Raw genomic sequence first — 55698 nt, forward strand, 5'->3', positions numbered from 1 at the left:
CTGGCTGACGGAATACAACAGCGAGCGGCCTCATGAATCCCTGAATAACCTGACGCCGGAAGAATACCGGCTGATGGCTGAAAAACCGGAAACCTCAAAAAGTGTGTGGAACTAAAACAGGTATGCTTACAAAAGCTTTTTAGCATTGATTAAATGAAATTAACTGGGTTATCGGATTTATATAAAAAGATGATATTTGTGATGATTAAATAGAAAAGAAATGTACAGAACTAATCCCTTAATCCAATTGTAATGAATACTATTAATGGTTAATTAGTAAAGACAATCCATATCATTCATCCTTTTTTATTGGTAGTATGTGGTAATAAATATTTCAGGACGGACATTATTCAACTTACCTCGTTGAGGAATAATTACCACCTCTATGAGAGGTGGTTTAAGGATTAAATGGCAAAATAAAAAACATCGATTCTAATTATCGAAACGCCTCGATAATTAGCTTTGCTAATTTATTAATTTCTGCTTCACTTGTTCCGAACTGACCAGACTCGAATTTCACTTTTCTCATATCAAGGTGAATTTTCATTCTTTTAATCTCGTCCAGCATAAATTCGTAGTCTAACTTTTTCTTAGACAACCCTTTTTCATAAAGATATGGGAAAGCCTTCATTAGTGCCGCATAACCTGTTAACTTACTAAGACTAAATTCTTGTGGGTTTTCCCACTCATTTACATAAACATCCCTAATTGCGCTGAAAAAATTCAACATAATTTTTTGAATAACAATGTCATTCTCTTCAATAAAGTAATTTCTTAATACGCAGTTATTATTAGCCTCTAGCTCTTCACCCATTTTTAATCTTCTTGCATCATCATCGGGTTTTTTAGAAATATGCTGTATTAAATACTTAATAAAGGTGCTTTGAGAGAGCGAAGCATTATCTTGATCTTTTTCTTTTTTACCTAGCATCTTTAATCTATTATGAAACGGCGAGTCGGGATTACTGTTCATTCCTCTAGCAATTTCATGACATGTTTTTTGAGGACTTCTTCGCTCGGCCAAGGCAAATAAATCGTATACAATAGATGGATTTACACGAGTTTGTTTACTATTGATTATTGAAAAAACATATGCCTTTTCTTCATTTGTCAGATTGAACATCAACACTACAGGTAAATCAAATAATTTTGCATTTGATGAATTTTTAATTCCCCATAATCTGTGCTGTCCATCTATAACATCTCCGATGACAACCTCATTTTCAAAATAGAAGTAGGTGTCATCCATTTTGACATTAGATGACTCATCAACAGAAATAATAATTGGTGTAGGAAAGGTTGCATCAGGTTCTCCAGTATATTTTGCTATTTCAGAAACTCTGGATGATGATTTATCTCTTTGCACACCAAATTCAAAATCTCTACGATGATCAACCCTGACGATATCAAGTAAATCAATAGCCCTTATTGATGTTAAGTAGAAAGTGCCGATTGGCTGGTTTACTTCAATGTATTTTACTTTCATACTGCAACTCCATTACCATCGTTAGTCACATCATTGACCGCCGTGGTCTGTTTATTAACAGATGCATCTTCCGTATCAGCATAACTTTCATCTTCTATTTCTATATGAGATGTCATATTTAATTTCAATACTCCGAAAGTATAGCCGACTAAGAGCATTGAAATGAAATAAATTATAGGTTGAGTGAATCCATATGAAATATCTTTTGAAACCTGAAATGTTGCATCCTTGGATTGAGTGGCTGCATATATTATGCCAGAGAATAGAAGTAACATTATCAAAATAATTATAGATATTATCTTTATTGTTTTGAACTCAAGTTTAATACTAAAAAAACTTGTAAACATTGGCCCTAATGCAGACGCAACAAGAGCTATGGAAAATGTATAAAAACTACCTGATGAACCTTCTATGCCTATCGACTGAACGATGGAAACATCATGGGAATAATATCTGATTATTATGTTTGCGATAATTCCCATTTGCCCGCAAATGACCGTAAAAACAACCCATATGAAAAACTCCAATTTGTTTTTCATTATCGCGTCAAAAGGATAAGAAAGAAATTTGATTGCCAAGTTTTTATTTTTCACCATGTTTATACCATTTTATTATGCCTTGATTTAATTAAGTTAATATCTTTGTGATAATTAAATTATATGTTGATATATTTTTGATATCCTTACAATATTTAAATGAAGTTCCTTTGTTACAACATAATCATAATACTATTTAAAAAATACTTTGTGAACTAAGTTCTCAAAATATTCGATTTTAATGTACTCTTAGTGCTCAAAACGGGCGTTTAGGCTCAATTGGGCAATAAGCTCAGTAGTGTTACTGTATATAATTCATTGTAATGATGGTATGAAATACGAAGGAATCAGGTAATTCTAGCAATTTAAAGGGGAAAATGAGTATGTGACTGATGGGCATGTAAGCATCCCTGCATCGCGTTCACTGAATTTACTGCCTGCTAGAACTGAATTTTTGTCATAGGGTAAAACAGCGTACTTCCAGTACGTAACTTGGCACCACTGGCCACACCTTAGGCACTTAACAAGATCTGCTCGAGAGATTTAATGCACGATGCGCTGGTTTGTGGCAGACGCTTACGGACCTTCAATTTGGTGGATGATTTTAACCGCGAAGCCATGGCGATAGATTCAGCCTGAATATCCCAACACAATGAGTCGTCCGGTTGCTGTAGCAGATCGTGGCTATCGACTGAAGATGCGAACGGATAACAGACCAGAACTGATCTTACTGGCGCTGGCACCATGGGCTGAAGTGCATGGGGTGATACTGGGATTTATCAAGCTGGTTAATCCAACACAGAATTCGTTTATCGAACGGTCCAACCGGACATACCGGACAGAAATCCCGAATTTCTACCTGTTCAGGACACTGAATGAAGCATGTGAAATCACAGAGTGCTGGATGGCTGAGCCCCGAGTGTCTGGAAAAATGTACGGAACTAAAACAGGAGTGCTTACAGCCAGACAGGAAATGAGCGCCATATTACGAATGTAGGCGAATGTTGTCAGATCTTTCTACCTATGAAGAAGGGGAGCTAGCCAACATATTCCCCGAGCTTTAACTTCATTTTGGACAATCAGAAGTGAACAAACCGTAACTGACTCTATTTGGGAGACAGACGATAGGCATATTAGAGGATATGGATGTTTTTAAAAGCAAAGAACAACTAAGAAAACGACGAAGAATCCAGCAAACAAATAACCTGTTGCAACGACCAGAAATCTACCGTAGCTAGAAAAGGAAAAAGCCCCGCTTTGCAGCGAGGCTTTATGAATAGTGGTGCCCGGACTCGGAATCGAACCAAGGACACGGGGATTTTCAATCCCCTGCTCTACCGACTGAGCTATCCGGGCAACGGGGCGCATTAAACTAGATTCTGCCCGCCTCGTCAACGAAATTTGTGTGTTTCACGACGAACTGCGCAATCTCTCACCATTTATGCAAAAAAGCCCGTTCCAGAACAGCGATTTGATATCAATGTTTTATGCGCTTGGAGTGAATTTATAATCGTAAATTCTGCTTTTTTAGCGCCGTGCAGGTCGGAAATGTGCATATTGATTTCATCTTGCGCGGGTTGGCGAAAGGTGTAATTATTGCGCGAATTTTCTGCTTATCACCCCCGGGGCACCGGAATCCGGGCCTTTTATTCTCCCGATTTGGGTAGTCGCGCTTATGAAATCAATGCACATTGCCGCCAGCCGCGAGCTGGTATCTCGTCTTTCCACTCACCGTAAGGTGGTGGCGCTGGACAGTACCGATTTTACCGACGTGGCGGCAGTGGTCATTACCGTTGCGGATAGCCGCAGTGGCATTCTTACGTTGCTCAAGCGAACCGGTTTTCAGCTGCCGGTGTTCCTGTTTTCTGAAGAAGCGCTGGAAGCGCCCGAAGGCGTGGAGGCCGTCGTCAACGGCAGCGGGCAGCAGTGGCTGGAGCTTGAAGCGGCGGCCACGCGCTATGAAGACCATCTTCTGCCGCCGTTTTTCGACACGCTGACGCAGTATGTGGCAATGGGCAACAGCACCTTTGCCTGTCCGGGCCATCAGCACGGCGAATTTTTCAAGAAGCATCCGGCGGGTCGCCAGTTCTATGACTTCTTCGGGGAGAATATTTTCCGCGCTGACATGTGCAACGCCGACGTCAAACTGGGTGATTTGTTAATTCACGAAGGGGCGGCCAAGCAGGCGCAGAAGTTCGCTGCGAAAGTGTTTAATGCGGATAAAACCTGGTTTGTCCTCAACGGCACCTCGGCGGCGAATAAGGTCGTCACCAATGCGCTGCTGACCCGCGGCGACCTGGTGCTGTTCGACCGCAACAACCACAAATCAAACCATCACGGGGCACTGATCCAGGCCGGGGCCACGCCGGTGTATCTCGAGGCCTCGCGCAATCCGTTTGGTTTTATCGGCGGGATTGATGAGCACTGCTTTGATGACGGCTATCTGCGAGAGCTGATTCGCGAAGTCGCGCCGCAGAAAGCGGGTGACGCGCGTCCGTTCCGCCTGGCGGTTATCCAGCTTGGGACTTACGACGGCACCATTTATAACGCCCGTCAGGTAGTCGATAAGATTGGTCATCTCTGCGATTACATTCTGTTTGATTCGGCGTGGGTCGGCTACGAGCAGTTTATCCCGATGATGGCCGACTGTTCGCCGCTGCTGCTGGAGCTGAATGAAAACGATCCGGGCATTTTCGTGACCCAGTCGGTGCATAAGCAGCAGGCCGGTTTCTCACAGACGTCGCAGATCCATAAGAAAGACAATCATATTCGCGGCCAGGCGCGTTTTTGCCCCTATAAGCGGCTGAACAACGCTTATATGCTGCACGCCTCCACCAGCCCGTTTTATCCGCTGTTTGCCGCGCTGGATGTGAACGCCAAAATCCACGAAGGCGAGAGCGGGCGTCGGCTGTGGGCGGAGTGCGTGGCGCTCGGGATTGAGGCGCGCAAAGCGATCATTGCCAACTGCAAGATGATCAAACCCTTTATTCCGCCGACGGTGGCCGGTCGTCCGTGGCAGGATCATCCCACGGAGGCGATTGCCCGCGAACGCCGTTTCTTCAGCTTTGGCCCGGGTGAACGCTGGCACGGCTTTGAAGGTTACGCGCAGGATCAGTATTTTGTCGATCCGTGCAAACTGCTGCTGACCACGCCGGGGATCGACGCCGATACCGGACAATATACCGACTTTGGCATTCCGGCGACGATCCTCGCCCACTATCTGCGTGAAAACGGCATCGTGCCGGAGAAATGCGATCTCAACTCGATCCTGTTCCTGCTCACCCCCGCCGAGAGCACGGAGAAGCTGGCGCATCTGGTGGCGATGCTCGGCCAGTTTGAGCAGCATATTGAGGACGATACCCCGCTGTCCGATGTGCTGCCGTCGGTGTTCAGTAAATATCCGGTACGCTACCGCGATTACACTCTGCGTCAGCTGTGCCAGGAAATGCATGACCTGTACGTTAGTTTTGATGTGAAAGACCTGCAAAAAGCGATGTTCCGCAAAGAGAGCTTCCCGGCGGTGGTGATGAATCCGCAGGACGCCAATATCGAGTTTATCCGCGGGAACGTTGAACTGGTGCGCCTCAGCGAGGCGGAAGGGCGTATTGCTGCGGAAGGTGCGCTGCCGTATCCGCCAGGCGTACTGTGCGTGGTGCCAGGGGAAATCTGGGGCGGCGCGGTTCAGCAGTATTTCCTCGCCCTGGAAGAGGGGGTGAACATGCTGCCCGGATTCTCACCGGAGTTGCAGGGTGTATACAGCGAGAAAGATGCGGATGGGATTAAGCGACTGTATGGCTACGTGCTGAAGTCGTGAATAAAAAAGGGAGGGGAAATCCCCTCCCTTTGAGACTAATGACCAACTTTAAGCTTTTTTGCCCGATGGCGCTGACGCTTATCGGGCCTACAACACCGTAGGCCTGGCCAGTGTAACGCCGCCGGGCGCATTAGAACTGATTAGTGCGCCACAGGCTGCGCACCGTTTACCGTTGGCACATGTTTGTATTTGAACAGGGCCACGAAGGCGAAGGCCAGAACCAGCGAATACGCCGCGAAAATCAGCCATACGCTTTTCCAGTCGGTAATACCGCTGACGGTGTACATCTCAACCACTTTACCGCTGACGATCCCGCCCAGAATGCACCCGAAGCCGTTGGTCATCATCAGGAACATACCCTGCGCGCTGGCGCGGATTTCAGGGCGCACTTCTTTTTCCACAAACACCGAACCCGAGATGTTGAAGAAGTCGAAGGCACAGCCGTAGACTATCATCGACAGCACCAGCAGGACGGTGCCGAACGCGCTTGGGTCGCCGTAGGCGAACAGACCGAAGCGCAGCATCCACGCGAAAATACTGATTAACATCACGTTCTTGATGCCGTAGCGGCTGAGGAAGAACGGAATAGTCAGGATGAACAGGGTTTCAGAAATCTGTGAAATCGACATCATCACCGAGGCGTGTTCAACGATGAAGCTGCCGGAGAACAGCGGGTTGTTATCGAAGCTGTGCAGGAAGGTGTTGCCGAACATATTGGTGATTTGCAGTTCAGCGCCCAGCAGCATGGAGAAGATAAAGAAAATGGCCATGCGTTTGTTTTTGAACAGCGCGAAGGCATCGAGGCCCAGCATACTGCTCCAGCTCTGTTTCTGCTGCTGATTGGATACCGGGATATGCGGCAGGGTCAGGGTGAACAGCGCCAGAACCACGGAGAGCGCCGCGCCGATGTATAGCTGCATATGGCTCAGTTCAAAGCCAGAGAAGCTCACCGCCCACATCGCCATGATAAAGCCAATGGTGCCCCAGATACGGATCGGCGGGAAGTCGGTCACGATGTCCAGTCCCGCAGATTTCAGGCGGTAGTAGGAGATGGTGTTGACCAGGCCGAGCGTCGGCATATAGGCCAGGGAGTTCAGCAGGATAACGACAAACATCGCCCCCGGCGTGGTGACGCCCGCCGCCATAAACAGCGTGACGGCCCCGACCAGATGGCAAAAGGCATATACCCATTTAGCGCTGATCCACTTATCCGCCACGATCCCGAGCAATGTCGGCATCAGCACCGCGGCAATCCCCAGAGAACTATAGACGGCACCAATAGATGCCCCGTCGAATTTGAGCGTGACAAACATATAGGAGCCGAGTGTCGTCAGCCAGCTCCCCCAGAGACAGAACTGCAGGAAGGACAGTATTTTGAGCTGCAGCTTAAGGTTCATGTTACTTTCCTCACAAAGTGATCGGCGCTGTGTTGTTATAGAAACATTCATGGCGTGTATTTGATGCGATTCTATCGATGACGAGCGCGGCGTTTTGTTACCGCCCGCAAATAAATGCAATATTTATTCTTTTGCAGGATGGTTTAGTGACGCAAATAACATTTTTGTATGGCTGGAGAAGATAACCCTCTCCTTTTAAGGGAGAGGGCCAGGGTGAGGAGGAAACTACTTCCGACGGTAGCTCTTCTGCGTGTTGTTCACTTTATACAGATAGCGACGCGATTCCTGCGACGGATGGCGGGTGGTCAAGGTCTGATAAACATCCCCCGGTGCCATGTTGTTAATAATGTTGGCCGCCTGAACTTTATCGCTGGAGAACACCCGCAGCACGCTGCCTGCGCCGCCGTTGTAGGCGGTGATCACCGCATAACGCCGTGAGGTTGGGTTATCAATTCCGCTGAGATAAACGTTGTTGAGCATCGCCAGGTAGGCGGTGCCGGTGTCGATATTGCTGGCCGGGTCGAAAAGGAAGCTGCGGCTCGGCGTCCCGGATTTGCCCTGCGCTTTGAATACGTCTTTCCCGGCGGTGTGCTGCACGACCTGCATCAGCCCCAGCGCATCGGAATTGCTGACCGCATACGGGTTAAATGACGATTCGGTCTGCATTATTGCCAGAATCAACGACTCATCCACACCGTATTTACGTGACGCCTGGCGGACCATACCCATGTACTTATGTGCACGTTTATCAAGGTGGTTCGGCACCAGGTTGATGGTCACGCTGTAGATCATGTGCAGCCCGTTATTGCGGCTCTTGAGGCGGTTTTGTAGCAGCCAGTCGGCGTAGTTGGATGCGCGGCCCTGCCAGCGTATCGGCTGCCCGGTGTTATCCACCACCTGCCCGTACAGGAACGGCTCTTTAGAAATCTGAATATCATCGGCGTCGGAGTAGAGGTCAACCGAGCCCGGATCATCACCCATCAACAGCGTTTTGATGATGGTCTGACGCAGGCGGCCCGTCGGGTCGGTTCCGGCGATGGTTTCAAAGGTGATGGTGCCCGCATCAAAGTTGATGTGGCTACGGGTGTAGTACTGATCGGAATACTTCACGTAGTCCTTCGGTCCGGCGACCAGAACTTCGTTGTATCCCCAGATATTCTCGATGTTATGGGCAAACTGCCCCATCAGAATGTCAAAACCGTTGGTGTCCTTTACCCAGGCTTCATTAAAGGGCGTACCCTTTTTGGAGCCTGAACACGAAATGAGCAACGGCGCAATCAGGGCTAGCGCTAAATATTTTTTCATCATTCCGGGAGTGCGTGTTGTGTTGTAATAAAGGGCCCAAAGGCCCTTGTGTTATTGTTTTTCTGGTGGCGTATAGCCTTCGATATGAACCTCTTTCCCTTCGAACAGGAAGTTCACCATCTCCTGCTCCAGCAGCTTGCGGTGCTCAGGATTCATCATGCTGAGTTTTTTCTCGTTAATCAGCATGGTTTGCTTATGCTGCCACTGGGCCCAGGCTTCTTTTGAAATTTCGTTATAGATGCGTTTTCCAAGCTCGCCCGGATAAAGCTGGAAGTCCTGGCCTTCAGCGTCGCGCTGCAGGAAGGTACAAAAAATGGTTCTGCTCATGACTATTCCTCTTTATGGCCGTCGCTCACACCAGAGCGCCGGCGCGTAACTGCTGTAACAGGCGCTCCACGGGGGCTGCCAGCCCGACTGACGGTGGCTGGGCTAAGTTATACCAGAGAGCGGCGCCTTCATCCATGCACGCGTCCATTGACTGCACGCGGAGCCACATAGGCACAATATCCAGATGGAAATGGCTGAAGGTATGGCGAAACGCGGTTTGCTGAGCAAGAGTATCGGCGTTAATTTGCCGCTGGGCTAACCACTCGCGCAAATCGCTTTCCGACGTAAACTGCGGGAAGCAGAACAGGCCACCCCACAGACCGCTCGGCGGACGCTGGAACAGCAACACCTCGTCGTCGTGCTGGATAATCAGCAAATAGCCCACGCGCTCCGGCAGGGTTTGCTTCGGCTTCTTGCCGGGATACTGCGCCCAGCTATGGTTGGCATACGCCACGCAGCCGGTTTTCAGCGGGCACAGTTCGCATTTGGGTTTTGAACGGGTGCAGACCATCGCCCCTAAATCCATCATTGCCTGATTAAAACGCTCCACGCCTTTTGCGGGGGTGACGTCTTCACTGATTTCCCACAGCCGCTTTTCCACGTCTTTTTTACCCGGCCAGCCATCGACCGCGTAACAGCGGGCCAGCACGCGTTTTACGTTGCCATCCAGAATGGGGAAATGTTTACCGAGCGACAGCGACAGCACCGCGCCTGCGGTGGAGCGCCCAACGCCGGGCAGGGCGGCGACTTCATCAAAGGTTTGCGGAAAGACGCCGTTATGCAAGGTGGCGACCTGCTGTGCCGCTTTGTGCAGATTGCGCGCCCGGGCGTAATAGCCCAGACCGGTCCACAGATGCAGCACTTCATCGAGCGGCGCATTTGCGAGGTCGGTAATGGTCGGGAAACGCGCCATAAAGCGCTCAAAATAAGGGATAACGGTAGCAACCTGAGTTTGTTGCAACATCACCTCAGAGAGCCATACTTTGTACGGCGTTTTTTCCATTTGCCAGGGCAGGGTCTTACGCCCATATTTGTCGTACCAGTCCAGCACCTGGGCTGAAAATTGAGAGGCTTGCATGGCTACCGATTCGCTGTATCAGGGACGCAGATTGCAGCACAGCGTCACCGGGCTGTAAACCGGATCTTTCCCATGCTTGCATACTTCGCCTGAGTTTGGATAATGCCCGTTTCCCGAATACTCACCAGGTAGACAGAATTTTTATGAACAACGACGTCATTTCACCGGAATTTGATGAAGACGGCCGCCCGATGCGCCGTATTCGTAGCTTTGTCCGCCGTCAGGGCCGTCTGACCAAAGGGCAGCAGCACGCGCTGGACAACTATTGGCCGGTGATGGGCGTCGAGTTTAGCGAAACCCCTGTCGACTTCGTGGCCCTGTTTGGTCGCGACGCACCGACCACGCTGGAGATTGGTTTTGGCATGGGCGCATCGCTCGTCACCATGGCAAAGGCCAAGCCGGAGCAGAATTTCTTAGGCATTGAAGTACACTCCCCGGGCGTCGGCGCGTGTCTGGCGTCTGCCCATGAAGAGGGCGTGGAAAACCTGCGCGTGATGTGTCACGACGCGGTGGAAGTGCTGCACAAAATGATTCCTGACAATTCTCTCAACATGGTGCAGCTGTTTTTCCCTGACCCGTGGCATAAAGCGCGTCATAATAAACGCCGTATCGTTCAGGCTCCTTTTGCTGAGCTTGTGAAAAGCAAGCTGAAGCTCGGCGGCGTCTTCCACATGGCGACCGACTGGGAACCCTATGCGGAGCACATGCTGGAAGTGATGTCGTCGCTGGAGGGTTACAAAAACCTGTCAGAAAGTAACGACTACGTACCGCGTCCGGAATCACGTCCGGTGACCAAATTTGAACAGCGTGGCCATCGTCTTGGTCACGGCGTATGGGACTTAATGTTCGAGAGGGTGAAATAATGGCGAAGAACCGTAGCCGTCGTCTGCGTAAGAAAATGCATATCGACGAATTCCAGGAATTAGGATTTTCCGTTTCATGGCGTTTCCCGGAAGGCAGCACCGAAGAGCAAATCGATAAAACCGTTGATGATTTCATTAACGAAGTTATCGAGCCGAACAAGCTGGCCTTTGACGGCAGCGGCTATCTGGCCTGGGAAGGCCTGATTTGCATGCAGGAAATCGGAAAATGTACCGAAGAACACCAGGCCGTCGTGCGTAAATGGCTGGAAGACAGAAAGTTCGAAGAAGTGCGCACCAGCGAACTTTTCGACGTTTGGTGGGACTAAACAAACATAAAGGGCCAGCAATCGCTGGCCCGTTTTGTCTTTACAGGAGTTTCTATGATGCGCAAAACGATGCTGGCCGCGGCGCTGTCCGTGACCGCGTTTGCAGCCCAGGCGGATTATCAATGCAGCGTCACCCCGCGTGATGACGTTATCCTCAACCCGCAAACCGTGCAGGTGAAAGGCGAGAACGGCAATCTGGTGATCGCTCCGGATGGCAACGTGATGTACAACGGAAAACAATACACCCTGAGCGCGGCCCAGCGCGAGCAGGCGAAAGATTATCAGGCTGAGCTGCGTGCCGCCCTGCCGTGGATTGACGAAGGGGCTCGCACCCGGGTGGATAAAGGCCGGGTGGCGCTGGATAAAATCATCACCGAGCAGGTGGGGGCAGATAGCAACATGCATTCGCGTCTGACCAAACTCGATGCGCAGCTGAAAGCGCAAATGAACCGTATCATCGAGCACCGCACCGACGGTCTGACCTTCCACTATAAAGGCGTTGATCAGGTTCGTGCTGACGGCCAGCAGCTGGTCAATCAGGCGATGGGCGGTATCTTGCAGGACAGCATCAATGAGATGGGCGCGAAAGCAGTCGTGAAAGGCGGCGGTAATCCTCTGCAAGGTATTTTAGGCAGCCTCGGCGGCCTGCAAGGAGCCATTCAGGACGAATGGAAGAACCAGCAGGCTGATTTCCAGAAGTTCGGCAAAGACGTGTGTAGCCGCGTCGTGACGCTGGAAGAGAGCCGGAAAGCGCTGGTGGGCGGGCTGAAATAACGACACTGTTTTCCCCTCACCCTAACCCTCTCCCCACAGGGGCGAGGGGATAAAGTCCCTCTCCTTTGGGCACCCCACAGGGGCGAGGGGATAAAGCCTTTCTCCCTCTCCCTTTTAGGGAGAGGGCCGGGGTGAGGGTAAAACTTCCCGCAAAACCTCAAGTATCCTCTCCAGCACCGCAACTTCGTTCTCCCACAGCTCATTATTCCAGAACCGTAAAACTCGCCATCCTCTTTGATTCAGAAACTGAGTGCGCCGCCGGTCATAGCCCAACTGCGCTTCATGCTGGCCCCCATCCAGTTCAATGACCAGACGAGCCTCGCAGCAGGCAAAATCAAGGATATAGGGTTCAAAAGGATGCTGGCGACGGAATTTATACTGTGCAAAACGGCGGCTACGTAAGAGATACCACAGCTTTCGTTCTTCTTGGGTGAGTTCACGTCGCAACTGACGCGCAAAGCATTTTATCTTGTCCATCCCCCAAATCTGCCAGCAATAAAAGCCGCTGTCAGAATGGGAGATGAAAACTGGAATCGTGCTTCAGGATTCGTCAGAAAGGAACCGCTTATTGTGTTCGGTAATTTGCCATTCGCTCTCACTCGCGTTACATCAATCCCAGGGCCTGGGGAATAAACAGCGAAATCTGCGGGATGTAGGTTATCAACATCAGCGCAACCAACAGGGCAAAGTAGAAGGGCAGTAGCGGCTTGATCAGGTGTTGGATCTTCACCCCAGAAATTGAACACCCGACAAACAACGCGCTACCGACCGGCGGGGTTAACAGGCCGATGCACAGGTTAGCCACCATCATTATCCCGAAGTGCACCGGATCCATCCCAAGCTCTTGCGCGATCGGCAGGAAGATAGGGGTGAAGATAAGCACCGCGGGGGTCATATCCATAAAAATGCCCACGATCAGCAGCACGATGTTAATCAGCAGCAGAATTATCAGCGGGTTATCGGAGATCCCCATCAGCGTGTCGCTGATCAGATAGGGAATATCCGCATTGGTCATCGCCCAGGACATACCGACAGAAAAACCAATCAGCAACAGCACGATTGAGGTCGTGACCACCGACTCGAGGATCAGTTTCGGCAGGTCGCGCCACTTCACTTCCCGGTAAATAATCACCGACAGGATAAAGGTATACACCACCGCGATGGCCGAGGCTTCGGTCGCGGTAAATACTCCGCCCAGAATCCCCCCCATCACGATAACCACTAACAGCAAGCTCGGCAGCGCGTCGAGAAGCGCTTTGGCGGCTTGCGCACAGGTCGGCCGCTCGGAAAGCGGATATCCCCGGCGCTTGGCGATAATGGCGCAAACCACCATGATAGCCAGCCCCATCAGGATCCCCGGCAAATAGCCCGCCATAAACAGGGACGCGACAGAAACGCCCCCCGCCGTGAGGGAGAACACAATCAGCACGTTTGAGGGAGGGATCAGCAACCCGGTAATACAGGACGAGACGTTCACCGCGGTAGAGAATGCCGGATCGTACCCCTTTTTGCTCTGGATAGGATTCAGCGTGCCGCCGACCGCCGCTGCGGCCGCCACTGCCGAACCGGAGATCGAGCCAAACATCATATTTGCCAGCACGTTTACATGCCCAAGCGACCCCGGCACCCGGCCCACCATGACCTGGGCGAGGTTAATCAAACGGATAGCTATCCCGCCGCTGTTCATCAGCGTTCCGGCGAAAATGAAGAACGGAATTGCCAGCAGAGCAAAGTTATCCAACCCGTTGGCCAGACGTTGGGAAACGGTAATCACGGCGATGTCCCAGGGGAACATCAGCAGCATGGAGGTGACCGTGGCGATGCCGATGGAAAAGGAAATCGGCACGCCGATGAATACCAGGACAAAGAAACAACCGAATAAAGTCAGAGCGATATATCCGTCCATCAGTGCGCCGCCTCCTGCGGATGGGTCAGGCGATGTAGATTCTGGTGAATAAAGTACAGGGCGTAAAACATCATCACGCTGCCGCACAACGGCAGGATGAGATACACATGGCCCATCGGGATTTGCATCGCGGCGGAAACCTGGGCGGTGGCCAGCGTTTTATCGATAAGTTTCAGGCCGCCGGTGACGATAACGAGAGCGGAAAACAGGAAAATCAGGATATTGATAATGACGTTTAGCAGCGCCTGTTTTTGCGTGCTCAGCGTCATAGCCAGCAGATCAATCGCCAAATGGCGTTGGGCGCCGACGGTGTAGGCGGCCCCTAACAGGCCGACCCAGATCATCAGAAAACGAGCCAGTTCATCGGTCATGGTGCTGGGCTGATTCAGCACATAGCGGCTGAAGACTTGCCACACCACACAGACCACCAGTGCGACCATCACGACGACGGAAAACGCCGCAATGGTGCGATCTACCACCTGTTTAATGCGGTTTAAAATCATTTGGATATACCCTGGAGAGAATACTCGAGAGAATAAAGGGCCTGTCGCCAGACCCCTGTCACGTTATTCAGCAGCCTGTTCGAATTTTGCGAGCAAAGCCGCCTGTTTCGGGTCTTTGTTGAAATCGTCATACAGCGGTTGGACTGCAGCCCGGAACGGGGCTTTATCCACCGTGACGAAGGTTGCGCCCATCGCTTTTGCCTGTGCGCGGGTTTCCGCTTCCACCTTTGCCCAAGCTTTTTGCTGCCATGCCTCAGAGTCTGTCGCGGCTTTGTTCAGGATCTGCTGTTGTTCAGGGGTAAGTTTGTCCCAGGTTTTGGTGGAGATGACCAGGAAGTCAGGGATAGAGGCGTGTTCATCTTCGGAATAGACTTTGGCGATTTCGATATGGCGGGTCTGCACCCACGATGGGACGTTATTTTCTGCCCCATCGACCACACCCTGCTGCATCGCGGTGTACACTTCGCCAAATGAGATAGGGGTTGGCGAACCGCCCATTAATTCGACCATTTTCAGCGTGGTCGGGCTCGCCTGAACGCGAATTTTCTGTCCCTTAAGATCGTCTGGTTTAGTGATGGCTTTTTTGGCATAAAAACTGCGAGTACCGGCGACATAGGCAGAAAGGGCAAAGAAACCTTTATCTTTGCTGGACGCCATTATTTCCTTTCCAACATTGCCAAAAACGACGTTATCGAAATGCTTCTGATCTTTAAATAAATAAGGGAGGTTATAAATGGCATACGTATTATCAAATGACTCCAGATCGCTGGCGGAGCCTTTGGTCATATCCAGCGCACCGTTCTGTAATAATTCCATGGTTTCGCGCGCGCTGCCCATCTGACTGCTCGGATAAATACGGATAGTCATTTTGCCGTCAGAAAGTTGTTTGACCTCTTTTGCCATTTGCTCAAAGGCCTGATGAACCACATGGCTGCGTTCCAGGTTATGTGCCAGTTTTAACGTCACTTTTTCTGCTGCCTGCGCCGTGGTGGCAAACAGCGCCAGCATTGATATGCCCAGTAAAGAACGTGTAGTCATGTTCATTTTCATTATTGGCTCCATGCACAAAAAAAAGAAGGGGAGATGGTTCACAGGAAATTGTATTCCCACAAAATCTGTATGACATCTTATCCTGGTTGTCAGACATCAATGCGCATACCAGGTCACATTTTTCCGTGCAAAAGCGAATGGCAGTTTATTTTTGTGCGCTGGATTATGTTTATTTCTATTTTTATTCAGGAGATAAATGAATGTGAGAATAATTAGGGGAATAACTAAGAGGTAATATCGAAGTGTTAGCTCGGAAATGACGAATTAATGATGCCAGCGAAGAATACGCTGGCATCAAGAGGGAAATTTATTCGCTAAGGAATAATTCCAGTAATGAATTCAGGAACAGCTTACCGTGTTCGGTAATTTGCCATTCGGTCTCACTCTCGGTGAGATAACCCTGCGCCAGCGCCTCGTCAATTTGCGAACGTACCGCTGACTCTGCCAGCCCGGTGAAGGCGGTGAATTCAGCGCGTGGGGCAGCTTCCAGTAGGCGGAAACGGTTCATAAAGAACTCGAACGGCTTATCGGCGTCTTCCACGTCATGCTGGCGCTCAAGGTAGCGACCTTCCATAAATCCACGCGGATGGCGGGTTTTTGCGGTACGCAGAATGCGCCCGTCCGGGAAGGTCACTTTGCCGTGTGCACCGCAGCCGATACCCAGATAATCACCAAAGCGCCAGTAGTTCAGGTTGTGCTGACACTGGAAGCCTGGCTTGGCGTAGGCCGAGGTTTCATATTGCTGATAGCCTGCCGCACTCAGTAGCCGGTGGCCCTGCTCGTAGATATCCCACAGCGCATCGTCATCCGGCAATTTCGGTGGACGCGAGCTGAACAGGGTATTCGGCTCGATGGTGAGCTGATACCACGACAGGTGCGGGGGATTGAGTTCAATCGCCTGACGCAAATCGTCGAGCGCTTCTTCCAGGGTCTGATCCGGCAGGCCGTGCATCAGGTCGAGGTTAAAACTGCGCAGGCCTAAACCGGTCGCCAGGCGTGCCGCACGCTTCGCTTCATCGGCGTCGTGAATGCGGCCCAGGCGTTTCAGTTTCTGCTCGCTAAAGCTCTGCACGCCAATCGAAATGCGGTTCACTCCGGCGCGTTGATACTCGACAAAGCGGTCAGCTTCCACGGTGCCCGGATTGGCTTCCATGGTGATTTCTGCATCTGCAGCGAGGTTCAGACGCGCCCGCACGCCGTCGAGCAGGGTGTGCATCGCCGCGCCGGACAGCAGGCTTGGCGTACCTCCGCCGATAAAGATCGTTTTTACTTCGCGTCCCTGCGCGTAGGGCACGTCGGCATCCAGGTCGGCCAGCAGATGCTGAACGTAGTCGTCGTGCGGCACTTCGCCTTTCAGCGCGTGCGAGTTGAAATCACAGTACGGGCATTTCTGCACGCACCAGGGAATGTGAATGTAAAGACTCAGCGGAGGGAGAACGGTCATTAACGCAGTGCTTCCAGTAACAGTTTCAGCGCCTGTCCACGGTGGGACACGGCAATTTTTTCTTCACGGCTCAGCTCCGCCGCCGTTTTACCGGCATCGGGAACAAAGAAGATAGGGTCGTAGCCAAAGCCTCCATTGCCCGCGGCTTCACGGGTAATCACGCCCGGCCAGCTACCGTGGCAGACCAGCGGGGTGGGGTCTTCTGCATGACGCATATACACCAGCACGCAGTGGAACTGCGCCTGGCGATTTTCATCGGGAACATCTTTCAGTGCAACCAGCAGCTTTTCCAGATTCTGCTGGTCGGTGGCGTCCACGCCCGCATAGCGCGCGGAATAAATCCCTGGCGCACCGCCCAGCACATCTACTGCCAGACCTGAGTCATCGGCAATGGCGGGCAGGCCAGTCACTTTCGCGGCGTGACGCGCTTTCAGGAGAGCATTCTCGATAAACGTCAGCCCGGTTTCTTCCACAGACTCAACGTTCAGTTCGGTCTGCGCCACAACGTCGAGACCAAAATCGTTTAACAGCGAGGCAAGCTCGCGCACTTTACCGGCGTTACCGGTAGCCAGAACTACTTTTTGCATGGGATGTCCTGTCTGGTGAGCGCTTCAACGCCCGAAGGGATTTGTTGCGGGTGAATGATTTTTACCTGCTTGTAGCGGCCAAGCTCGCCTTTCTCAATTATCACCTGGCTCTTGGCGACGCGAAACTGTTTGCCGAGAAATTTGATCAGATGGGCATTGGCCTGGCCGTCGACCGGTGGGGCGGTGATGGCGACTTTTAATTCGTCGCCATGCAGTCCGACAATGCTGTCACGGCTGGCCTTCGGCTGAATATACAGCCGTAATACCAGCCCGTCGTCACAGGGTTCGACGGCACTCATAGTGCCATCCACAGCCCCGGCAGCAGCATGTTACCGGTGGCGCCTAACAGCTCGGTAATCCCCATATTAGCCACGTACAGCAGCAGGACGAGGATCATCGGCGAGAAGTCGATACCGCCCATCGAAGGCAGCATGCCGCGAATAGGGCGCAGCAACGGGTCGGCAAGCTGCATCAGCACAAACTCCACCGGGCTACGGCCACGGCTGACCCAGCTCATGATGGCCATCAGCATCAGCACCCAGAAAATCAGCAGGCCGATGGTTTTCACCAGAATCAGCAGCGCGGCGATCCAAATAATCGGCTGGAAGGTAATGACCATAAACAGCACGATAGCCTTCAGGACGCACAGCACGAAGGCAATCAATAATGACGAGCTGTCAATTGGCCCCATCGCGGGGATCACGCGGCGCAGCGGCCCAACCAGCGGCTGAGTGGCTTTCACCACGAACTGCGAGAACGGGTTGTAAAAATCACAGCGGGCCCACTGCATCCAGACGCGGAGCAGCATCACCATGGTGTAAAGCTCAAGTACCGTCGAGAGCAGGAAAGTCAACGTCTTCATGGCGTTCCTCAGTTTTCCTTATTTATTGTTGTGTGTAATCGCGCGCGCCAAAAATGGCGGTACCGATGCGCACCATCGTGCTACCCGCCGCGATGGCGGCTTCCATATCGTCTGACATGCCCAGTGAGAGTGTGTCTACCGATGGATAGCGTGTTTTCAGCCGGGCAAATGCTACCGCCATTTGTTGGGCGACCGCAAACTGCCTTACATATTCTGACTCTGGGGCTGGAATGGCCATCAGTCCGCGCAGGCACAGGCCGGGTAAGGCGGCGACTTCAGCCGCCAGCGCGTCGATGTCTTCCGGCGCAATACCGGATTTACTCGATTCATCGCTGATGTTGACCTGAATCAGGACGTTCAGCGGCGGCAAATTAGCCGGACGCTGGTCGCTCAGACGGCTGGCTACCCGCAGTCTGTCGACGGTATGGCACCAGTCGAAATGCTCTGCCACCAGACGGCTTTTGTTCGACTGCAACGGGCCGATAAAGTGCCACTGCAGACCGTTTTGTCCCGCTTCCTGAAAATAGCGGATCTTTTCTACCCCTTCCTGAACGTAGTTTTCACCAAAGGCGCGTTGGCCCGCAGCGATAGCTTCTTCGATGGCACTCGCAGGTTTTGTTTTACTCACTGCAAGCAACGTAACTTCTTCTGGAGCACGGCCGCAAAGGGCGACAGCGGCTGAGATTTTGTCCCTGACCTGTGCCAGGTTATGCGCAATGTCGTTCATTTTCAGGATGATGATATGGATATGCAGGAAATTGTGGCCCTTAGTGTAAAGCATAATGTCTCGGATCTACACCTGTGCAACGATGGCGCGGTGCGCTGGCGGCGACAGGGCTGTCTCGAACCCGCCCCGTTTAGTGCCTCGGCACCGGAACAACTATTGCAGCGCTGGCTCAGCAAAGCGGCGTTTGCGGCCTGGGAAAAGGACCATCAGTGCGACTTCGCCGTGCAAACCGACGGCGGGATGCGCCTGCGTGCCAGCGCATTTCGGCATCTGGACGGTATTTCGCTGGTCTTACGCCTGCTGCCGAAAAGCTGTCCGCAGCTTAACGAGCTTGGCGTGCCGCCCGCCCTCAACGAATTGCTGAACGAAGAAAGTGGATTGATTCTGGTGACAGGGGCCACCGGCAGTGGCAAATCCACCACCCTGGCCGCAATGGTCGACAGCCTTAATCATCGGCGTGATGGACATATTCTGACCCTGGAAGACCCGGTGGAAGTTGTACATCACAGCGAGCGGTGTCTTATCCATCAGCGCGAAGTGGGGGCGCACTGCGATTCGTTTTCGTCGGCGCTGCGGGGGGCATTGCGCCAGGATCCTGACGTCATCCTGCTCGGTGAACTGCGTGACACCGAAACGATTCGCCTGGCGCTGACGGCGGCAGAAACCGGGCATCTGGTGCTATCCACGCTGCATACGCGGGGGGCGGCGCAGGCTATCGAACGGCTGGTGGATGTTTTCCCTGCTGGCGAGAAAGAACAGGTGCGTAGCCAACTGTCCGGCAGCCTGTGCGCGGTGTTGGCGCAAAAGCTGTTGCCAGACAAACAGAACGGGCGAGTGGCGTTGTATGAACTGCTGGTGAACACCCCTGCGGTAGGTAGCCTGATCCGCGAAGGGAAAACCCATCAGCTGCCCGGCGTGTTGCAAACCGGACAGCAGTCAGGCATGCAGACCTTTGCGCAGAGCTATCAGCAGCGTCAGGCAGCGGGTCGGCTATAGCGCACGTTTAGCAATAAACTGTGAGCGAGATCCCGATATTGAATAATAAAACCTACAATGAGAAGAATATTGGCTCTTTATTTAGCATGAACATGAAATAGAAAACGTATCAGGTGAAACAATACTCAAATAACATTAATGTTAAGTCGGTGTTGATATTAGGTCAGAATAATACAATTAACTTTTTACATACTCTTATTATTTCGAAGCTATTCATGGAAAACGGTGATAATTTTTTGACACTTATCCAGCGTTCGTTCTATTCTGTCAACGATGGATAGGATTTGTCTTATGAAATGTTTTTTAATGTTTATGTTTGGTTTTTAACTATTTGACACATGAGTTGTGGCTTTTTGACCCATTTAATCACCATGAAGGTGAGTCTCAACTACGGAGAGTTTTTTAAATGCTTGACGCATCAGAGCGCGTAGGAAAATCACGTCAGCTGCTTATTATCACCCATCCTTCTGTACAGGCCAATGCATTCGCGAATTATCTGTCTGATCTTCTCTCTGTCTTTGTGAGTGTGCATAATATCAGCAAGCCGCTGGTGCAGCGTTTGCCGCGCGGCACCGTGGTCCTGTTTGATATCGCGGTATCGAATAAAAAGCTCAATGGGATCTGGCGGGATATTATCCAGTCGCAGATTGAAAATCCGCGCTTACTTATTATCAATACTGCACAAAAGTATGAGATCTACGAAATGGCCAAATGGCCAGCGCTGTACGGTGTATTTCGTCACGACGATTCCCAATCGCGCTTAATTGAGGGCGTCAAAGCCGTGCTTCACGGTGAACAGACGGCTGAATTGAGCGTGATGCACCCTGCGCTGTATGCAGTGGAACATACGTCCGGCGATGCCGACAATATTTCGTTGACCGAACGCGAGTGTGAAATTCTCAACGAACTGCGCCATGGATCTACAAATATGGATATCGCCAAGGCGTTATTTATTAGCGAAAACACGGTCAGAACGCACCTGTATAATGTTTTCCGCAAACTCAGCGTGAAAAACAGAACTCAGGCGGTGAGTTGGGCCAACGAGAATATGCGTCATTAGAACGCATTTGCCCGGCGACGCGATGCTTGCCGGGCCTACGACATCCAGTGAATCTATAGGCCTCGGGCCTATCAGAAACCCTGCTCGAAAAAGCTCTCCAGAATCACCACCGCTGAGGCGGAATCCACTTTACCTTTGTTCAGCGCCCGGTAGCCTCCGTGCTTGAACAAACCTGCACGGGCTTCGACGGTGCTTAACCGCTCGTCGTGAAGGACTATTTTCACCCCAAAGCGACCATGAATTTTATTGGCAAAATTACGCGCGCGGGCGGTCAGCGGCTGTTCGGTGCCGTCCATGTTCAATGGCAGGCCGACAACCACTGCTTCCGGTTGCCACTCTTTGAGCAGTTTGGCGATAGCGTTCCAGTCCGGCGTACCGTCCTGCGCTTTAAGCGCGCCGAGAGGACGAGCGGTGCCCGTCACGCGCTGACCGATTGCTACGCCGATACTGCGCGTACCGAAGTCAAAACCGAGAAGTGTGCCGCTCATTATGCGTGTCCCGCCACGCCGGGCATGGTCTGAATATCAATCCCAATCAGACGCGCGGCGTCACGCCAGCGATCGGCAATTGGCGTTTTGAATAAGATGTTGAGGTCAGCCGGGGCGGTAAGCCAGGCATTATCCAGAATTTCCTGCTCAAGCTGGCCCTTCTCCCATGAGGAGTAGCCCAGCGCCACCAGGACTTCAGAGGGCTGTTCTGCGGTGCCGAGAGTTTCCAGCACGTCGCGAGACGTCGTTATCACCGTGTTGTCAGAAATACGGATGCTCGAGGAAAACGCCGACGGAGGGGTATGCAGGATAAAGCCGCGGTCTTCCGCCAATGGGCCGCCCATCATCACCGGTTTATCGAGGCGAATATCCGGATCGCGTGGATCGGGGGTAATTTTCAGCTTGTCCAGAATCCCTTCAACCTTCAGATTTTCCATCGGTTTATTAATGATGATCCCCATTGCACCATCGTCATTGTATTCACAAATATAGATAACGGTGCGGCGAAACATCGGGTCCTGGAGAGCAGGCATGGCAATAAGAAAGTGGTGCTGTAAATTCATTGTCAGAGGTTCTGTTCCTGGTTTAAAAAGCATCAGCGGCCAGTATGCGGACAAACCACGGCGCTGTCGAGAGAAGGCGGGATTGCTCCCGCCTGGGAGGCGAATTATTTGCCCAGACGCTTTTCGATAGCGTCCATCAGCATACCGGTGATGGAGATGGGGAATTCAGCTTCGATTTCACGAATGCAGGTTGGGCTGGTGACGTTAATTTCCGTCAGGCGATCGCCGATGATGTCGAGGCCGACGAAAATCAGACCCTTTTCTTTCAACGTCGGGGCCACTTTACGGGCGATTTCCCAGTCGCTTTCTGACAGCGGACGCGGTTCGCCACGGCCACCGGCGGCTAAGTTACCGCGGGTTTCGCCGCCCTGCGGAATACGCGCCAGGCAATAAGGCACCGGTTCGCCATCCACCACCAACACACGCTTGTCACCCTCTTTGATAGCCGGGATATAATTCTGCGCCATGCAGTAGCGGGAGCCGAGTTCGGTCAACGTTTCGGCGATGACGGCGAGGTTAGGGTCGCCCTGTTTGACGCGGAAAATCGACGCGCCGCCCATTCCGTCCAGCGGCTTGAGGATGATGTCGCCGTGTTTTTCCCAGAAGGCTTTAAGCTGCGCCTTGTTACGGGTCACCAGCGTTTCCGGCGTCAGGTCAGCGAACCAGGCGGTGAACAGCTTTTCGTTACAGTCGCGCAGGCTTTGCGGTTTGTTGACGATAAGCGTGCCTTTTTCTTCTGCGCGCTCAAGGATATAGGTTGCGTAGATGTATTCGGTATCGAACGGGGGATCTTTACGCATCAGGATAACGTCGAGATCGGCCAGCGCCAGATCCTGTTCGCCGTTGAAGGTATACCAGCCGTCATAGTTCTGCTCAACGCTCAGCAGGCGCGTTTGCGCCCGCGCTTCGCCGTTGTTCAGATAGAGATCGTTCATCTCCATATAGTGGAGTTCGTAACCACGACGCTGCGCTTCCAGCAGCATAGCGAAGCTGGAATCTTTCTTGATGTTGATCTTCGCAATGGGGTCCATCACGATGCCGAGCTTGATCATTACTCTTCTCCTGTAACGCGAGTATTAGCCCAGATCGCCAAAACGCACCTGAAGCGCGGTGATGGCGGTGAGCGCAGTGGTCTCAGTACGCAGAACGCGAGGTCCTAACAGAATATCAGTAAACGCATAGCGGGCGGTCATGGCAATTTCATCTGCCGATAATCCGCCTTCCGGGCCGATGAGCAAGCGCACACGTTCCACCGGCTGCGGTAACGTGTTGATGCTGGCGCTGGCACGCGGGTGCAGATTGAGCTTCAGACCCTGGTCTTCCTCTGCGCACCAGGCTTCCAGATCCATCGCCGGGCGAATTTCCGGGATAACGTTACGACCGGACTGTTCGCAGGCGGCGACGGCGATTTTCTGCCACTGCTGGAGCTTCTTGTTCAGACGTTCAGCATCCAGTTTAACGCCGCAGCGTTCGGAAAAGAGTGGCGTAATGAGGCTTACACCGAGTTCGATCGATTTCTGAATGGTAAATTCCATCTTTTCACCGCGCGACATCACTTGACCGAGGTGAATGTGCAGCGGCGATTCGCGGTCGTCGGTTTCAGCGCTCAGCACATTGACCCGCACGCTCTTTTTATCCGCCTGAATAATTTCGGCTTCAAAGACCTGATTGCTGCCGTCAAACAGCTGAATGGCCTGGCCCGCACCCATGCGCAGCACGCGGCCCACGTGGTTGGCGGCGTCTTCGCTCAGGGCAATCTGACTGCCAGCGGTAATAAACTCAGGGTGATAGATGCGGGGAATGCGCATAGTCTCAGGATTTCCGAATATCAGTTAACATTTGACGCTAGTGTAGGGTAGCTCTTTTGCGCCTGGCAAGCCTGCTGGACGTAAGGGTTGTGATTCCCCTGGATAGCGGCAATGCGTTGGTCGCGCTTACACTCCCAGGCAGTGACCGGATATTGCTTATCCCAGGCGGTGAATAGCTGAGTTTGCTGGCGTGAGAGAGACAGCTTGTACTGGTCGCGCATATAGAAGTAGGTGCGGGCGATGGCGCCGCGGGCGCGCTCAGGTGGCTCGGCGACTTTGTCTTTGAAATCGACTTTCATCGAACATTGACCGTACTGGCCTTCACCACCGTTCCACTGACTGTACATAAAGTTATTCCGGTCGCCATTCACCTCGCCTACGGCGGGTTGCAGGTTATGCATGTCGCTTTCAATCTTGCGATAGACCGGATCTTTGGCGCAGTTTTTCCGTCCGCCGTCCTGCCAGCATTGCAGTAGGTGTCCGAACTGCCAGGCGGGCATCACATGTTCCCACTCGACGCGGCTGGCGCGGGTTTCATTTTTACGTACTTTATAACCGCACGATTCCAGGTCGATAACACCTTTCTTGCCGTGCCAGTTGATTTTGCAGCCGCAGTAAAAATCACCGGGAACGTCAGCGTTGACCTTCACACCGGCGGCTTTTGCCTGGGAAAAACTGTTAATACCGTCGGCCAGTGCCTGGCCAGAAAGGACGCTGGTAAAAAATGCCAGCGCCAGAACAGATTTACGGGACATCACGAACTCCGTGTCAAAACGAGCCCGCAACGTAGCGAATGCTGTTGTCAGATGCAATCAGTCAGATCAGAAAACTTCCAGTTAATTCTGAAGGTTACTTTTCCGCCACCAGCGGTGTCCCGCAATGCACGCAGCGATAAACCGCCTCGCCGCGCAGGACACGGTTATGACGACGGATGGTGAGCTGATGCTGCTGGCAACCGCAGCGATAGGGGAAGGTATTCTTGCGCACCGATTCCAGCTCGAACTGGTGTGTGCGGCGAGCGGGGACGCCCAGTACGCTCTCCATCATCCATTTCCACTCTTTACCGTGCGGCGCCACGCGGCCAAAGCGTTTCCACACCAGCAGGTGCGCCAGCTCGTGCGGCACGACTTCCTCGATGAATGCCTGCTGATTTTCCATGAGAAGCACCGGGTTAAGGCGGATTTCGTAGCTCTCCAGCCAGGCGGTGCCCGCCGAGGTGCCGCGCTGTTGCCACGTCAGTTTCGGTTCGGGGTAGTCGCGGCCAAGCTTGAGATTCGCCTGGGCGAGTTTTTCCCGCAGGCTGCGCATAACGGCTTGCTGAATGGCAATGGGGAGGCGAGGGGTCTTCATAGCGTAAAAGGATAAAGCGGGGAAACGGGGAGTGCAAGAGAAGGCTTCCCTCCTGAGGGAGGGAAGCCTGAAACTTAGTTCTGTGCGCCAATCTCGCGCAGCGGACGGCCTTTCATCAGGTTGCGTTCGATGTGCTCCAGCGACACGTGTTTGGTTTCCGGAACCAGCCACAGCGTCAGGACGATGAAGAACAGGTTCAGCGCACCGTAGACCCAGAAGGTGTTGGCGTTGCCGAGCGTATTCAGCATGGTCAGGAAGGTTGCCCCGACGATCATGTTGGCAATCCAGTTGGTCGCGGTAGAGCAGGTGATACCAAAATCACGCCCTTTCAGCGGCTGGATTTCAGAACACAGGACCCAAATCAGCGGCCCGGCGCTCATTGCAAAACCAACGATAAACATCAGCAGCATACCGACCGCGAAGTACTGTGCACTCGGGGAGTGGATCCCGTTATGCATCATGGTACCCAGCACGCCCATACCGGCCGCCATCACCAGGAAGCCCAGCACCAGCGTCGGTTTACGGCCCCATCTGTCCACCAGTCCGATAGCAATGAAGGTCGCCAGCACGTTAGTCAGGCCGACAATGACCGTGCCCCACATCTGTTCAGTGGTATTGGTATAACCCGCCAGTTCAAAGATTTTCGGCGCGTAATACATGATTACGTTCATCCCGGTGAACTGCTGCATCACCTGCAACAGCACGCCAAGGAATACCGCGCGACGGAAGTTGCTGTTGTCTTTGAACAGCGCCCAGCCGGACTGTTTAACTTTCAGGCTTTCGCGGATCTCTTCCAGCTCGTGTTTCGCTTCAGCGCTGGTGTCGCGCAGGCGTTGCAGGACGCGCTCGGCATCGTTGAAGCGACGTTTCGCTGCATACCAGCGCGGGCTGTCCGGCAGGAAGAACACACCAATCAGCAGCAGCACGGCCGGGATGATGATAACCCCAAGCATCCAGCGCCAGGCGCCGCTATAGCTGAAGGCGGTATCAGACAGATAGGCCGCGAGAATACCGATGGTGATCATCAGCTGATACATCGAAATCATGCTGCCGCGAATTTTTTCCGGCGCGATTTCAGACAGATAAAGCGGGGCGGTATACGATGCCACGCCGACCGCGAGGCCGAGCAGCACGCGAGACATCAGCAGCACTTCGACGTTCGGTGCCGCGGCGGAGCACAGTGAACCGAGCACGAACAGGACGGCACCGATCATCAGGCTTTTTTTACGGCCAAGACGATAGGAGAGCCAACCGCTGCCGACGGCACCGACGGCGGCACCAAACATCATTGAGCTAACGACCCACTCCTGGGTGTGTGAGTCAATCTGGAACTCATGGGCGATAAACGGCAACGCGCCGGCAATCACACCGATATCAAGGCCGAACAGTAGTCCCGCCAGTGCTGCGAGAAAACAGACAAAAAACGTAATTGCCTTGTTGGAATATCCCTGTTTTTTATTGTCAGGCATTATGCCCTCCAGTTGGATTATCAGTTTTATCAATGTAAAGGTTAGGTTAGGCGTGCGTAAAAATATGTGAGATAAATCACATAGGTGTAATCGGTTACACAAGTGTCATGTTGTGTAAATTAAATTTAGTATTGCATATCAGTGAGATGGGTGTGATTTTTTGGCTGCAAAAAATACAAATTTAAGAGTTAACTGAAATGGAATGTAACAGCAGACAATAAGACTTCATGCAAAGCGATTAATCTTAAAATCACCAGATAACATCAGTGTAATCGCTTCCATTATCGGGCTCGCGGCTGGTTATCAGTATAGACGGTTTGTGAAAAGGGTCCGGAGGATGATGCAGGCAGAAAAGCAAAAGGCCAGCACGTGGCTGGCCTTTAGCGCGTTAAAGCAGCGGTTTATTTCAGACCGGCAGCTTCGCGCAACAGAGCGGCTTTGTCGGTTTTTTCCCAAGGGAAATGTTCGCGACCAAAGTGACCGTATGCGGCGGTTTCTTTGTAGATTGGGTGCAGCAGATCCAGCATCTGAATCAGGCCGTATGGACGCAGGTCGAAGAACTCGCGTACCAGCAGGGTCAGTTGCTCGGTCGGGACTTTTTCAGTGCCGAAGGTTTCAACCATGATAGAGGTTGGCTCTGCCACGCCGATAGCGTAGGAAACCTGAATCTCACAACGATCGGCCAGGCCTGCTGCAACGATGTTTTTCGCAACATAACGTGCCGCGTATGCCGCAGAACGGTCAACTTTAGACGGATCTTTACCGGAGAATGCGCCGCCACCGTGACGCGCCATGCCGCCGTAGGTATCAACGATAATCTTACGACCGGTCAGACCGCAGTCGCCCATTGGGCCACCGATAACAAAACGGCCGGTTGGGTTGATGAAGAATTTGGTCGCGCTGTTCAGCCATTCGGTCGGCAGAACTGGCTTGATGATTTCTTCCATCACCGCTTCTTGCAGGGTTTTCTGTGAGACATCTTCAGCGTGCTGAGTCGACAGAACGACGGCATCAATGCCGACGATTTTGCCGTCGTCATACTGGAAAGTGACCTGGCTTTTCGCATCCGGGCGCAGCCACGGCAGCGCGCCGTTTTTACGTACTTCAGCCTGACGCTGTACCAGACGGTGCGCGTAGGTGATTGGCGCTGGCATCAGCACGTCGGTTTCATTAGTGGCATAGCCGAACATCAGGCCCTGGTCGCCCGCGCCCTGTTCCAGCGGATCGGCACGGTCAACGCCCTGGTTGATATCCGGAGACTGCTTACCAATCGCGCTCAGTACCGCGCAGGAATTGGCATCAAAGCCCATATCAGAATGCACATAGCCAATCTCGCGAACCGTGTTGCGGGTGATCTCTTCGATATCGACCCACGCGCTGGTTGTGATTTCACCCCCGACCAGAACCATCCCGGTTTTGACGTAAGTTTCACATGCAACACGGGCCTTCGGATCCTGCTCGAGGATTGCATCAAGCACCGCATCGGAGATTTGGTCAGCAATTTTGTCTGGATGCCCTTCAGATACGGACTCGGACGTAAAGAGGTGTTTTGCCATGTTTTATTTCACCTGGAAAGAATTTCGTTAGCTCAAACTGTTGACGATTAAGACTTTGATAGACGTTTCGACCAAAGGCTGCAGGTAAACACACCAACAGTCTGGGTGTTAATCAGTATAGATGGATTAACATCTGGACGGCTATTTTAGGTCAGATATTCGCCCGATTTCCAGTTTTTTTTGAGATGTGTCTCATCTGGAGGTCGTTTGGGCTGGAAATTTTTCCTGACAGCGGTGGAAGAGTGCACATTTTTATTTTGCATTTCACCCCGGTTCTCGGTATAAAACGCCGCGCGCGGCTCACACCAAAAAGCGCACGATGGATTCTCTCGTGTCGCCACTTCCAGCCGGGTTAAGCAGTGTAATTTTTGGCTTTGGCTTGTCGCTGGTCCCAAGGGGTTAGCGTGGAGGTGATACGACATAATGAACCAACGTTTTTTGCAGACCCAGTCATGCCACTCAGGCGTGCGTCTTTACCCCGCAATTTCTCTCTCTTCGCGATTTACTTGCCGAAGTTATTCCCATTTGGGCACATCTCAGGATTCCAGAGCCGGCAAGGCGCTGTGATAACTGGACAAGGGCGCTCCTGTTCGTAAGGGGTTTTCTCGTGGTTTCTCCGGCGGTCCTACAAACCCCGGGTCTATGTTTTACAATGATATGAACAAGAAACCGGTCGCGCAGGCGGACTTTCAGCATACTCTGCTGAGACACACGGCTGTTTATGGGTTGTTATCGCTTACTAACATTGCGATAGTAGTCAACTGTTTTACACTTTCGACAACTTTTGAGGTTCGCTATGTCTGACGACATGTCTTTTTCTTCCCCTTCGTCAGCCGGCGAACAGGGTGTACTACGTTCCATGCAGGAGGTGGCAATGAGCTCTCAGGAAGCCAGCAAGATGCTGCGGACTTACAACATTGCCTGGTGGGGCAATAACTACTACGACGTCAACGAGCTGGGTCATATCAGCGTTTGCCCGGATCCCGATGTGCCAGACGCACGCGTCGATCTCGCCAAGCTGGTCAAAGCCCGTGAAGCGCAAGGACAGCGACTGCCTGCATTGTTCTGCTTCCCGCAGATCCTGCAACATCGCCTGCGTTCGATTAACGCCGCCTTTAAACGTGCCCGTGAATCCTACGGCTATAACGGTGACTATTTCCTGGTCTACCCGATCAAGGTAAACCAGCATCGCCGCGTGATTGAATCCCTTATCCATTCTGGCGAACCGCTGGGTCTGGAAGCCGGTTCGAAAGCCGAACTGATGGCGGTCCTGGCGCACGCCGGGATGACCCGCAGCGTGATCGTCTGCAACGGTTATAAAGACCGTGAATATATTCGCCTGGCACTGATCGGCGAGAAGATGGGCCACAAGGTTTATCTGGTCATCGAGAAGATGTCTGAGATTGCCCTGGTGCTGGAAGAAGCCGAGCGTCTGAACGTCACCCCGCGCCTTGGCGTGCGTGCGCGTCTGGCCTCTCAGGGCTCCGGTAAATGGCAGTCTTCCGGCGGTGAAAAATCCAAGTTCGGCCTGGCGGCAACGCAGGTTCTGCAACTGGTCGAAACCCTGCGCGAATGCGGGCGTCTGGACAGCCTCCAGCTGCTGCACTTCCACCTCGGCTCACAGATGGCAAACATTCGCGATATCGCCACCGGCGTGCGTGAATCCTCCCGTTTCTACGTTGAGCTGCACAAACTGGGTGTCAACATTCAGTGCTTCGACGTCGGCGGCGGCCTGGGCGTGGATTACGAAGGGACCCGCTCGCAGTCTGACTGCTCGGTGAACTACGGCCTGAATGAATACGCCAACAACATCATCTGGGCGATTGGCGATGCCTGTGAAGAGAATGGCCTGCCGCATCCGACGGTCATTACCGAGTCGGGACGTGCGGTCACCGCGCACCATACGGTGCTGGTGTCGAACATTATCGGCGTGGAGCGCAACGAATACACCACCCCGGTAGCCCCGGCTGCAGATGCTCAGCGCGCGCTGCAAAGCATGTGGGAAACCTGGCAGGAAATGCACGAGCCGGGCGGACGCCGTTCGCTGCGTGAATGGCTGCACGACAGCCAGATGGACCTGCATGACATTCACATCGGTTACTCCTCCGGCACCTTTAATTTGCAGGAACGTGCCTGGGCGGAACAGCTTTACTTAAGCATGTGTCATGAAGTGCAGAAACAGCTCGACCCAAGCAACCGCGCGCATCGCCCGATTATCGATGAGCTGCAGGAACGTATGGCGGACAAAATGTACGTCAACTTCTCGCTGTTCCAGTCGATGCCGGATGCATGGGGTATCGATCAGCTGTTCCCGGTTCTGCCGCTCGAAGGGCTGAATCAGGTGCCGGAACGCCGCGCGGTGCTGCTGGACATCACCTGCGACTCCGACGGGGCTATCGATCACTATATCGATGGTGATGGGATCGCCACCACCATGCCGATGCCGGAATACGATCCGGAGAACCCGCCGATGTTGGGCTTCTTTATGGTCGGCGCCTATCAGGAAATCCTCGGCAACATGCATAACCTGTTCGGTGATACCGAAGCGGTGGACGTGTTTGTCTTCCCTGATGGCAGCGTGGAAGTCGAGCTGTCCGACGAAGGCGATACCGTGGCAGATATGCTGGAATACGTTCAGTTGGATCCGAAAAAACTGCTGCTCCAGTTCCGTGACCAGGTTAAACAGACCGATCTTGACGATGCGCTGCAGCAGCAGTTCCTCGAAGAGTTTGAAGCCGGTCTGTACGGTTACACGTACCTGGAAGATGAGTAAGACGGGGTACTTGACCCGGTCAGGATTTTGGCGATAATTCGCTCTAATAAGCAGTAACACGAATAGATCCCTTCCTCGTCGGGCCTAACGACGCGGAGGGGATTTTTTTTCATCTTTTTTTCATACACGACGGTTTAAGAGGTCATCTCCATGAGCACTTTGGGTCATCAGTACGACAACTCTCTGGTATCTAATGCCTTTGGTTTTTTACGTCTGCCGCTGAACTTCCAGCCATACGACAGCAATGCTGACTGGGTTATCACCGGTGTGCCGTTTGATGCGGCAACGTCTGGCCGCGCGGGTGGTCGTCATGGCCCGGCCGCTATCCGTCAGGTGTCCACCAATCTGGCGTGGGAGCACAACCGCTTCCCGTGGAACTTCGACATGCGTGAACGCCTGAATGTCGTGGACTGCGGCGACCTGGTGTACGCGTTTGGCGATGCCCGTGACATGAGTGAGAAGTTGCAGGCGCATGCAGAACAGCTGCTGGCTGCCGGGAAACGCATGCTCTCCTTCGGCGGTGACCACTTCGTGACCCTGCCGCTGCTGCGCGCGCACGCCAAGCATTTCGGTAAAATGGCGCTGGTGCACTTCGATGCCCACACCGATACCTACGCTAACGGCTGCGAGTTTGACCACGGCACCATGTTCTTCACCGCGCCGAAAGAAGGTCTGATCGACCCGAATCATTCCGTGCAGATTGGTATTCGTACCGAGTTTGATAAAGACAACGGTTTCACCGTGCTGGATGCGGCACAGGTCAACGATCGTGGCGTGGACGATATTCTGGCGCAGGTGAAGCAGATTGTGGGCGACATGCCGGTGTACCTGACCTTTGATATCGACTGTCTGGATCCGGCGTTTGCTCCGGGGACCGGGACGCCGGTGATCGGCGGTCTGACTTCCGATCGTGCGATCAAACTGGTTCGTGGCCTGAAAGATCTGAATATCGTGGGGATGGACGTTGTGGAAGTGGCACCGGCTTACGATCAGTCGGAGATCACTGCGCTGGCCGCAGCAACGCTTGCACTGGAAATGTTGTACATCCAGGCAGCGAAGAAAGGCGAGTAATCGGTATCGCTTCTCCCCCTCACCCCGGCCCTCTCCCATAGGGAGAGGGAGAACCCGGATCGATCCCCTCTCCCCTGTGGGGAGAGGGTTAGGGTGAGGGGAAAGGGCGCGAACCTTACTTAATCCCGTCCGCTTTCATGCGATCGCGGATATGCTGGGCACGCTCTTCGGATGCCGGGTGATCGTCAAGCATTGAGCTTTGACGACCGGCTTCCAGTTTGGCCAGTTTCTCAAAGCTGGTGGCCAGACCCGCCGGATTGATCCCTCGTTTGCGCAACAGATCGTAAGAGTAGTCATCGGCTTCAGATTCCTGGCGCTGGGAGAACTGCGCGTTCACCAGTTTTTCGCCTAAATCACCCAGCTGTGACTGTGACAGGCTGCCAATCATGCCGCCCGCAGAGGCCGCCGCCACGCGAAGCGCATTGGTGCTCAGCGCCACCTGCATGCCTCTCTTCACATGGCCCAGCGCTACGTGACCCATCTCGTGACCAATCACCGCTTCGACTTCGTTGTCGGTCATCATATCCATCAGCCCGCTATAGACGCGGATACAGCCGTTAGCCATCGCAAAGGCGTTCACGTCTTTGGTGACGTACACCTTATAGTTGACCGGCTGACCGTTGATGTTATCGCCCAGCGCCGAGGCAATGGTGTTCAGACGTTTGGCATAATCGCTGCCTGCAGCCGCGATGGTCGCTTTGCTGTCGAGCTCTTTACAGGACTGGTCACTTAAGGTCTTCACCTGTTCGTCGCTCAGGCTATAAGCCTGGAAGGCTTCAGCGCCTGAGCTCATCAGCCCGTTCGAATCCATATTTTGACAGCCGGTCAAAACGCTCGCCATCCCAAAGGCCAGTACCACTGTGTGCAGTTTCATCATTCATTTTCCATAATTGTGGGTCGTCATTATCTGAAATATTCCGCTATTCAAAATACGGAATTGAGCCAAAGTATAAAGAAAATAACGACAAGGCTGCGAGAAGATTGCGCAACCTGCGAGCACAATCCAGAGATTTCCCAGGCACCGCGCGGATGCTCCATGTACATGCCTTGCCGCTTGGGTTACATTGTTGACACTTTTTTCCGGCGTAGCCTAAAACGCGCGGTCGTCAAGCCGTTTTGGCGTTGCCTTCAACAGTCCTTTTGGAGTCAAAATGTCCTCACGTAAAGAGCTTGCTAATGCTATTCGTGCGCTGAGCATGGACGCAGTACAGAAAGCCAAATCCGGCCACCCGGGTGCCCCGATGGGTATGGCTGACATTGCCGAAGTCCTGTGGCGTGATTTCCTGAACCACAATCCGCAAAATCCATCCTGGGCAGACCGTGACCGCTTCGTGCTGTCTAACGGCCATGGCTCCATGCTGATTTATAGCCTGTTGCACCTCACTGGCTACGATCTGCCGATTGAAGAGCTGAAAAACTTCCGTCAGCTGCACTCCAAAACCCCGGGTCACCCGGAAGTGGGCTACACCGCTGGTGTAGAGACCACCACTGGCCCGCTGGGTCAGGGTATTGCGAACGCAGTCGGTATGGCTATCGCGGAAAAAACGCTGGCAGCACAGTTCAACCGTCCAGGTCACGACATCGTTGACCACTTCACCTACGCCTTCATGGGCGACGGCTGTATGATGGAAGGTATCTCCCACGAAGTGTGCTCCCTGGCGGGTACCCTGAAGCTGGGCAAACTGGTTGCGTTCTATGACGACAACGGCATCTCCATCGATGGTCACGTTGAAGGCTGGTTCACAGACGATACCGCTAAGCGTTTCGAAGCGTACGGCTGGCACGTTGTGCGTGGCGTTGACGGCCACGATGCGGACGCCATCAAGCGTGCAGTAGAAGAAGCACGTGCCGTGACGGATAAACCGTCCCTGCTGATGTGCAAAACCATCATTGGTTTCGGTTCACCGAACAAAGCCGGTACCCACGACTCCCACGGTGCGCCGCTGGGTGATGCAGAAATCGCACTGACCCGCGAAGCGCTGGGCTGGAAACACCCGGCATTTGAAATCCCGTCTGACATCTATGCGCAGTGGGATGCAAAAGAAGCAGGTCAGGTGAAAGAAGCCGCCTGGAACGAGAAGTTTGCGGCCTATGCCAAAGCCTTCCCACAGGAAGCCGCTGAATTCACCCGTCGTATGAAAGGTGACATGCCAGCTGATTTCGACGCGAAAGCGAACGAGTTCATTGCCAAACTGCAGGCGAACCCGTCCAAAATCGCCAGCCGTAAAGCGTCGCAGAATGCTATCGAAGCCTTCGGCCCGCTGCTGCCTGAATTCCTTGGCGGCTCCGCTGACCTGGCACCGTCTAACCTGACTATCTGGTCGGGCTCTAAAGCGATTAACGAAGATACCGCAGGCAACTACATCCATTACGGTGTACGTGAATTCGGTATGACCGCTATCGCCAACGGTATCTCTCTGCACGGTGGTTTCCTGCCGTACACCTCTACCTTCCTGATGTTCGTTGAATATGCACGTAACGCTGTGCGTATGGCTGCGCTGATGAAACAGCGTCAGGTAATGGTTTATACCCACGACTCTATCGGTCTGGGTGAAGATGGCCCAACTCACCAGCCGGTAGAGCAGGTTGCTTCTCTGCGCGTAACCCCGAACATGTCCACCTGGCGTCCATGTGACCAGGTTGAATCGGCAGTGGCGTGGAAATACGGCGTTGAGCGTCAGGATGGCCCAACCGCGCTTATCCTCTCTCGTCAGAACCTGGCCCAGCAGGAACGTACCGAAGCGCAGCTGGCGAACATCGCTCGCGGTGGCTACGTACTGAAAGACTGTGACGGTCAACCACAGATTATCTTCATCGCTACCGGTTCTGAAGTTGAACTGGCTGTTGCGGCATGGGATCAGCTGTCTGCTGAAGGCGTTAAGGCTCGCGTGGTGTCCATGCCGTCTACCGACGCATTCGACAAGCAGGATGCGGCATACCGTGAATCCGTACTGCCGAAAGCCGTTTCTGCCCGTGTGGCCATCGAAGCGGGTATCGCCGATTACTGGTTCAAATATGTTGGCCTGAACGGCGCTATCGTCGGCATGACCACCTTCGGCGAATCTGCTCCGGCAGAACTGCTGTTCGAAGAGTTCGGCTTCACCGTGGCGAACGTGGTCGCGAAAGCGAAAGAACTGCTGTAATCCTTCTCCGTTATTGTTAACGGAGAACTTCAAACGGGTCGCATTGGCGGCCCGTTTTTAATTCAAAAATAATTTAATTGTTCTGTGGCAAGCCATTAAATGTGATCTGATTTGCAACTTTGTATTTTATGTTTTTACTGTATTTGCAGTAACCATCACGTTTACTCGCTTGCTATTTATATTTTGCATTGTAACTGTTTGATTTATGTGGGCGTATTAATTCCTGCCTGCGACTCACTCCCTTTTCCCTCGGATTGCTTTCATCCCCCGCCGCGCGTATTTTGTTTTTACACCGTTATTTTATCCTGACGGTACCCCGAAAATAAAATATGAGGGTTCGTTATGCGATTGATTGATTATTTTCCGGCATCATCGATTTCCGTTAGAGATTTAGCAGGATCGTGGCAGCAGGCCATCGATTATTCTATGGAGCCATTATTAAAAAACGGCTACATCGATGAAAAATACATTCAGGCAATAAAAGACTCTACTCTGAACAACGGCCCGTATTATATTTTAGCGCCGGGAGTGGCTATGCCCCATGCCAGGCCGGAATGTGGCGCCCTTAAAACCGGCTTATCACTTACCTTACTCAAAAGCCCAGTGGTATTTGACGAAGGTAATCAACCTGTATCCTTATTAATCGGCCTATCGGCCACTGACTCTACTTCACATATTGATGCCATCCAGGCATTAAGTGAGTTGTTATGTGAAGAGGAAAATATAGCGTCACTGTTAGCCGCTACATCAGAAAAACAGCTCGCGGAAATTCTCGCCCGCGCCTAATTACGCTTTCCTTTTCAGGATTTCATTATGGAAAATAAGTCTGCTCGTGCCAAAGTCCAGGCTTTTGGCGGCTTCTTGACGGCCATGGTCATCCCCAATATCGGTGCGTTTATTGCCTGGGGATTTATTACCGCGTTATTTATCCCAACCGGGTGGATGCCCAATGCGCATTTCGCCAAAATTGTCGGGCCGATGATCACCTATCTGCTGCCGGTGATGATCGGCTCGACCGGCGGTCATCTGGTCGGGGGCAAGCGCGGCGCAGTGATGGGCGGTATCGGCACCCTGGGGGTGATTGTCGGCGCGGATATTCCGATGTTTATCGGGGCGATGATTATGGGCCCGCTCGGCGGCCTGGTGATTAAGCATATCGACAGGCTGCTGGAAAAGCGCATCCCAGCCGGGTTTGAGATGGTTATCAATAACTTCTCACTCGGGATCGCCGGGATGCTGCTGTGCCTGTTGGGTTTTGAAATCATCGGCCCGGCGGTACTGATTGCCAACACCTTCGTGAAAGGCTGCATCGAGGCACTGGTCCACACCGGCTACCTGCCGCTGTTATCCCTCATCAATGAACCGGCGAAAATTCTGTTTCTGAATAACGCTATCGACCAGGGCGTTTATTATCCGCTCGGGATGCAGCAGGCATCCGAAACCGGCAAATCGATTTTCTTTATGGTCGCTTCTAACCCGGGCCCAGGTCTTGGGCTGCTGTTGGGTTTTGCGGTGTTTGGCAAAGGGATGAGTAAGAAATCAGCCCCGGGGGCGATGATTATTCACTTTCTCGGCGGGATCCATGAGCTTTATTTCCCGTACGTGCTGATGAAGCCCCTGACTCTGCTGGCGATGATTGCAGGCGGAATGTCGGGCATTTATACCTTCAATTTGCTCGGCGGTGGGCTGGTTGCCGGTCCGAGTCCGGGGTCTATCTTCGCCTATCTGGCCTTAACCCCGAAGGGCTCATTTATGGCGACCCTGGCCGGGGTGAGCGTGGGGGCCATCGTCTCGTTTGCGGTGACGTCGGTTATCCTCAAAATGGAGAAAAGTACGCTGGTGGAAGGAGAGGATACATTCGCTGAATCAGCTAAAAGTGTAAAAGCGATGAAGCAAGAAGGCAGCCTTTCGTATGCAAAAGTACAGTGCATCGCCTTTGTGTGTGACGCCGGAATGGGCTCCAGCGCGATGGGAGCCACCACGTTTCGCAGGCGTCTTGAAAAACAGGGGCTCAGTATTGAAGTTAAACATTACGCCATCGAAAATGTGCCGAATGACGCCGATATTATTGTCACCCATGCCAGTCTGGAAGGGCGCGTGAAACGCGTCAGCCATAAACCGCTGGTGTTAATTAATAACTATATTGGTGATCCACAGCTCGATACTTTATTTAAACAACTTAGCGCCTGACATCTGATTTATTTATCAAGAGTTATTAGTCGAGGTTAAACATGAAAACCAAAGTAGCGGCCATTTATGGGCCGCGGGATGTCCGCATTCGTGAGTTTGAATTACCAGAAATTAATGACAACGAATTGCTGGTCAGCGTTATTTCCGATAGCGTCTGTTTATCCACCTGGAAAGCCGCCCTGTTAGGCAGTGAACATAAACGGGTTCCTGATGATTTAGCGCATCATCCGGTGATTACCGGGCACGAATGCGCTGGCGTTATTGTCGAGGTAGGGAAAAATCTGGGCGATAAATATAAGACCGGCCAGCGCTTTGTTCTGCAACCGGCAATGGGGCTCGCGAGTGGTTATTCTGCTGGTTACAGCTATGAATATTTCGGCGGCAACGCCACGTATATGATTATTCCCGAACAGGCGATTAATCTGGGGTGCGTCCTGCCGTACCACGGATCGTATTTTGCGGCAGCCTCGCTGGCTGAACCGATGTGCTGCATTATTGGGGCGTATAAAGCGAATTATCATACGACGCAGTATGTGTATGAACACCAGATGGGGATCAAACCGGGCGGTAATCTGGCGCTGCTGGCCTGCGCCGGGCCGATGGGTATCGGCGCAATCGACTACGCCATTAACGGGGACATTACGCCGTCGCGTATTGTGGTGGTGGATATTGATGAGGTGCGTCTGGCGCAGGCCGAAAAACTGCTGCCGGTGGCGCTGGCTGCCAGCAAAGGCATCGAACTGATTTATGCCAACAGCCGCGAAATGGCCGACCCGCAGGAAACATTACGCGCCTTGACCAATGGAGAAGGGTTCGACGATGTGTTCGTCTATGCCGCCGTTCCTGCGGTGGTTGAACTGGCTGACGGCCTGCTGGCGGAAGATGGCTGCCTGAACTTCTTCGCCGGGCCAACGGATAAAAACTTCAGCGTGCCGTTTAACTTTTACAACGTGCATTACAATCGCACCCACGTGGTCGGGACCTCTGGCGGCTCAACCGACGACATGAAAGAGGCGATAGCGCTGAGTGCGGCCGGGCAATTACAGCCATCCTTTATGGTCACGCACATCGGCGGGCTGGATGCGGTGCCTGATACGGTACTCAATTTGCCTGACATCCCCGGCGGTAAAAAGCTCATCTATAACGGCGTGACCCTGCCTCTGACAGCGATTGCTGATTTTGCCGAGAAGGGTAAAACCGACCCGCTGTTCCGCGAGTTGGCGCGGTTGGTGGCCCCGACGCATGGCATCTGGAATGAACAGGCCGAGCGGTATTTGTTGGCACAGTTCGGGGTTGATACCGGGGAGGCTGGGTCATGAATTCACTGGCGTGGTCGCTGATTCGTACCACGGAGCGTGCGGCGCTCGCGGCCTGGCCGCAAACCGGCTGCGGAGACAAGAACGTAATCGACGACCTTGCGGTGGTCGCCATGCGTCAGGCGCTGAATGATATTCCGATGCAAGGTCGCATTGTGATTGGCGAGGGGGAAATCGACAACGCCCCGATGCTGTATATCGGGGAGGTCGTCGGCACCGGGAGCGGGCCGGGCGTGGATATTGCCGTCGATCCTATTGAAGGCACCCGCATGGTGGCCATGGGGCAGAGCAATGCCCTGGCGGTGATGGCGTTTGCGCCCCACGGCAGCCTGTTGCACGCGCCAGATATGTATATGAAGAAGCTGGTGGTGAACCGCAAAGCGCGTGGGGCGATCGACCTGGCGTTATCGCTTAGCGATAATTTGCGCAACGTGGCGCGTGCGTTGGGCAAACCGCTCAGTGAGCTCAGGATGGTCACGCTGGATAAACCCCGTTCCCAAGCTGCGATTCAGGAAGCGGCGGGTCTGGGTGTGAAAGTATTTTCCCTGCCGGATGGCGACGTGGCCGCCAGCGTTCTCACCTGTCAGCCGGATAACGTCTACGACCTGATGTTTACCGTCGGCGGTGCGCCGGAAGGCGTGCTCTCCGCCTGCGCGGTAAGGGCGATGGCGGGCGATATGCAGGCCGAACTGATCGACTACTGCCAGGCGAAAGGGGAGTGTGATGAACATAGACGCATCGCTACCGACGAACGCCGCCGCTGCGCGCAAATGGGCGTGGCGGTGAATCGTCTGTACCGGCTTGATGAGCTGGTACGCAGTCAGGATATTTTATTCAGCGCGACGGGCGTGACCGGTGGGGATTTGCTCCACGGCATTAGCAGAAGGGATGACGGTGTGCGCACGCAAACAATGCTGATCAACGGTATAGACCGGACGTGTAATATTATAAACTCCCTGCATTCCTGATGATTTATCGAGAGACGAATGACCGCACCGACCGAAGACGACGTTCTTGAGCTGCTAAACGCTCAGGAGACTTTGCCTGCCTTTATGGCTGCGGCGAATACGCTGTTGCTGCAGGCTATTAAGCGTTTTCTGCCGTCGTTATTCGTCAACAACGATGAAGAGATTGTGGAATATGCAGTGAAGCCGTTGCTGGCGCAAAGCGGGCCGCTTGACGACCTCGACGTGGCGCTCCGCCTGATCTATGCGCTGGGGAAAATGGATAAATGGCTGTACGCCGATATCACCCATTTTTCCCAGTTCCATCAGTTTCTGAGCGGGCAAGATAACGTTCCAGGGTTTGCGGATGAGCTGACCTGGGATTTTATCTGTAACGTCAATGCGATAACCGATAACGCGACGCTATATAACGCCCTGAAGAGTATGAAGTTTGCCGATTTTGGCCTGTACTCAGAAAGCCGTTTTATCGGGATGAGCAAAACGGCGTTAGCGCTGGCGGTAACGGCAATACTCAAGGAATTAACGCCGTGAAGATAATGCTGACCATTAATGGGCTGGACGTTGCGGCCCATTTTAGCGAACAGGACGTTGCGACTGTGCATAAGCCGCTGCTGCAACGTCTGGCGGCACTGCATGCCGCTGCACCTCACCAACGCACGATCGTTTTTCTCAGCGCTCCGCCGGGCACCGGGAAATCGACACTGACGACTTTTTGGTCGTGGCTCGCCGCACAGGATCCTCACCTCCCGGCGCTGCAAACGTTGCCGATGGACGGTTTTCACCACTATAACGACTGGCTGGATGCCCAGGGTTTACGTCCTTATAAAGGCGCACCGGAAACCTTCGATGTACCTAAGTTGGCACAAAATCTGCGACAAATCCGTGCCGGGCAGGGGACCTGGCCGCAATATGACAGGCAAAAGCACGATCCTCAGGAGGATGCGTTGCAGGTGACCGCCCCGCTGGTGGTGGTCGAAGGCAACTGGCTTTTACTGAACGATCCGGCCTGGCGTGAACTGCGTGAATATTGTGATTTCTCGATTTTCATCACCGCCCCTGCCGCCGCGCTGCGCCAGCGTCTGGTGGCGCGTAAGCAGGCCGGGGGGCTGAGCGAGCAAGAGGCAGAAGCCTTTTATCAGCGTACCGATGGGCCAAACGTTGAGCGCGTTCTCACCTCAAGCGTGGCTGCCGACCTGACGTTGATGATGACGGAAAACGGGGATTATCGATTCTGAAGATTTGTGCCCGGTAGACTTCACTACCGGGCAGAACGTTAGTTCCCTTGCGGCAGCGCCTCCTTTTCAGCATAGCGAATGGCCAGCGCTTCAAGAATTTGCGGGTACTCTTTATCCAGCCGATATGCCAGCAGCGAGCCGATACAGATTAAATACAGTAGCGCGGGGATTAGCGTGGTGGCATAAAGAATGGCCGTCATGGTTTGTGCATTTTGTATCTCTGCGCCGCTGACATACCCGGCTGAGCTAACAAAGAAAGTCGTCAATGCAGGACCGACCCCAGAGGCCACTTTCATCGAGAAGGTGGCTCCCGCAAACAGCAGGCCTTCCCGACGGACGTGGAAGCGAAATTCACCGTACTCCACGGTATCCGGGATCATGGCGAACATTCCCGTCCAGGTAAAGGCTTGTCCCACGCCGTTTACCAATGTGAGAAGCAGGTTCATTTCATGGCTATAAGGGAACAGGAATCGCAACACGTAACTGAGCAGCACAAACATAATCCCAAACAGGACCGCATTGCGTTTCCCCCAGCGCACCATGATTATCGGCGCGACAAAAAACAGCAGTAACAGACGCACGACAGTGCCGTACAAACCGTAGACCCCGATGATTTTCGGATCGCTCAGAAAATACTGGGAATAGTAGGTTCCCGCCGCCCCGGCTGCCGCTTCCGCCGCCCAGAGTGCCAGACACCCCACCGTCAAAAAGATCCAGTAGCGGTTTTTGAACAGTTCAGAGATGCCAATGACAATATCTTTTTTGTCAGGAATAGCCTCGCTGTCTTCACCGCTACGGCAATTGGTGCGTTCCCGGGTATTCGCCACCACAAAATAAATCAGGACAACGGCCGCTGCGCCGTACAGCGTCATGGTTATCACCCACGCCAGCGGGGTGCGTTGCCCGTCGAAAAAGGTATTTTGCAGAAACTCCACGATATACAGCGTGGCTGCTCCGGCAAAAGACCCGCCCGCTGCGGCCAGCAGCATACGGTAAATAGACAGTTTGGCGCGTTCGCCATAGTCCTGGGTTATTGAGGCGGCAAGCGATCCGTAAGGCAGGTTGGTACAGGTATAAATAACAGTGATGGCGATGTTGTAGCTGATAAAGACATACACCAGTTTCCAGCTGTATTCCCAGTCGAGCGGCACCGAGTAGAGCAGGATCAGCGCTATCATAAACGGGATTGCCGTTCGCAGGAGCCAGACTCGCTGGCGTCCATAAGGGGAACGAGTCCTATCAACCAAGGTCCCCACGATAATGTCACTCACGCCATCCAGCAGGCGTGACAGCAGAAGGATTATCCCAATGCTTGAGATATCAATGCCAACGTATTCCGTATAGTAATAAATCAGTAATCCACCCGCCGGACCAATAAGCAACTGGCAGGCAAAATCCCCCAGCCCGTAGGAGAATTTTTCCCTGAACGTCAACTTACCGTCCGGAAGGAGGGCAAGCGGCGTGTTGTTGGCAAGCTTTGGAAATAGCATGTTTCACCTCAATGAATCGATTGTGAAAAAGCAGGGATGCGGCGTGTGCCCAGAGCTGGCGCGTAAAAAGAACCACAGCCCCCAATCCTGATCGTTGGCATAGGGATCGGCGAAATCAGCGGGTATCCCGTTGACGGAGAAGGGAAAGAGATAAGCGCAGCTTGCTGAGCCATCGGCTGAATACAGGCTCAGCACCGCGCGATAGGAGGCCTGCGCTTTTTCGGCGAAGCCGGGTTCACCCAAAACATCAAGCAGGTGATAGACGTCGGCGTTTAACGCACTCCAGTAATGCGGGAAGGTGTCGCCATACAGGCGGCGCTTGCCAAACCAAAAACCGTCCCAGTGGCGATTTGAATTGGCGTACAGGCGGTAATCTGGAGCCGAGTGTTGAAACAGTTCGAGGAGTTTTACATGGTGCAGCCCGTGCGTGAGGTACAGCGGATCGTGGCTGATGGCATAGGCCTGGAGCAAGATCCACGCCGCGGGCGCGACAATGCTTTGCTCGAATGTGACTTCGTGCGCGGGGTAGTGCGTGCCGTTTTGAACCAGCCGTTGAGCGTGTTGGAGAAAACGGGTGCGAATAGCCTGTGCCCGATCGGCAAAACCCGCTTTAAGCAGCAAGCGATACAGGGAAGCCATCGGCATGCCAATGGCATAGAATTTGTCACCACCACGGTGATAAAAATCTTCCATGATACGCAAGGCCAACAGCAGATTTTGGTCATCGCCTTTCCACAGATACAGTTCAATAAAAAACTCTGCGAACCAGGGATAGTTATAAAGCCGAAAAATGTCGTCGTTATACCCCACATCGTTGTGGACGCGTCCGGTATCGCTTTCAACCAGTTCACGTTTAATGAACGTGACATAGCGTTCCACGCTGGCACAGAGTTGCTGATAGTTCTCCGGGGAGCGGTCAGGGCAATGCCGTAGATACTGGACCAGCAGCAGTCCCATCGCGACGCGTTCTCGCCCGGCGTTATGGTCGTGCTCATGACTGTAAAAAAGCCGGTTTGCCTCATTGTCGTAAATCAGAAACGCCCCTTCGGTGCGGGCGCCCGGAGTAAGGCATTGCTGGCGTTCAGTGATAAATTCGCAGCGACGTTGCTGTAGTTGGCTCGCTTCGGGTTGAACCAGAAAACGTGCCAGGGTGGATTTACCTTTCCAGCAAATACGGTAGAGATATTCCCCTTCGCCTTTGTCGGGAACATCAGCAATGTGCGCGCGATAACCGTCAGGCGTTTTTTCGAAGCGTTGCACTGCGACACGGCGTTGACCACAGGTGATGGCGAGGTCGGTACTGTCGGTATCACACGCCACGCTAAAGCAGATGTTCTCCCCTGGAAACAGCACATACCACGGGGCTTTGACCACAGGAATAAAACGGGCCGCAGTGGTCAGGAAGTCCTCTTTTCCCCGGTGCCAGAACCAGCGAAAAGTCAGCTTTATTTCCTCGCCCGGGAGCAGCACACAGGGAGAAGGGTGCAGGACAAAGACACCGCGATAATCACTGAAATTGATGCCTTTTGGCGTCTCGACTCCGGCGACGGGGGCTTCACGATGCTGGCTGTAATTGCCGATGCTACCCTCTTCGAGCACCATGCCGAGGTGAGGGGCTGTGCCGCCCATGCGTAAAGCCATCAACCACGTGGCTTCTTCTGCACACCACAGATGCACATGGCAACGCTGTTCTGCACAGGTTTGGGCATCGTCATAACGATCGCCAAGCGGTAAAGAAAGGCCGATATCCCCCTGCTGAACATAAATATCCCAGGGGCTGATATTGCGAAAGGTATAGTGCTCGAGAAAAAAACCGTCAGCGGTGAGCTCTCGTTTTACCTGATGCACAATGCCGTCTGGCGCGGTTATTTTCCCCCATTGTTTCTGAGACGGATGTAAATTAATGGCGGGTGAATCATCTATCCAGTTCATGGCGAAAGGATCATCCGGATGGCTAATAGCCACGATGTTTCCAGAATGATTTTCAATCACGTTAAATGTTTTTTGTTTCATGATTTTCCTTATCTCAAGACGATATGTTCATGACACGTTCGCAAGCCTGCATTTTCTCCCTTAACGTTTTTTTCTGATTGGGCTGCAATATTTGATATTCACTGCATAGTGATATTCAGTGGCATTCAGTTGCCAGCCCGCTTTAACACTGGGCGACCAAGAGTCATCCCCACCTACTCCCATATGAAAGCCGTCCAGGGTGAGCCATATTCCTTTTTCTTCTTCGAGCAGATGACGATGACGAGTGGCCATTAATTGCTGAGTGCTAAAGGGGTGCAGCGAAAAGTGGAAATGCCCGTCGATATGCCAGTTCCCCCAGCGGAGTTGTCGGGTGTGGCAACGCAAACCGTTTTCGCTGGGCACAATATAGGGCGTGTACATTTCGGTAAGCGGGCGTGTCCAGCGGGAGAACAACGCTGAATGTTGGCGATCGGGATAATTCTCGTGTGGCCCCAGGCCAAGCCATTCCACCTCCGCATCTTGCGGATAAAGCTGGCACACGATGCCGGTCCGGGCTAACGGAGGCAATTGGCGGGCTCTATCCAGCTTAATCTCCAGGGCCAGGGTTCCGGTGCTGTCGATTGCCACCGTCCAGCGCGTTTGCAACAACAATTGCTGATGGTGGTAATAGCCGATTTCAAACGTCAGGTTCACCGCCTGCAAATTTTGTTCTGCCTGGCTGTCGTGGCAGCGTGGCTCGAGGTTCAACAGCCCGGCGTCTTTCCAGCGAATCGCCCAGGCTTGAGGATCAATGTAAGTCTCGGTATTGAGCCCAATGTCGTTATCCAGCGGTGCCCGGATAAACTGATCGCGTAATGGCGTGAGCATTAACGGCGCATCGTTATCAAACCACTGCATTAATTGCCCCTGCTGGCGGCTAAACACCCATTTTTGTTGCCCGTGATAAACACAGAATTCGTCGTCATCCACGGTTAACTGCGGGGCTTCTCCGGCAGATAATGCCCCCGGTTGCGGCAAGGGCAGCGGCAGGAAGAATTGTTGCCACGCCGCGCAGTGGCCGACAGATGACCATGCTGTGGCGTGAGGTTGAATGACCCGTAAGATGAGTGAAAGGTGCCTTGCCTGCCCGGAGACGGGCGGTATTTCACCTAACGTCAGGTGCATGGTGGCTTCGGGAGCAAGACTCAGGGGGATTTCACCGCTTTGAATCCCTTCGCCATCTTGTTCCAGGGTCCATCTCAGGTATTCGTTGTCGCAGTCGCGGAATAAATATTCACTGGCGATCTCAACGACCAGGGGATGGGTGCTCACTAAATGGAATTGAAAAAACTGCTGTTGGTGCCGGGCTTCGAAGAGTGACGGATGGGGTTGTCTGTCAGGAAAAACTAATCCGTTGAGGCAAAACGTTCCGTCGTTGGGCGTATCCCCAAAATCACCGCCGTAGGCATACCAGGGGTGGCCCGCGCTGTCATATTGCGTCAGGGCCTGATCGGCCCAGTCCCAGACAAACCCTCCCTGCAGCCGCGGAAACTGGCGGAAAGCTTGCCAGTAATCCGCAAAACCGCCCAGGCTGTTACCCATCGCGTGCGCATATTCGCAGAGGATCAGCGGGCGATTTTCCCCCGGCATTCCCAGCCATTTTTTTAGCCCCCATTTCGGCGCGGTGGGACCAGGAATATCGTCCTCAACACGGGCATACATTGGGCACACAATATCAGTGGCGGCACTGTTCCCGCCGCCCCCTTCATATTGCACCGGGCGAGAAGGGTCGGTCTTTTTCACCCAACGATAAAGGGCATCATGATTTGCGCCATAACCGGATTCGTTGCCCAGCGACCAGATAATAATCGCAGGATGGTTGTAATGGCATTGCACCATGCGGCTGACTCTGGCGCTATACGCCCCCAACCAGGCTGGGTCGTCTGATAAGCGGTTCATTGGCGTCATGCCGTGGGTTTCAATGTTTGCCTCATCAACCACGTAGAGGCCAAAGCGGTTGCACAGGGCGTACCAACGCGGGTCATTGGGGTAATGCGAGCAGCGGACCGCATTGAAGTTGTTCTGCTTCATCAAGCGAATATCCTGCACCATATCCTCTTCAGTGATGCAGTAACCCCGTTGGGGATGATGCTCGTGTCGGTTGACACCCCGAATAAGCAACGGCTTATTATTCAGTAACAGCAGGCCTTCGCGGATCTCTACGCGGCGAAAACCGGTATCGCATGCTTCGGCTTCAACCAGCGTGTCATTGTCGTCAAAGAGTGCCACCACCAGGCGGTAGCAGGTTGGGCTTTCGGCGCTCCAGAGCTTGGGGTTTGTCACCGGCAGATGCACGGTGGCGCGCTCCGGATAACGCCCACGTTCATCGATAATCTCGCTGCCCAGCGCCGTTTTTTCCTCGGCCACGCAACAGCTGTCGAGCCAGAGTGATACCGCCACCCGGTAAGGTGCGGGGTCGGGCGCGGCCACGGTTATATGACAGGCCAGACTGCCGTGACTGAGATCCGCATTCAGCTCCGGCGTAATACGAAAATCCGCGATATGGGCGTCAGGCTTATGCAGCAAATAAACGGAGCGGAAAATACCGCTCATGCGCCACATATCCTGATCTTCAAGCCATGTGCCAGCGCTCCAGCGCATAACCATCACGCACAGACGGTTATTTTCATCGTTCAGAAAAGGCGTTAAATCAAATTCAGCCGGAAGGCGGCTATCTTCTGAATACCCGACCCAGTGCCCGTTGCACCAAAGATGAAAGGCCGACCCGACCCCCTCAAAAACGATGCGGGTTTTTCCCTGCGAGCGCCAGTGGGGATCAAGCGTAAAATATCTCGAATAACAGCCGGTTGGATTCTCTTCCGGTACAGAGGGTGGCGTGGTGTCGATGGGGTAGCGGATGTTAGTGTAAACCGGGTTATCAAATCCATAGCGCTGCCAACAAGCGGGCACGTCGATGGCTGTGGCATTGAGCAGGTCACCATTTAGCCAGCTGTGACTGACATTTTCGGGCTGAGAAAACCAACTAAATTGCCATTGACCATCCAGACAATTTCGCCAACTGGAGGGGCGATTATCCCGGGCGGCGTTAATATCTCTCCAGCTTGAAAATTCAGTATGGGCGTCCAGTCGATTACAGTGAATAATGGGCAGGATATTCCAGTCCTTGCGAGCGATAATGTCCGTAAATTTAACGTCGCTGAATATATTGATATTATGTATATTATTATGGAGAGGCATGATTCCTCTTGCTGTAATATAAATGTTAAGGATTGAAATAATTAGGTGAGGACAGGGTAAGTATTGTTGGTGAATATTTTCTCAGGCCCATGCTATTTATATATGGTGTTCTTTACTTTGCGTATATGTGCTGAAAGGCAGGTAAATACATGAATTGATTCCCTGGTCACAGTTCTTAATATCAGCGGTTAAATCCATAGGCTATTATTCGGTGGGGCAGAATTATTAAGTAACAGAATAAAGACGGGTTGATATTGAGAACGTAAAAGGGTGACAACAATAGAGCGAAATCTTCATCTGCGGTCAGGCGTTCTGCCGGTTTCATGACAACCCAGGGCAGAGCGGTCGTCATCGGCGAAGCACCAGCCAGGGTCTCGCTGCATTGCTGTGGCGGGTTAGTGATTACCCAGAGTCGGAATTATCGTGGCCGTTATTCCTTAAAAAATGTGATTTGCGTCAGATTATTGGCGCATTGGTCTGGACAAACATTCCCTTTATTCCATGTTTCGCTTACTCTAGCTGAAGCGTTTCAGTCGATTAAATGTTCGACAAATAATCAATCAGTCGCAGTTTGCGACAGTAAGGATTCCCTTCCAGGTGAGGCTGGATTACGCTCTCAGCCACACACTTCAGGGATAGCCTTGCAGGAGACCTATGACCGTACGCGTAGCGATTAATGGCTTCGGTCGCATTGGACGTAACGTGGTTCGTGCTTTGTATGAATCCGGGCGTCGTGCGGAGATTACCGTGGTGGCAATCAACGAACTGGCGGATGCTGCGGGCATCGCGCACTTGTTGAAATATGACACCAGCCATGGGCGCTTTGCCTGGGATGTTCGCCAGGAGCGGGAACAGTTGTTCGTCGGCGATGATGCCATTCGACTGCTGCATGAGCCGTCGATCGAGGCACTCCCGTGGCGTGAACTGGGCGTTGATGTGGTTCTCGACTGCACCGGCGTTTACGGCACCCGTGCCGATGGCGAAGCCCATCTGGCCGCGGGCGCAAAGAAAGTGCTCTTTTCACATCCTGGCAGCAACGATATTGACGCAACGGTTGTCTACGGCGTCAATCATCATGAATTGCAAAGCGAACACCGCATTGTCTCCAATGCATCCTGCACCACCAACTGCATCATCCCTGTCATTAAACTGTTAGACGATGCCTGGGGTATCGAATCGGGTACCGTGACGACTATCCATTCGGCGATGCACGATCAGCAGGTTATTGATGCTTATCATCCTGACCTGCGTCGTACCCGTGCGGCCAGCCAGTCGATTATTCCGGTCGATACCAAACTGGCGGCGGGCATCACCCGAATTTTCCCGCAGTTTAATGACCGTTTTGAAGCTATTGCGGTGCGCGTTCCGACCATAAACGTCACCGCAATCGACCTCAGCGTGACCGTGAAGCATCCGGTAAAAGCGTGTGAAGTCAACCTGTTGCTGCAAAAAGCGGCACAGGGAGCATTTCATGGTATAGTTGACTATACGGAATTACCGTTGGTCTCAATAGATTTTAACCACGATCCGCACAGTGCCATTGTTGATGGCACACAGACGCGGGTCAGTGGAGCGCATCTGATCAAAACGCTGGTCTGGTGTGACAATGAATGGGGTTTCGCTAACCGCATGCTCGACACAACGTTAGCGATGGCCGTTACAGGTTTCAGGTAAGACGCTGTTGCGTCTACAAAACTTTAGAATCAATGAGAGGATTCACCATGTCTGTAATTAAGATGACCGATCTGGATCTGGCTGGTAAACGCGTTTTCATCCGTGCCGATCTGAACGTTCCGGTTAAAGATGGAAAAGTGACCAGCGATGCGCGTATCCGTGCTTCTCTGCCAACTATCGAACTGGCTCTGAAACAGGGCGCGAAAGTGATGGTTACATCTCACCTGGGTCGTCCGACCGAAGGCGAGTACAACGAAGAATTCTCTCTGCTGCCAGTCGTTAACTATCTGAAAGACAAACTGTCTAACCCGGTACGTCTGGTTAAAGACTACCTGGACGGCGTTGAAGTGGCTGCGGGTGAGCTGGTGGTTCTGGAAAACGTTCGCTTTAACAAAGGCGAAAAGAAAGACGACGAAACGCTGTCTAAGAAATACGCTGCACTGTGCGACGTATTCGTCATGGACGCATTTGGTACCGCGCACCGCGCACAGGCTTCTACTCACGGTATCGGCAAATTCGCTGACGTTGCGTGCGCAGGCCCGCTGCTGGCTGAAGAACTGTCCGCTCTGGGTAAAGCCCTGAAAGAACCTGCTCGTCCAATGGTGGCTATCGTTGGCGGTTCTAAAGTATCGACCAAACTGACCGTTCTGGACTCTCTGTCCAAAATTGCTGACCAGCTGATCGTCGGTGGTGGTATCGCCAACACCTTCGTCGCCGCTCAGGGCCACAACGTGGGCAAATCCCTGTACGAAGCTGACCTGGTTGACGAAGCAAAACGTCTGCTGACCACTTGCGATATCCCAGTCCCAACTGACGTTCGCGTGGCAACTGAGTTCTCCGAAACCGCAACCGCAACCCTGAAATCTGTTAACGACATCAAAGATGAAGAGCAGATCCTGGACCTGGGTGACGTTTCTGCACAGAAACTGGCTGAAATCCTGAAAAATGCCAAAACTATTCTGTGGAACGGTCCGGTTGGCGTGTTCGAATTCCCTAACTTCCGTAAAGGGACTGAAATCGTGGCTAACGCTATCGCAGACAGCGAAGCGTTCTCCATCGCAGGCGGCGGTGACACTCTGGCTGCTATCGACCTGTTCGGTATTTCTGACAAGATCTCCTACATCTCCACTGGCGGTGGCGCATTCCTCGAATTCGTGGAAGGCAAAGTTCTGCCAGCAGTAGCCATGCTCGAAGAGCGCGCTAAGAAGTAAGTCATTCAAGGGCAGGGAAACCTGCCCAATTTTCAGCGCGCTTCAAGGCACGCACCTATTTTTCTAACGGCCGAAGATACAGGACTACGTAACATGTCTAAAATTTTTGATTTCGTAAAACCGGGCGTCATCACTGGCGACGACGTTCAGAAAGTTTTCCAGGTAGCGAAAGAAAACAACTTCGCACTGCCAGCGGTAAACTGTGTGGGTACTGACTCCATCAACGCTGTACTGGAAACTGCTGCAAAAGTTAAAGCGCCAGTCATCGTTCAGTTCTCTAACGGCGGCGCTGCGTTCATCGCGGGTAAAGGCGTGAAAACTGACGTTCCTCAGGGCGCTGCAATCCTGGGTGCTATCTCTGGTGCGCACCATGTACACCAGATGGCCGAACACTACGGTGTTCCAGTTATCCTGCACACTGACCACTGCGCGAAGAAACTGCTGCCGTGGATCGACGGTCTGCTGGACGCGGGTGAAAAACACTTTGCAGCTACCGGCAAACCACTGTTCTCTTCTCACATGATTGACCTGTCTGAAGAGTCTCTGGAAGAGAACATCGAAATCTGCTCCAAATACCTGGCGCGCATGTCCAAAATGGGCATGACTCTGGAAATCGAACTGGGTTGCACCGGCGGCGAAGAAGATGGCGTTGATAACAGCCATATGGACGCGTCTGCACTGTACACTCAGCCAGAAGACGTTGACTACGCGTACACCAAACTGAACGCAATCAGCCCACGTTTCACCATCGCGGCATCCTTCGGTAACGTGCACGGCGTGTACAAGCCAGGCAACGTGGTTCTGACCCCGACTATCCTGCGTGATTCTCAGGAATACGTTTCTAAGAAACACAACCTGCCGCACAACAGCCTGAACTTCGTCTTCCACGGCGGTTCCGGTTCTTCTGCTCAGGAAATCAAAGACTCCGTAAGCTACGGTGTAGTTAAAATGAACATCGATACCGATACCCAATGGGCAACCTGGGACGGCATCCTGCAATACTACAAAACCAACGAAGCTTACCTGCAGGGCCAGCTGGGCAACCCGAAAGGCGAAGACCAGCCGAACAAGAAATACTACGATCCGCGCGTATGGCTGCGTGCTGCTCAGTCCTCCATGATCACCCGTCTGGAGCAGGCCTTCAAAGAACTGAACGCGGTTGACGTTCTGTAATTTTTGATAGCCATTTCTGCCCTAAGCCCGCTAATTAGCGGGCTTTTTTATTGTCTTTTCAATGGGATGATCTCGTTAAATTCTGTGATCTATTTGGCATTTCAGTCATTTCTTGTTTACCCTTAACGGACTGCCTTCTTGCAGGTTTGTCGAATTTTATTTCCCGCCAGGGTTGATATAAGGATTATCAGATGGAAGATTTGAACGTTGTCGGTAGTATCAATCACGCAGGTACGTGGCTGGTGCGCAATCAGGCGCTGCTGCTGAGCTATGCGGTGAATATCGTCGCGGCTATCGCCATTATTATCGTTGGGATGATCGTGGCCCGGCTGATGTCCAACGCGGTGAACCGCGTGATGCGCGCCCGTCAGATTGATGCCACTGTGGCTGACTTCCTGTCGGCGATGCTGCGCTATGCGATTATTGCCTTCACGCTGATTGCCGCTCTGGGGCGCGTCGGGGTGCAGACCGCATCGGTGATTGCCGTCCTCGGTGCCGCCGGTCTGGCCGTGGGTCTGGCTTTGCAGGGCTCGCTCTCCAACCTCGCCGCAGGCGTGCTGCTGGTGATGTTCCGTCCGTTCCGTGCCGGTGAGTACGTTGATCTGGGCGGCGTGGCCGGGACCGTGCTGAACGTGCAGATTTTCTCCACCACCATGCGCACGGTGGATGGCAAAATCGTGGTTATTCCGAACGGTAAAATTATCGCCGGGAACATCATCAACTTCTCACGCGAGCCGGTGCGTCGTAATGAGTTCATTATCGGCGTGGCCTACGACTCCGACATCGATAAGGTTAAGCAACTGCTGACCCACATCATCGAGTCCGACGAGCGCATCATTAAAGACCGTGAAATGACCGTGCGTCTCAATGAGCTGGCGCCTTCGTCGATGAATTTTGTTGTGCGTACCTGGAGCAAAAGCAGCGACCTGCAAAACGTTTACTGGGATGTGCTGGAGCGCGTGAAGCGTGATTTCGATGCCAACGGTATCAGCTTCCCGTTCCCGCAAATGGACGTGAATTTCAAACGTGTAAAAGAGCAGGCTGAAGCGGCGTAATAGCTGCCCGGTGGCGCTGCGCTGACCGGACCTACGAAACCCGTAGGCCCGTGCAAGCGTAGCGCCGCCGGGCTTTTTCATTTATTGCACCTGTTTAAGCAGGAGCGAGAGCGCTTTCAGCGTGGCATCCGCATTTTTCACACCCTTTGCCTGCTGTTGGGCGACCCAGTCAGCCTGCACCTGCTGATAACGGCTGGTGCGCTGCCAGGCGTCGAGTTGTTGCGCCGTTAGCGAAGTGACGTGCGCGCCTTGCTGATTCAGGGTCTCGGTCATCGCTTTCAGGCTGGTGTCGAGCGTGATGCCCAACACTTTCTCCGTGCGGACGGCGGCGCGGCGAATCGCGTCTTTATCTTCCTGTGCCAGCGCGTCCCAGCGCTGTTTGTTCATCGCTAACAGATAGACGTGCCCCAGCCACAAACGCGGCGACACGCGGATTTCTTTTGCCGCTTGCCAGGCGTGGATGTCATCCCCACTGTCCAGATTGACCAGCAGGCCGCTTAGCTGGCCGCTACGTAGCGCATCCGTTATCTGTTCATTCCACGGCATTTTAACCACCTTCGCCCCCGCATTTTCCAGATACGACTGGTGCCAGAAGCTGGCGGTGCGCCAGGTAGTGCCGTTCAGATGATCGAGTTTAAGCTTGGGATTCGGGGTGAAAAATGCCGCCGGATAGCCGACGAAGAATTGCAGGTTAACCAGATTGTTGGCGGCCAGCTCTGCAGAAAACTGTGGCAGTTCGCTGAAGGCGCGATGGAAGAACGCGACCTGTTTTTCACCATTATCCGGCCCCAATGGAAAGCTTTTAAACAGCTGGTGCAGAGGCAATTTCGCCGCGGTGTATTCCGGCACCACGACCCCCATATCTGCTTTTTTGCCTTCGCTGATGGTTTTCAGCGCGTCATAACTGACGGACAGCTCGCCATTCCAGCGATCGTCAATGCGCAAACGCCCTTTGGATTCTTGTTCAATGGCGCTAAAGAAAACGTCTTTAATCACTTTGGTGCGCATATTACCCAGCGGTTCGTGATCGGTATAGCGCAGCACGGTTTGCGCCTGCACGGATTGGATCATCAAAAGCAGGGCGAATGGCAGACATCGCCGCAGAAGCATGTTGATATTCATGGTCGGTCCTTGAGCACGTAATAAGAGACAAAAAATCAGCGAAATGCAGTATAACGCACTGGATGTGAATGGATATGCATTTGTATAAAAAACCGTCGATATTAATCTGGCTAATCATGGATAAGTATTATCCATTTCCGCTAATAATAATCTCGCGTTATAGTCTCGCCATTGACGACCTTCTGTGAGTGTGAATATCGTGTTATCGTATTATTTTCAAGGCCTTGTTCTGGGTGCTGCCATGATTCTGCCCCTCGGGCCGCAAAATGCGTTTGTGATGAACCAGGGCATTCGCCGCCAGTATCACATCATGATCGCCTTCCTTTGCGCGCTGAGCGATATGCTGTTGATATGCGCCGGGGTGTTTGGCGGTAGCGCGCTGCTGATGCAGTCTCCGTGGCTGATGGCGCTGGTGACCTGGGGCGGGGTAGCTTTCCTGCTGTGGTATGGCTTTGGCGCACTGAAAACGGCCATGGGCAGTAATCTGGAACTGGCTACGGCGGAGGTGATGAAGCAGGGGCGCTGGAAGATTATTGTCACGATGCTGGCGGTCACCTGGCTTAATCCACATGTGTATCTGGACACCTTTGTGGTGTTGGGTAGCCTCGGTGGGCAACTGGGTGCCGAGCCGAAGCGTTGGTTTGCTCTCGGTACCGTGAGCGCGTCTTTCCTGTGGTTCTTTGGCCTGGCGCTGCTGGCGGCCTGGCTGGCACCGCGTTTGCGTACCGCCCGCGCGCAGCGAATCATCAATATGCTGGTGGGGCTGGTGATGTGGTTTATCGCTTTTCAGCTGGCGAAAGAGGGCATCTCACACGTTCACGCCCTGTTCAACTAAGTCTTGTCTTATGGACATTTAGGCGTCAGGCGCTAAGCTTGCTGGCATGCGCCCTGTTTTCGGGTGACCAGGTAACAAGGAGAAGCGACAATGAAGTTTAAAGTGATGGCCCTGGCGGCATTAGTTGGATTTAGCGCAATGTCGGTACAGGCAAATGAGTTGCCGAATGGCCCGCACATTGTTACCTCAGGCACAGCAAGCGTCGACGCCGCACCGGATATCGCGACGCTGGCGATTGAAGTTAACGTGGCGGCCAAAGATGCTGCCTCGGCGAAAAAGCAGGCCGACGATCGCGTGGCCCAGTATCTCTCTTTCCTTGAGCAAAACGGTGTCGCTAAGAAAGACATCAGTTCTGCCAACCTCCGTACTCAGCCAGATTACGACTACCAGAACGGCAAAAGCATTCTGAAAGGCTACCGCGCGGTACGTACGGTGGAAGTGACGCTGCGTCAGCTGGATAAGCTTAACTCGCTGCTGGACGGCGCGCTGAAGGCCGGTCTGAATGAAATTCGTTCCGTGTCCTTGGGTGTTGCGCAACCGGAAGAGTACAAAGATAAAGCGCGTAAAGCGGCGATTGATGATGCCGTGCATCAGGCAAAAGAACTGGCGTCTGGCTTTAACGCCAAGCTTGGCCCGGTCTATAGCGTGCGCTATCACGTATCCAACTATCAGCCAAGCCCGATGGTTCGCATGATGAAAGCTGACGCGGCCGCCGCGCCGTCAGCCCAGGAAACCTACGAGCAACCGACGATTCAGTTCGACGATCAGGTTGATGTGGTATTCCAGCTGGAGCCAACGCAGGCTGAACCGCAGAAGAAAGCGGAATAACGCAGAGCACGCGAGCTCTTTCAATGAAAAGGCCGGGTTTCCCCTAATGCTGGTCACTTAAGGTGATCAGCATTTTTTCTTGTCGGATATTTCTGGGCTTTTACTTTCAATTCCCGAGGGTAACTTCGCTC

51 protein-coding genes, 1 tRNA gene and 1 pseudogene are annotated in these 55698 nt (G+C 53.0%); 24 read left to right on the forward strand and 29 right to left on the reverse strand.

Annotated elements, in window-relative coordinates:
• Positions 1-115, forward strand: a 115-nt coding sequence (locus tag ACG0Z5_RS18480) for an integrase core domain-containing protein (protein WP_394450110.1), incomplete at its 5' end; no start/stop codon positions are given.
• 321 nt (positions 116-436) lie between these two features.
• Here ACG0Z5_RS18480 and ACG0Z5_RS18485 read toward each other — a convergent pair.
• Both ACG0Z5_RS18485 and ACG0Z5_RS18490 read right to left on the reverse strand, forming a co-directional pair.
• Positions 437-1486 (reverse strand): DGQHR domain-containing protein, encoded by a 1050-nt coding sequence (locus ACG0Z5_RS18485; RefSeq protein WP_110511922.1) that lies wholly within the window; start codon positions 1484-1486, stop codon positions 437-439.
• On the reverse strand, positions 1483-2082 hold the full coding sequence (locus ACG0Z5_RS18490; protein ID WP_110511923.1) for a hypothetical protein: 600 nt from the start codon (positions 2080-2082) through the stop codon (positions 1483-1485). The genes ACG0Z5_RS18485 and ACG0Z5_RS18490 overlap by 4 nt, the downstream gene beginning before the upstream one ends.
• A gap of 368 nt (positions 2083-2450) precedes the next feature.
• Here ACG0Z5_RS18490 and ACG0Z5_RS18495 point away from each other — a divergent pair.
• Positions 2451-2935: pseudogene (locus ACG0Z5_RS18495) on the forward strand (integrase core domain-containing protein); the annotation flags it as partial.
• Between the two features lie 367 nt (positions 2936-3302).
• On the opposite strand, the gene ACG0Z5_RS18500 reads toward ACG0Z5_RS18495, so the two are convergent.
• Positions 3303-3378 (reverse strand) — tRNA-Phe (locus ACG0Z5_RS18500).
• A gap of 319 nt (positions 3379-3697) precedes the next feature.
• On the opposite strand from ACG0Z5_RS18500, the gene ACG0Z5_RS18505 reads away from it, so the two are divergent.
• Positions 3698-5836: an ornithine decarboxylase gene (locus tag ACG0Z5_RS18505; RefSeq protein WP_394450036.1), complete on the forward strand. Its 2139-nt coding sequence runs from the start codon at positions 3698-3700 to the stop codon at positions 5834-5836.
• A 140-nt stretch (positions 5837-5976) separates the two neighbouring features.
• Here ACG0Z5_RS18505 and ACG0Z5_RS18510 read toward each other — a convergent pair whose 3' ends face one another.
• The 4 genes from ACG0Z5_RS18510 to mutY all read right to left on the reverse strand — a co-directional run bounded on the left by ACG0Z5_RS18510 (position 5977) and on the right by mutY (position 9943).
• Complete coding sequence (locus ACG0Z5_RS18510; RefSeq protein ID WP_394450038.1) at positions 5977-7233, reverse strand: nucleoside permease; 1257 nt, start codon at positions 7231-7233, stop codon at positions 5977-5979.
• A gap of 225 nt (positions 7234-7458) precedes the next feature.
• The gene (mltC, locus tag ACG0Z5_RS18515; protein WP_394450112.1) at positions 7459-8538 is read right to left on the reverse strand and encodes a membrane-bound lytic murein transglycosylase MltC; all 1080 of its coding nucleotides are present in this window, start codon (positions 8536-8538) and stop codon (positions 7459-7461) included.
• A gap of 51 nt (positions 8539-8589) precedes the next feature.
• Positions 8590-8865 (reverse strand): oxidative damage protection protein, encoded by a 276-nt coding sequence (locus tag ACG0Z5_RS18520; protein WP_319628575.1) that lies wholly within the window; start codon positions 8863-8865, stop codon positions 8590-8592.
• Between the two features lie 25 nt (positions 8866-8890).
• Entirely contained in the window at positions 8891-9943 is a 1053-nt protein-coding gene (gene mutY / locus ACG0Z5_RS18525; protein WP_394450040.1) for an A/G-specific adenine glycosylase, read from the reverse strand.
• 143 nt (positions 9944-10086) lie between these two features.
• On the opposite strand from mutY, the gene trmB reads away from it, so the two are divergent.
• Genes trmB through ACG0Z5_RS18540 form a run of 3 tightly spaced genes read left to right on the forward strand, consistent with a single transcriptional unit; the run spans position 10087 to position 11906 of the window.
• Positions 10087-10806, forward strand: a complete 720-nt coding sequence (gene trmB, locus ACG0Z5_RS18530; protein WP_319628573.1) for a tRNA (guanosine(46)-N7)-methyltransferase TrmB — start codon at positions 10087-10089, stop codon at positions 10804-10806.
• The gene (locus ACG0Z5_RS18535; protein ID WP_394450043.1) at positions 10806-11132 is read left to right on the forward strand and encodes a YggL family protein; all 327 of its coding nucleotides are present in this window, start codon (positions 10806-10808) and stop codon (positions 11130-11132) included. The genes trmB and ACG0Z5_RS18535 overlap by 1 nt, the downstream gene beginning before the upstream one ends.
• Before the next feature lie 54 nt (positions 11133-11186).
• On the forward strand, positions 11187-11906 hold the full coding sequence (locus ACG0Z5_RS18540; RefSeq protein WP_394450045.1) for a DUF2884 domain-containing protein: 720 nt from the start codon (positions 11187-11189) through the stop codon (positions 11904-11906).
• 114 nt (positions 11907-12020) lie between these two features.
• Here ACG0Z5_RS18540 and ACG0Z5_RS18545 read toward each other — a convergent pair whose 3' ends face one another.
• The 9 genes from ACG0Z5_RS18545 to ACG0Z5_RS18585 form a co-directional block, all read right to left on the reverse strand.
• Positions 12021-12383: an endonuclease domain-containing protein gene (locus ACG0Z5_RS18545; RefSeq protein ID WP_394450047.1), complete on the reverse strand. Its 363-nt coding sequence runs from the start codon at positions 12381-12383 to the stop codon at positions 12021-12023.
• Between the two features lie 127 nt (positions 12384-12510).
• A complete protein-coding gene (locus tag ACG0Z5_RS18550) occupies positions 12511-13812 on the reverse strand; it encodes a TRAP transporter large permease (protein WP_394450049.1) in 1302 nt (433 codons plus the stop codon).
• Positions 13812-14315 carry a TRAP transporter small permease gene (locus ACG0Z5_RS18555; RefSeq protein WP_394450051.1) on the reverse strand — a complete coding sequence of 168 codons (504 nt, stop codon included), beginning with the start codon at positions 14313-14315 and terminating at the stop codon, positions 13812-13814. Before ACG0Z5_RS18555 ends, ACG0Z5_RS18550 begins: the two co-directional genes overlap by 1 nt.
• A gap of 63 nt (positions 14316-14378) precedes the next feature.
• The gene (locus ACG0Z5_RS18560) at positions 14379-15365 is read right to left on the reverse strand and encodes a TRAP transporter substrate-binding protein (RefSeq protein WP_394450053.1); all 987 of its coding nucleotides are present in this window, start codon (positions 15363-15365) and stop codon (positions 14379-14381) included.
• Positions 15366-15672: 307 nt separating this feature from the next.
• On the reverse strand, positions 15673-16809 hold the full coding sequence (gene hemW / locus ACG0Z5_RS18565) for a radical SAM family heme chaperone HemW (RefSeq protein ID WP_394450055.1): 1137 nt from the start codon (positions 16807-16809) through the stop codon (positions 15673-15675).
• The gene (locus ACG0Z5_RS18570; RefSeq protein WP_394450056.1) at positions 16809-17396 is read right to left on the reverse strand and encodes an XTP/dITP diphosphatase; all 588 of its coding nucleotides are present in this window, start codon (positions 17394-17396) and stop codon (positions 16809-16811) included. The genes hemW and ACG0Z5_RS18570 overlap by 1 nt, the downstream gene beginning before the upstream one ends.
• Positions 17384-17695 carry a DUF167 family protein YggU gene (yggU, locus tag ACG0Z5_RS18575; protein WP_394450058.1) on the reverse strand — a complete coding sequence of 104 codons (312 nt, stop codon included), beginning with the start codon at positions 17693-17695 and terminating at the stop codon, positions 17384-17386. The genes ACG0Z5_RS18570 and yggU overlap by 13 nt, the downstream gene beginning before the upstream one ends.
• The gene (locus ACG0Z5_RS18580) at positions 17692-18258 is read right to left on the reverse strand and encodes a YggT family protein (protein ID WP_394450060.1); all 567 of its coding nucleotides are present in this window, start codon (positions 18256-18258) and stop codon (positions 17692-17694) included. The genes yggU and ACG0Z5_RS18580 overlap by 4 nt, the downstream gene beginning before the upstream one ends.
• Before the next feature lie 22 nt (positions 18259-18280).
• Positions 18281-18985: a YggS family pyridoxal phosphate-dependent enzyme gene (locus tag ACG0Z5_RS18585; protein ID WP_394450114.1), complete on the reverse strand. Its 705-nt coding sequence runs from the start codon at positions 18983-18985 to the stop codon at positions 18281-18283.
• Between the two features lie 15 nt (positions 18986-19000).
• On the opposite strand from ACG0Z5_RS18585, the gene ACG0Z5_RS18590 reads away from it, so the two are divergent.
• Entirely contained in the window at positions 19001-19981 is a 981-nt protein-coding gene (locus tag ACG0Z5_RS18590) for a type IV pilus twitching motility protein PilT (protein ID WP_394450062.1), read from the forward strand.
• A gap of 406 nt (positions 19982-20387) precedes the next feature.
• On the forward strand, positions 20388-21041 hold the full coding sequence (locus ACG0Z5_RS18595) for a LuxR C-terminal-related transcriptional regulator (protein ID WP_394450064.1): 654 nt from the start codon (positions 20388-20390) through the stop codon (positions 21039-21041).
• A 71-nt stretch (positions 21042-21112) separates the two neighbouring features.
• Here ACG0Z5_RS18595 and ruvX read toward each other — a convergent pair whose 3' ends face one another.
• From ruvX to metK, 8 genes are all read right to left on the reverse strand, one after another.
• Complete coding sequence (gene ruvX, locus ACG0Z5_RS18600; protein WP_394450066.1) at positions 21113-21529, reverse strand: Holliday junction resolvase RuvX; 417 nt, start codon at positions 21527-21529, stop codon at positions 21113-21115.
• A complete protein-coding gene (locus ACG0Z5_RS18605; RefSeq protein WP_319628559.1) occupies positions 21529-22092 on the reverse strand; it encodes a YqgE/AlgH family protein in 564 nt (187 codons plus the stop codon). Before ACG0Z5_RS18605 ends, ruvX begins: the two co-directional genes overlap by 1 nt.
• Positions 22093-22196: 104 nt before the next feature.
• Positions 22197-23144, reverse strand: a complete 948-nt coding sequence (gene gshB, locus ACG0Z5_RS18610; RefSeq protein WP_394450069.1) for a glutathione synthase — start codon at positions 23142-23144, stop codon at positions 22197-22199.
• Between the two features lie 24 nt (positions 23145-23168).
• On the reverse strand, positions 23169-23900 hold the full coding sequence (gene rsmE, locus ACG0Z5_RS18615; RefSeq protein WP_394450071.1) for a 16S rRNA (uracil(1498)-N(3))-methyltransferase: 732 nt from the start codon (positions 23898-23900) through the stop codon (positions 23169-23171).
• A gap of 20 nt (positions 23901-23920) precedes the next feature.
• Positions 23921-24655: a deoxyribonuclease I gene (gene endA, locus ACG0Z5_RS18620; RefSeq protein WP_394450073.1), complete on the reverse strand. Its 735-nt coding sequence runs from the start codon at positions 24653-24655 to the stop codon at positions 23921-23923.
• Positions 24656-24749: 94 nt separating this feature from the next.
• On the reverse strand, positions 24750-25250 hold the full coding sequence (locus ACG0Z5_RS18625; protein WP_394450075.1) for a SprT family zinc-dependent metalloprotease: 501 nt from the start codon (positions 25248-25250) through the stop codon (positions 24750-24752).
• 74 nt (positions 25251-25324) lie between these two features.
• A complete protein-coding gene (locus ACG0Z5_RS18630) occupies positions 25325-26719 on the reverse strand; it encodes a sugar porter family MFS transporter (RefSeq protein ID WP_394450077.1) in 1395 nt (464 codons plus the stop codon).
• 401 nt (positions 26720-27120) lie between these two features.
• Entirely contained in the window at positions 27121-28275 is a 1155-nt protein-coding gene (metK, locus tag ACG0Z5_RS18635) for a methionine adenosyltransferase (RefSeq protein WP_319628553.1), read from the reverse strand.
• Between the two features lie 657 nt (positions 28276-28932).
• Between metK and yqgB the strand changes: the two genes are divergently transcribed.
• From yqgB to speB, 3 genes are all read left to right on the forward strand, one after another.
• On the forward strand, positions 28933-29079 hold the full coding sequence (gene yqgB, locus ACG0Z5_RS18640) for an acid stress response protein YqgB (protein WP_394450079.1): 147 nt from the start codon (positions 28933-28935) through the stop codon (positions 29077-29079).
• Positions 29072-31048 (forward strand): biosynthetic arginine decarboxylase, encoded by a 1977-nt coding sequence (speA, locus tag ACG0Z5_RS18645; protein WP_319628551.1) that lies wholly within the window; start codon positions 29072-29074, stop codon positions 31046-31048. Before yqgB ends, speA begins: the two co-directional genes overlap by 8 nt.
• A 150-nt stretch (positions 31049-31198) precedes the next feature.
• On the forward strand, positions 31199-32119 hold the full coding sequence (speB, locus tag ACG0Z5_RS18650; protein ID WP_394450081.1) for an agmatinase: 921 nt from the start codon (positions 31199-31201) through the stop codon (positions 32117-32119).
• 115 nt (positions 32120-32234) lie between these two features.
• Here the strand turns inward: speB and ACG0Z5_RS18655 are convergent, their stop codons facing one another.
• Positions 32235-32993: a M48 family metallopeptidase gene (locus ACG0Z5_RS18655; RefSeq protein WP_394450116.1), complete on the reverse strand. Its 759-nt coding sequence runs from the start codon at positions 32991-32993 to the stop codon at positions 32235-32237.
• 277 nt (positions 32994-33270) lie between these two features.
• Between ACG0Z5_RS18655 and tkt the strand changes: the two genes are divergently transcribed.
• The 7 genes from tkt to ACG0Z5_RS18690 all read left to right on the forward strand — a co-directional run bounded on the left by tkt (position 33271) and on the right by ACG0Z5_RS18690 (position 40968).
• Positions 33271-35262 (forward strand): transketolase, encoded by a 1992-nt coding sequence (gene tkt, locus ACG0Z5_RS18660; RefSeq protein WP_394450083.1) that lies wholly within the window; start codon positions 33271-33273, stop codon positions 35260-35262.
• Positions 35263-35604: 342 nt separating this feature from the next.
• On the forward strand, positions 35605-36048 hold the full coding sequence (gene cmtB, locus ACG0Z5_RS18665; protein WP_394450085.1) for a PTS mannitol transporter subunit IIA: 444 nt from the start codon (positions 35605-35607) through the stop codon (positions 36046-36048).
• Positions 36049-36075: 27 nt separating this feature from the next.
• Positions 36076-37452, forward strand: coding sequence for a PTS mannitol transporter subunit IICB (locus tag ACG0Z5_RS18670; RefSeq protein WP_394450087.1), 1377 nt, complete (start codon positions 36076-36078; stop codon positions 37450-37452).
• A 41-nt stretch (positions 37453-37493) separates the two neighbouring features.
• Positions 37494-38771, forward strand: a complete 1278-nt coding sequence (locus ACG0Z5_RS18675) for a zinc-binding dehydrogenase (protein WP_394450089.1) — start codon at positions 37494-37496, stop codon at positions 38769-38771.
• The gene (gene glpX / locus ACG0Z5_RS18680) at positions 38768-39736 is read left to right on the forward strand and encodes a class II fructose-bisphosphatase (RefSeq protein WP_394450091.1); all 969 of its coding nucleotides are present in this window, start codon (positions 38768-38770) and stop codon (positions 39734-39736) included. The genes ACG0Z5_RS18675 and glpX overlap by 4 nt, the downstream gene beginning before the upstream one ends.
• Before the next feature lie 18 nt (positions 39737-39754).
• Complete coding sequence (locus ACG0Z5_RS18685; RefSeq protein WP_394450094.1) at positions 39755-40264, forward strand: MltR family transcriptional regulator; 510 nt, start codon at positions 39755-39757, stop codon at positions 40262-40264.
• The gene (locus tag ACG0Z5_RS18690; protein WP_394450096.1) at positions 40261-40968 is read left to right on the forward strand and encodes a nucleoside/nucleotide kinase family protein; all 708 of its coding nucleotides are present in this window, start codon (positions 40261-40263) and stop codon (positions 40966-40968) included. The genes ACG0Z5_RS18685 and ACG0Z5_RS18690 overlap by 4 nt, the downstream gene beginning before the upstream one ends.
• Positions 40969-41006: 38 nt before the next feature.
• Here the strand turns inward: ACG0Z5_RS18690 and ACG0Z5_RS18695 are convergent, their stop codons facing one another.
• The 3 genes from ACG0Z5_RS18695 to ACG0Z5_RS18705 are packed head-to-tail and all read right to left on the reverse strand — an operon-like array spanning position 41007 to position 47669.
• Positions 41007-42458, reverse strand: coding sequence for an MFS transporter (locus tag ACG0Z5_RS18695; RefSeq protein WP_394450098.1), 1452 nt, complete (start codon positions 42456-42458; stop codon positions 41007-41009).
• Between the two features lie 3 nt (positions 42459-42461).
• Positions 42462-44471, reverse strand: a complete 2010-nt coding sequence (locus tag ACG0Z5_RS18700) for a hypothetical protein (protein ID WP_394450100.1) — start codon at positions 44469-44471, stop codon at positions 42462-42464.
• A 60-nt stretch (positions 44472-44531) separates the two neighbouring features.
• Positions 44532-47669 carry a beta-galactosidase gene (locus ACG0Z5_RS18705; RefSeq protein ID WP_394450102.1) on the reverse strand — a complete coding sequence of 1046 codons (3138 nt, stop codon included), beginning with the start codon at positions 47667-47669 and terminating at the stop codon, positions 44532-44534.
• Between the two features lie 654 nt (positions 47670-48323).
• On the opposite strand from ACG0Z5_RS18705, the gene epd reads away from it, so the two are divergent.
• From epd to ACG0Z5_RS18725, 4 genes are all read left to right on the forward strand, one after another.
• Entirely contained in the window at positions 48324-49343 is a 1020-nt protein-coding gene (gene epd / locus ACG0Z5_RS18710) for an erythrose-4-phosphate dehydrogenase (protein ID WP_394450104.1), read from the forward strand.
• A gap of 47 nt (positions 49344-49390) precedes the next feature.
• The gene (gene pgk, locus ACG0Z5_RS18715; RefSeq protein WP_319628547.1) at positions 49391-50554 is read left to right on the forward strand and encodes a phosphoglycerate kinase; all 1164 of its coding nucleotides are present in this window, start codon (positions 49391-49393) and stop codon (positions 50552-50554) included.
• Positions 50555-50647: 93 nt separating this feature from the next.
• Positions 50648-51727 carry a class II fructose-bisphosphate aldolase gene (gene fbaA, locus ACG0Z5_RS18720; protein WP_319628546.1) on the forward strand — a complete coding sequence of 360 codons (1080 nt, stop codon included), beginning with the start codon at positions 50648-50650 and terminating at the stop codon, positions 51725-51727.
• 191 nt (positions 51728-51918) lie between these two features.
• A complete protein-coding gene (locus ACG0Z5_RS18725) occupies positions 51919-52782 on the forward strand; it encodes a small-conductance mechanosensitive channel MscS (RefSeq protein WP_394450106.1) in 864 nt (287 codons plus the stop codon).
• 81 nt (positions 52783-52863) lie between these two features.
• On the opposite strand, the gene dctP is transcribed toward ACG0Z5_RS18725, so the two are convergent.
• On the reverse strand, positions 52864-53904 hold the full coding sequence (gene dctP, locus ACG0Z5_RS18730; protein WP_394450108.1) for a TRAP transporter substrate-binding protein DctP: 1041 nt from the start codon (positions 53902-53904) through the stop codon (positions 52864-52866).
• Positions 53905-54103: 199 nt separating this feature from the next.
• Between dctP and argO the strand changes: the two genes are divergently transcribed.
• A complete protein-coding gene (gene argO / locus ACG0Z5_RS18735; protein ID WP_394450118.1) occupies positions 54104-54739 on the forward strand; it encodes an arginine exporter ArgO in 636 nt (211 codons plus the stop codon).
• A gap of 90 nt (positions 54740-54829) precedes the next feature.
• Positions 54830-55567, forward strand: coding sequence for an oxidative stress defense protein (locus ACG0Z5_RS18740; protein WP_319628543.1), 738 nt, complete (start codon positions 54830-54832; stop codon positions 55565-55567).
• The last annotated feature ends 131 nt before the right edge of the window (positions 55568-55698 follow it).

It is taken from the genome of Scandinavium sp. M-37 (genome assembly GCF_043558715.1).
Classification (GTDB): domain Bacteria; phylum Pseudomonadota; class Gammaproteobacteria; order Enterobacterales; family Enterobacteriaceae; genus Scandinavium; species Scandinavium vulneris_A.

Excerpts from the sequence above, each read along its gene's own strand:
- mutY (WP_394450040.1), bottom strand. The coding sequence starts at position 9,943 with ATGCAAGCCTCTCAATTTTCAGCCCAGGTGCTGGACTGGTACGACAAA.
- ACG0Z5_RS18725 (WP_394450106.1), top strand. The coding sequence starts at position 51,919 with ATGGAAGATTTGAACGTTGTCGGTAGTATCAATCACGCAGGTACGTGG.
- hemW (WP_394450055.1), bottom strand. The coding sequence starts at position 16,809 with ATGACCGTTCTCCCTCCGCTGAGTCTTTACATTCACATTCCCTGGTGC.
- ACG0Z5_RS18505 (WP_394450036.1), top strand. The coding sequence starts at position 3,698 with ATGAAATCAATGCACATTGCCGCCAGCCGCGAGCTGGTATCTCGTCTT.
- pgk (WP_319628547.1), top strand. The coding sequence starts at position 49,391 with ATGTCTGTAATTAAGATGACCGATCTGGATCTGGCTGGTAAACGCGTT.
- yqgB (WP_394450079.1), top strand. The coding sequence starts at position 28,933 with ATGAACAAGAAACCGGTCGCGCAGGCGGACTTTCAGCATACTCTGCTG.
- gshB (WP_394450069.1), bottom strand. The coding sequence starts at position 23,144 with ATGATCAAGCTCGGCATCGTGATGGACCCCATTGCGAAGATCAACATC.
- glpX (WP_394450091.1), top strand. The coding sequence starts at position 38,768 with ATGAATTCACTGGCGTGGTCGCTGATTCGTACCACGGAGCGTGCGGCG.
- speA (WP_319628551.1), top strand. The coding sequence starts at position 29,072 with ATGTCTGACGACATGTCTTTTTCTTCCCCTTCGTCAGCCGGCGAACAG.
- ACG0Z5_RS18705 (WP_394450102.1), bottom strand. The coding sequence starts at position 47,669 with ATGCCTCTCCATAATAATATACATAATATCAATATATTCAGCGACGTT.
- ACG0Z5_RS18550 (WP_394450049.1), bottom strand. The coding sequence starts at position 13,812 with ATGGACGGATATATCGCTCTGACTTTATTCGGTTGTTTCTTTGTCCTG.
- yggU (WP_394450058.1), bottom strand. The coding sequence starts at position 17,695 with ATGAGTGCCGTCGAACCCTGTGACGACGGGCTGGTATTACGGCTGTAT.
- ACG0Z5_RS18560 (WP_394450053.1), bottom strand. The coding sequence starts at position 15,365 with ATGAAAATGAACATGACTACACGTTCTTTACTGGGCATATCAATGCTG.
- ACG0Z5_RS18655 (WP_394450116.1), bottom strand. The coding sequence starts at position 32,993 with ATGAAACTGCACACAGTGGTACTGGCCTTTGGGATGGCGAGCGTTTTG.
- ACG0Z5_RS18625 (WP_394450075.1), bottom strand. The coding sequence starts at position 25,250 with ATGAAGACCCCTCGCCTCCCCATTGCCATTCAGCAAGCCGTTATGCGC.
- ACG0Z5_RS18605 (WP_319628559.1), bottom strand. The coding sequence starts at position 22,092 with ATGAATTTACAGCACCACTTTCTTATTGCCATGCCTGCTCTCCAGGAC.
- fbaA (WP_319628546.1), top strand. The coding sequence starts at position 50,648 with ATGTCTAAAATTTTTGATTTCGTAAAACCGGGCGTCATCACTGGCGAC.
- rsmE (WP_394450071.1), bottom strand. The coding sequence starts at position 23,900 with ATGCGCATTCCCCGCATCTATCACCCTGAGTTTATTACCGCTGGCAGT.
- dctP (WP_394450108.1), bottom strand. The coding sequence starts at position 53,904 with ATGAATATCAACATGCTTCTGCGGCGATGTCTGCCATTCGCCCTGCTT.
- ACG0Z5_RS18740 (WP_319628543.1), top strand. The coding sequence starts at position 54,830 with ATGAAGTTTAAAGTGATGGCCCTGGCGGCATTAGTTGGATTTAGCGCA.
- ACG0Z5_RS18555 (WP_394450051.1), bottom strand. The coding sequence starts at position 14,315 with ATGATTTTAAACCGCATTAAACAGGTGGTAGATCGCACCATTGCGGCG.
- ACG0Z5_RS18580 (WP_394450060.1), bottom strand. The coding sequence starts at position 18,258 with ATGAAGACGTTGACTTTCCTGCTCTCGACGGTACTTGAGCTTTACACC.
- mltC (WP_394450112.1), bottom strand. The coding sequence starts at position 8,538 with ATGAAAAAATATTTAGCGCTAGCCCTGATTGCGCCGTTGCTCATTTCG.
- ACG0Z5_RS18630 (WP_394450077.1), bottom strand. The coding sequence starts at position 26,719 with ATGCCTGACAATAAAAAACAGGGATATTCCAACAAGGCAATTACGTTT.
- epd (WP_394450104.1), top strand. The coding sequence starts at position 48,324 with ATGACCGTACGCGTAGCGATTAATGGCTTCGGTCGCATTGGACGTAAC.
- ACG0Z5_RS18545 (WP_394450047.1), bottom strand. The coding sequence starts at position 12,383 with ATGGACAAGATAAAATGCTTTGCGCGTCAGTTGCGACGTGAACTCACC.
- ruvX (WP_394450066.1), bottom strand. The coding sequence starts at position 21,529 with ATGAGCGGCACACTTCTCGGTTTTGACTTCGGTACGCGCAGTATCGGC.
- metK (WP_319628553.1), bottom strand. The coding sequence starts at position 28,275 with ATGGCAAAACACCTCTTTACGTCCGAGTCCGTATCTGAAGGGCATCCA.
- ACG0Z5_RS18535 (WP_394450043.1), top strand. The coding sequence starts at position 10,806 with ATGGCGAAGAACCGTAGCCGTCGTCTGCGTAAGAAAATGCATATCGAC.
- speB (WP_394450081.1), top strand. The coding sequence starts at position 31,199 with ATGAGCACTTTGGGTCATCAGTACGACAACTCTCTGGTATCTAATGCC.
- ACG0Z5_RS18590 (WP_394450062.1), top strand. The coding sequence starts at position 19,001 with ATGGATATGCAGGAAATTGTGGCCCTTAGTGTAAAGCATAATGTCTCG.
- ACG0Z5_RS18485 (WP_110511922.1), bottom strand. The coding sequence starts at position 1,486 with ATGAAAGTAAAATACATTGAAGTAAACCAGCCAATCGGCACTTTCTAC.
- ACG0Z5_RS18695 (WP_394450098.1), bottom strand. The coding sequence starts at position 42,458 with ATGCTATTTCCAAAGCTTGCCAACAACACGCCGCTTGCCCTCCTTCCG.
- cmtB (WP_394450085.1), top strand. The coding sequence starts at position 35,605 with ATGCGATTGATTGATTATTTTCCGGCATCATCGATTTCCGTTAGAGAT.
- ACG0Z5_RS18540 (WP_394450045.1), top strand. The coding sequence starts at position 11,187 with ATGATGCGCAAAACGATGCTGGCCGCGGCGCTGTCCGTGACCGCGTTT.
- endA (WP_394450073.1), bottom strand. The coding sequence starts at position 24,655 with ATGTCCCGTAAATCTGTTCTGGCGCTGGCATTTTTTACCAGCGTCCTT.
- ACG0Z5_RS18490 (WP_110511923.1), bottom strand. The coding sequence starts at position 2,082 with ATGGTGAAAAATAAAAACTTGGCAATCAAATTTCTTTCTTATCCTTTT.
- ACG0Z5_RS18700 (WP_394450100.1), bottom strand. The coding sequence starts at position 44,471 with ATGAAACAAAAAACATTTAACGTGATTGAAAATCATTCTGGAAACATC.
- ACG0Z5_RS18520 (WP_319628575.1), bottom strand. The coding sequence starts at position 8,865 with ATGAGCAGAACCATTTTTTGTACCTTCCTGCAGCGCGACGCTGAAGGC.
- ACG0Z5_RS18675 (WP_394450089.1), top strand. The coding sequence starts at position 37,494 with ATGAAAACCAAAGTAGCGGCCATTTATGGGCCGCGGGATGTCCGCATT.
- ACG0Z5_RS18595 (WP_394450064.1), top strand. The coding sequence starts at position 20,388 with ATGCTTGACGCATCAGAGCGCGTAGGAAAATCACGTCAGCTGCTTATT.
- ACG0Z5_RS18685 (WP_394450094.1), top strand. The coding sequence starts at position 39,755 with ATGACCGCACCGACCGAAGACGACGTTCTTGAGCTGCTAAACGCTCAG.
- ACG0Z5_RS18585 (WP_394450114.1), bottom strand. The coding sequence starts at position 18,985 with ATGAACGACATTGCGCATAACCTGGCACAGGTCAGGGACAAAATCTCA.
- ACG0Z5_RS18670 (WP_394450087.1), top strand. The coding sequence starts at position 36,076 with ATGGAAAATAAGTCTGCTCGTGCCAAAGTCCAGGCTTTTGGCGGCTTC.
- trmB (WP_319628573.1), top strand. The coding sequence starts at position 10,087 with ATGAACAACGACGTCATTTCACCGGAATTTGATGAAGACGGCCGCCCG.
- tkt (WP_394450083.1), top strand. The coding sequence starts at position 33,271 with ATGTCCTCACGTAAAGAGCTTGCTAATGCTATTCGTGCGCTGAGCATG.
- ACG0Z5_RS18570 (WP_394450056.1), bottom strand. The coding sequence starts at position 17,396 with ATGCAAAAAGTAGTTCTGGCTACCGGTAACGCCGGTAAAGTGCGCGAG.
- ACG0Z5_RS18510 (WP_394450038.1), bottom strand. The coding sequence starts at position 7,233 with ATGAACCTTAAGCTGCAGCTCAAAATACTGTCCTTCCTGCAGTTCTGT.